Origin of the sequence: Thiofilum sp., assembly GCF_016711335.1 — a bacterium.
Taxonomy (GTDB): domain Bacteria; phylum Pseudomonadota; class Gammaproteobacteria; order Thiotrichales; family Thiotrichaceae; genus Thiofilum.
In genome coordinates, this window is sequence record NZ_JADJTF010000001.1 from 1724478 (window position 1) to 1780974 (window position 56497).

The following is a 56497-nucleotide window of genomic DNA, read 5'->3' on the forward strand; positions in this document are numbered from 1 at the left end:
CCAGCCTTAAAAGCGATTTATGCTCGTGAAAACCAACAGGGTGCAAGCTTTTACGACTCCGAATACGGTATGGAAGAGCCTGCTAAAGCTAAAGAAAGTGCTACTGAGCGCCTAGAAGTGGTAGAGGGGCATAAAACTGAGGATAGTAATGATCCTACACCACCTCGTACTCGCCCTAATTTACGGGTAGTGAAGTAACGTATGCTGCTTTCGCTCATTGTCGCGATGACCCCTGAGCGCGTAATAGGTCTACAAGGCAAAATGCCTTGGCACGTATCCGCCGATTTACGATGGTTTAAGGAAAATACCCTCCACAAACCGGTTATTATGGGTAGAACTACGTGGGATGCGATTGGTCGCCCTTTACCTCAACGGCATAATATCGTGATCACTCGTCAAGCCAAGCTAGAGTTAGCAGGCGCTACAGTCGTTCATTCATTAGAGCAGGCTTTAGCACAGGTGGTAGATGAGCCGGAGGTGATGATTATTGGTGGAGGGCAGCTCTATAGCCAAGCATTGCCGTTAGCTCAGCGTTTATATCTTACTACCATTCATACCCACACTCAGGGTGATACCTATTTTCCAGTAATTAATCCTCAAGAATGGGTTTCCCAATTCAGTCTTTATTGTCCAGCCCTAAATGAGCAATCATTAGCATGCTCATTCGCTATTTTAGAGCGTCTACCCTAATCCTACCCCAACGCATAGAGTGCATGATATGGCCTCGATACTCATCCTGAACGCCAATATTGTCAATGAAGGTCTCATTATTCAAGGCGATGTTTATATTAATAATCAACGTATTGAGAAAATCGGCGCTAATTTAGCACACTATGGGGCGGATCAGACGATTGATGCAGCAGGGCGCTTTTTAATGCCCGGTATGATTGATAGCCATGTGCATTTTCGGGAGCCGGGTTTAACCTACAAAGGTAATTTAGCCAGTGAAAGTCGCGCTGCTATAGCAGGGGGTATTACTAGCGTACTCGATATGCCTAATACAGTACCTTATGTCCTAAGTGCTGAGGATATTATGGGTAAAAAGGCTTTAGCACAGGGGCAGTGTTGGACTAATTATGGCTTCTACCTAGGGGCGTCTAATGACAATTTAGAGGCTATTAAAGCGATTGACCCTAGTCTTGCTTGTGGTATTAAGATTTTAACGGGTACACCTCATCAAAATCAGTTTTGGGTGGATGATCCAGATCGTTTAGCGCTAATTTTTCAACACGCTCCACTCTTAGTGGCAATGCACTGCGAAGATATGCCGACCATTTTAGAAAATGAAGAAAGCTATCGCAGTATTTATGGTGATGCTATCCCTATGGACTTGCATCCCTTGATTAGGAGCGAGGATGCTTGTTATAAGTCATCTTCCGTAGTGGTAGATTTAGCCCGCTCTTTAAAAACCCGTCTCCATGTTTTACAAATCTCAAGCGCTAAAGAATTAGAACTGTTTGACACGGGATCTAGTGCTGACAAGCTCATTACCGCCGATACCTGCGCCCATTATTTGCAGTTTAGTAATGAGGATTACGCATTGAGGGGGAGCTTAATCAAATGCGATCCTGCTATTAAAACAGCAGCCGATCGTGCAGGTTTAATTCAAGGATTATTAGAACAACGCCTAGACTGCATCAGCTCAGGGCATGCCCCGCATGCTTGGGATGAAAAAAACCAAGGTAGTTATTTTAATATTCCTTCAGGCTTTCCAACGGTACAGCATGCCTTGCCCTCTTTATTAGAGGGCTTTCATGAGGGGCTATTTAGTTTAGAAGGGATTGTAGATAACACCAGTCACACAGTCGCGCATTTATTTCAGCTTAAAGAGCGCGGTTTTATTCGAGAAGGTTATTGGGCGGATTTAATTCTAGTGGATATTAGTAAGCCTTGGGTAGCTGAGCATGAGAACAGTTATTATAAATGCGCTTGGACTGCTCATTTTGGCATGGAGTTTAGAAGTACCATTGATGCAACGATTGTCAATGGCACTTTAGTTTGGTACGAGGGGCAATTCATGCCCACTAATGCGCTGGGGCTAGCATTGGAGTTTAGCCGTGCTTAATTATGGTCAGCTCAGTTATATCAACTCACTCTAAATCACGCACTAAGCGAAAGCCTAAATTAGTATCTAACTCATCAAAGTAACGCTTTTTGCGTGCGGCACTGCGGGCATGTGCTGCTCCATCAAACCACGAGCCTCCTTTAGTCACATACCAGTGTGGATCAGCGGTTTTCGAGGGAGAGCCATCACGGTTAGCATTTAAATGTGATCGAGTCCAGTGCGAGCTGGTAAATTCCCAGACATTGCCATGCATATCATACACATTCCACGTATTAGGCTCGCGGATGCCTACTTCACTGGGTTTTACACTGACCATGCAGCGTGGCAAATACCAGCGTTGCTTATTTTTGCTTTCTTCATAAGGGAAGTTGGGATTAAAGTGTACTTCTTTACAACTCACGCTCTCCCCAAAGAAAAACGGGGTTTGCGTTCCGGCACGCGCCACATATTCCCATTCGGGTTCAGTGGGTAAGCGATATTTAATGCCAGTGCGAAATTGTAGCCACTCTAAATACAAGCGAATATCCTCAAGGCGAATATTAACCACAGGATAGTTACCGCTATACCATAATAATTCAGGGCGCAAAAACCACCCCGTTTCCTGTTTAAACTGCTCGAACTCTGCGCCTGTTACAGGAAACTGACCTATGGCAAAAGGCTGAGCTAAGTTAACCGTATGCACCGGAGCTTCGTGAGGTTGATGACCATGCTCGTCATCACTAGAACCCATTTCAAATAAGCCAGCCGGAATAACCACCATCAAAGGAGCATAGCCTGAGCCGTCACGAAAGGGATCTCTAAATACCGGATCTAAGCCATAAGCTTGAGCGGTCTCATATTGTAAGGCTCTGAAATGATCGGTAGAGATAGAGGGATAAGTATGAGTATTAGAGAAGGCTAGATGAGTCATCTTATGCACTAAACCTTAAATCTTAGCTATTGAGTATCATATGAAGCGAGGTGCAATTGTACCACTAACTGACGATGTTGAATCTATCACTTTTTTTCGGGTAACTATTCACAAGTAATTTGCCCGTGCATCATCTATATTTGATGGAAATATAGTCTACTGGGGAAGACAAGATGATGCAAAGTGCACAACAGCCTACTACTTATGTTCATGAGAGTAGCTATAAGATGACTCAACGTTTGATTGAGGGTTTGATGCTTTATCGCAATGAGTTAGGTGAATTAGGTCAACGCCTTGAGTTATTAATTCGTTGTGAGCGTGTGCTACGTTCTGATCAGGCTTTTTTAGAGCGTGTGCATTAGGTTAGTTTTGTGCACCGCACTTTTATAACAATAACTAATGATAAATGGTGAGGATTTTGAGCTTTGCTCCGTTTATAAGTGGAAATTAGCCTTTTAACGCTAATGTGATAGGCTGGTCTAGTAATTAATGATTAATATAACTTATATGCAGCCGCTAGATCTTTAAGAGCTAGCTATTGGTCTTATCACTCTAATAATAACGACATCCTATGTATGCTAATCATGGTCAACAGCAAGGTTTTAGCCTGCTTGAAGTGCTCATTGCCGTATTGATTTTATCGATTGGTTTAATGGGATTAGCCAGTATGCAGGTGGCTAACCTCAAGGTCATTCATAATTCTAGTCAAAAACAACAAGCTACTTTGTTGCTCAATGATTTAGCTGCACGGGTACGCAATAACTTTATTGGTGCTAAAGCCGGTCAGTATGTCACCAACCTTGTTAGTTGCGATACCGCACCCTCTAATACTTGCCGTAGTGCCAGTTGTACCCCTAGTGAAATAGCAGCGCTAGATCTGTACCAAGTCATGTGTGGAGCAGGATCGGGTAGTGTTGGTATTAAAAGCTCACTCACTAAGGGTAAATTAGTGATTACTTGTGTTGGGGGTTGTAGCGAAGCTTTGAATCTGAGTATTCAATGGCAGGAGCGTATTAATAAGAAAAATGATGTCAATACCTCTAACAATGAAGATGATGACGCAGAGCATGATTCTCAGCAGGGCAGCGAGTTTAAGCCCTTTGAGCTATCCATGCAGATTGTGGTAAGGAGTTTGTGAGATGTTGACAGCGCAATCGAGACAAGCAGGCTTATCCTTTATTGAGTTATTAATTAGTATGGTAATTGGCATTGTGCTATTAGGGGGTATGCTAACCGTTTATATGGCAGGTAAACGTAGTTATAGCGACGGCGAACAATTAACAATGATGGATGAAAGTGCCCGTAATGCCATCGATATTTTAAAGCGTCATTTAGAGCATGCGGGTTATGCCTCTGTCACAGGAGTTCCGGTTACAGATTATGTGCTAACTCCTAACACGCTCATTGTTGGCAAAAGTGTGAATAGTTCTAATAATGTACAAAAAAGTGCTGATGGTTCAGGCAGTGGTGGCGATATAGTAGGAATACGTTTTAAAGCAGATAGTCGTATCCATACTGATTGCGCCGAAAATAACTTAGAAAACAATTTGATCTGTACCGGTTTAGTTGAGAATGAAGTATGTGCTCCGATATTATCAGAAACTGATAGTTTAATTTATAATAGTTTCTTAGTTAAAGTTAATGATGAAAAAAACACAGTGGGTGACAAAATTCCCCTTTTATATTGCCAAGGCTCCTTAGGTCCATCAGTATCAGTAGTACAAAATATCGAGAATATGCAGGTTAATTATGGCGTCGATACTAATAATGATAAAGTGGCAGACCGCTATTTAACTGCTACTCAGCTTAATACCGAAGGACTATGGAATAAGATCATCAGTATTCAAGTCGCGCTTTTAGTACGCTCTCGTGACCCCTTTTATAGCAGCGCTAAGCAAGAAAGCTTTACTTTACTAGATAAAACGCTTTCTAGTTTTAATGATCGTTATCGGCGTGCTGTTTACACCACTACTATTCGCTTAAGAAATCTTGAGGGTTAGTTTATGTCTCTAGGCTCAAGTTCCTATATCAAACAACAAGGCTCCGTTTTAATGTGGGGTTTAGTCATTTTACTGGTAATGACTGTATTAGGTATTGCCGGAGCTAAAATGGCTACTACCGATGTAAAAATTGCAGGTAATGAAATATTTCGTGTTTTGTCTTATCAAGCAGCAGAATCTACCATAGAGCGCTCCACGGATCTATTTTTCCAAAATAAGGCAGCAGAGTCTGCGACTAAATCCGATATTATTGGTCCTTTTACAGATGAGGCTTTAGGTGGTGTTGTAGAATCTAAAGCTAAAGTATTAATGAGTAAAAAAGTCACTTGTGGGCAATTAAATGATTTAGCCATGAGTGTGGCCATGAGCGCCGATGATTATGATTGTCGCCTCTTTGATATTGAAGTTGAAGCTAGAGTGGCAGGAACCAGTGCTAAAAGTACTCATGCTTTAGGTGTTATGCGTTTTATTCCCGCTTCGGCTAATCAATAATATTAACTCTAGAATAATAATGAATAGGTGTTGAATGAAAAATTTACGCTCCCAACAAGGTTTTACTTTGATAGAGTTAATGGTGGTATTGTTAATTGTAGCTATCATTGCTGCTTTTGCCTACCCTAGCTATATTAGTAGCGTACAGAAATCTCGGCGTACCGATGCGATTACCAGCTTAAATGAAATTATGCATTTACAAGAAGAGTATTTTATTCGTAATCGAAGTTATGCTAAAGACTTAACACAACTAGGCTATAGTGCTAATACTATCGATAGTGCTAATAAAGATTATGCGATTACTATGACAGTTGAGCCAAGCGCTTGCTCTGGGAATAATACGCAAACGTGTGAGGCATTTGAGATTAGCGCTCAACCTAAAAGTACTTCCACTCAAGCTAAAGATGACACCTGTCAGGTGATGAGTATTAATAGTCGTGGTTTGAAAAAGTCCCAAAATAAAGAAGATGAAACCTCAACGGCTAGTTGTTGGCGTTAAGTTTAAAACTCAATAGCTAAAATAATAATTTTAAAAGGTAATAGTATGAAAAAGCGGTTTGCTGTTAAATTATTAGCAGGCAGTTTAGGAATACTTTGGGGGTTATTAGTTAATACTACACTAGCAGACCCTACTGAAATATTTTTGAGTAATGCTGCCCAAAATGATGCCGCCAATGTATTATTTGTCTTAGATAACTCTGGCAGTATGTTATTAGATGCAGGCGGTAAAACTCGCATGCAGGTAATGCAAGAGTCTTTACAATTAGCCCTTAAAAAAGCATCAGCGGATGTTAATGTCGGGCTTATGCGCTTTGGTGGCAATGGCGTTTATAATAAAGCCAATGGTGTTTCTTTTCCTATTAGCCCTATAGATGCCGAAGCTTACGCTATTGTTAAGGATTATCAAGCGCTTGATAACTTGCCTGATGCCACGGCGGGTGTACCAGTGCGTGACTATTTAGCTACTATTGCTAATTCATGGGTAGAGTTTAATGGTACTCCTTTAGTCGATGCTTTATATGAGGCAGTATTATATTTTAGGGGTATGACACCTAATGCAGGTTTTTTACCCCCTGCTGCATTAAGAGCTGCTCATCCCACCACGTATACAGGCGCTATTAATGCTTGCACTACCACTGAAAGCGTTTGGTGTTTAAATGAACGTGGTGGCTGCCCGGATACTAAAGATAATTGTAGTTTATATACCTATCAGGGTTTACCGCTAAGTATGTGTTTAACCTCTGAGTGTACCGCTGGAAGTGGTTTTGCTACTTATAAATCGCCTATTACTGAGGTCTGTCAAAAGAATTTTATTGTGCTAATGACGGATGGTGAACCCTCAGAAAATGCAGTTAAAGATAAAATCAAAACGGATATATTTAATAATACTCAAACCTGCCAGACTTCTACTGACTTTTTTGGTATGGGGGAGTGTGGTCCTGAATTGACTCAATATTTAGCGGCTAATGATCAATCTGCTAGTATTGCTGGTACACAGGGTATTGAGACCTTCACTATTGGATTTGGTTTAGAGAATAATGCAGCTGCACAAAGTTATTTGCAGTCCTTAGCCTCGCCGGGTGGCGCATTTTATCAGGCGAGTAATGCTGAGCAATTAACTGAAGCTTTCCAAAGCATTATTCGGGAAGCTGAAAAACAATCTTTATCTGTCAGTGCACCAGCCTATACCTTAAGCTCTTCTAATCATTTGGCTAATGGTGATGAAGTGTTTATTCCAGTATTTGATAGTACTACTAAACCCTTATGGAGTGGTAATTTACGTAAGTTTAAATTACTCGAAGTAGAGGAAAATGGTATCCGAGAAACTAAAGTAGTAGGAAAAAATAATGTTATTGCTTTAGATGATGCAGGTGATGGTCGGTTTGAAGATAATGCTCAAGACTTATGGAGTACTGAGCCTAGTGGTAATAATGTAACTATAGGTGGAGCGGCTAGTTTATTAGATCCAGCAGAGCGTAAATTATGGACTGATTTAGGTGATACAGGTTTATCGGCTTTAGATAATACTAATGGTTTAATCACAACTAGCTTGTTGTCGCGTAATTATAATACTCAGACCAGTTTAGGTAATTTAGGGGGTCTCAGTGTTCTAAATTTGATTTCTCTAATGAATTCTAATACGTGGTGGTATGACTGTAGCGGTCAATATCGGGTTGGTTTACCGCTAGGGGGGCTAAGTGAGCTCATTACTTTAACTACTTGTACTAAAACGATTGATGAGGCGACTCGCACTAAATACTTAAAGTTTATAAGAGGCTACGCTAAAACTGTTGCAGGTGAAATCTCGGATTTACCCCGTAAACATATTGGCGATATTCTACACTCTAAACCAGTAGTATATAACTATGCTAGTGGAGAGCGTACCGTTTTTGTAGGCTCTAATGAAGGTTTTCTACATGCTTTTAATGCTGATACTGGTGTAGAGCGTTGGGCTTTTATGCCGAATAGTTTGTTAAAAAATATTGGAGTATTTTTTGATAATAATGAAAAGCTCAAACACGTTTATGGTGTGGATGGTCAAATTCGTATTTGGGTGAATGATGTCAATAAAGACGGTACTATTGGGCAGGGAGAGGGAATCTATATTATTTTTGGTTTAGGGCGTGGGGGGAGTCACTATTATATGTTAGATGTGACTAATCCTAATACTCCCGCGTTAAAATGGCATATTGATAATACCCAAGCTGATTTTGCTAATTTAGGCGAGACTTGGAGTAAGCCTGCCTTAGCAACGATGAAAGTAAAAGCACGCAATACAAATACAGGTACTAATACTAATACGCTCAGTTATACACCGGTCTTAGTATTTGGTGCGGGTTATGACGCGAATAAGGATGAGCAGGATATTACGCAACGTGCCCCGGATACTAAAGGTTTGGATGTATATATTATCGATGCACTAGAAGGGAAACTATTGTGGTCTTTAAAAAATAATGGTGGAACTATTTTACAGCATAGTGTAGCGGGCGATATTCGTGTCTTAGATATGGATCGAGACGGTTCTTTAGATAGGCTTTATTTTGCGGATACTGGAGGGTATGTGTGGCGTGCTGATATTGCTACCACAGATTCTGGTTCTTATACCTCACAAGTGTCTAAATTAGCTGATTTAGGTGGTAATACCCAAGGGGTGAGTCGACGCATGTTTTTTGCTGAGCCAGATGTCGCTTTGCAAATTAGTAATGGCGCACCCGTGCTGACTATAGCTTTGGGTAGTGGTTATAAAATGCATCCTTTAAGTACGGCAATAGCAGATCGTTTTTACGTGTTAAAAGATGATTATGTCTACACTGCGCGTCCAAGCAGTGCGCCTATTCTCAAAGAAGATGTTAATGTTATGCCGCAAACTAGCCTACAAAGTGAGTCATTTTTAGAAAGTGACTATAAAGGGTGGTATATACCTTTAGCTTTTAATGGTGAAAAAAGTGTATCGAAGGCATTGACCTTTATGGGAAAAATTATTTTCTCTACCTTTGCCTTAACCGATCAAGACGGTGTACCTAGTGTAAGTGACGGCTGTTCTAAAATTACGACCACTTCACGCGTTTATGTGTTGGATTTAATGACAGGGGATGCGGTATCTGATTTAAACCGTGATGGAGCGGGTGCAGATAAGTTTTTAGTGATTACGAATGGCGATATATTAGAGTCACCCCAACTGGTCTTTAAAACCCCTACCGCAGCCGATGGTAGTGCTTGTAAGCAAGGAGATTGTCAGCAATTAGTCGAAGTGCGGGTCGGTAAATTAAATCTGCCTCTTTTAGATAAAAATAACACCTCTAATACATCACTGTTAGATAGTGTGGATTTATCCAAAATTGCCCCGCGCATGTATTGGCTAAATAAAGACGTTTCGCCTCAGTAAGCGACGCTTCTTACTTAATCAAGGACATGACCGAGGGTAACTCGATCATGTCCGGCTAAATCCTGCTTTGTGGCAATAGCTGTAAATCCAGCTTGAGCAAATAATTGGCGTACCGCTAAACCTTGATCATAGCCGTGTTCAACTAATAACCAGCCTTGCTTCGTTAAATAATCAGGTGCTTGTTGAACAATAACCCTTAAATCATTCAAACCATCATGACCTGCGGTGAGAGCTGTTAAGGGTTCAAAGCGTACATCCCCTTGTTTTAGATGTTGATCGCCTTCTGCTATATAGGGCGGATTAGACACGATCACATCAAATACAGGGTGAGCAGTGTTGGCTAAGTTAGTAAACCAGTTTGATTGTATGAATTGAATATTAGTCAATTGATAGCGCTCAGCGTTGAGCTTAGCTATTTGTAACGCTGACAAGCTTTGATCAATAGCCATAATTTGCGCCTGAGGGCGTTCACTAGCCAATGCTAGAGCAATCGCCCCCGTTCCAGTACCCAAATCTAAGATATTACAAGTTTGATTAGGCGGGATGCGTTCTAAAGCTAACTCAACTAATAATTCAGTTTCTGGGCGTGGAATTAAAGTATCAGGTGTGACACTGAGTTCTAAGGTCCAAAATTCGCGTTTACCGATTAGATGCGCAATCGGTCTGCCTTGGAGACGTTGCGCTACCAAGGTCTGAAAAGCATTATTTTGTGCATCGTCTAAGGTCTTTTCAGGCCACGTAAATAAATAGCTACGTGGCTTTTGTAACACATGAGCGAGCAGTAATTCTGCCTCTAAACAGGCACTGTCTTCTTGAGTAGTCAGTACTCCGATAGCCCATTGCAAGGCTTGCTTGAGGCTTAAATGGCTCATGCTTCATCAGCAAGTAGCGCTAATTGATCAGCTTGATACTCATTGACTAAGGGTTCAATCACATCATCCAGATAGCCCGCCATCACATCATCGAGCTTATATAGGGTGAGGTTGATACGGTGATCGGTTACACGCCCTTGCGGGAAGTTATAGGTACGGATACGTTCAGAGCGGTCTCCAGATCCTACTAGATTGCGGCGTGTTTCAGCTTGCTCAGCGGCTTGCTTTTGACGATCACGCTCTAGTAGCCGCGCTTGCAATAGCGACATAGCACGCGCGCGGTTTTTGTGTTGTGAGCGCTCATCTTGACATTCCACCACTAATCCCGAAGGTAAGTGCGTAATCCGAATCGCTGAATCGGTTTTATTAACGTGTTGTCCCCCCGCGCCTGAAGCTCGATAGGTATCCACTTTTAAATCGGCGGGATTAATATCTTGCGCTTCGACCTCATCAATCTCTGGCAGAATGGCCACCGTAGCCGCTGAAGTATGCACCCGCCCTTGAGATTCGGTTTCGGGCACACGTTGAACGCGATGTGCACCCGACTCGAATTTCAAACGTGAATAAGCCCCCGTGCCAATTAAACGCGCAATGACTTCACGATAGCCCCCGTGTTCACCTTCATTACTACTGACAACCTCAACTTGCCAGCGTCTTTGTTCAGCATAGCGCGAGTACATCCTAAATAGATCACCCGCAAAGATCGCCGCTTCATCGCCACCCGTGCCCGCACGAATTTCCAGGAATACGTTACTATGGTCATGAGGATCGGTCGGTAGTAATAAGCGCTGTAATTCTAATTCTTGTGGGGCAATACGCTCTTTAGCCGCATTGAGTTCCTCATATGCCATTTCGCGCATTTCAGGATCATCGATCATCTCTTTAGCCGTTTCGATGTCTTCTAAGGTTTGTTGATAGCTACGAAACGCTAGCGCTACTGGCTCTAATTGCGCATATTCAATGGAGAGTTTGCGAAATTGTTGTTGATCATTAATAACATCAGCCTCACCTAATAACAAGGCAATCTCAAGGTAACGCTCGTTAAGGCTTTCGAGCTTGTGCAAAATAGAATCTTTCACGATTTAATCACGATCAGTTAAATTGAATAGCTTGCGTGCGTATTCGAGTTGAGCATAATCCCCAAAGCGTGCCGCTTGGTTGAGGGCTTGAGTAGGGGCGTGCGTTAATTTATTAGTGAGAGTATGGGCTAAATAGTCCAGTACTTCATCAGCAGGGTGCTGATTATCCAACATATGCTTAGCTTTCGATAATACTTCTTGACGAATCAAGTCATTTTGTTGGCGATAATGGCGAATCAGTTGCATGTGCTGCTGAGCACGTAACCATTCAGCAAAAGTATTTACCTCGGTAATCACCATTTCTTCGGCTTGAGACGCTGCTTCACGGCGTGATTGTAGGTTTTCTTCAATCACTGATTGCAGATCGTCAACGGTATAAAGATAAATATCGTCTAACTCACTCACTTCTGGCTCTATGTCGCGGGGTACGGCTATATCCACCATAAAAATGGGGCGGTGCTTACGTTGTTTGAGGGCGCGTTCTACCATGCCCTTACCGATAATAGGTAGCGGTGCAGCGGTAGAGGAAATGACTATATCGGCTTTAGGTAAGTAATCCGCAATAGCCGTTAAAGGAATAGCAGTACCCTGAAATTGCTCAGCTAGGGCTTGTGCTTTATTAACGCTACGATTAGCGATAATGACGTTACCGATATTATTAGCCACTAGATGTTTGCCCACTAATTCAATCGTTTCACCTGCACCCACCAATAGAGCGGTTTGGCGTTCAAAATGGCTAAAAATTTGCTTGGCTAAACTCACCGCTGCAAAGGCGACCGAGACTGGATTAGCGCCAATATTGGTTTGAGTACGGACTTTTTTGGCGGTGGTAAAAGCGTGTTGTAATAAGCGATTGAGTTGATTGCCTGTGGTTTGCGCTTGATGTGCTGTTTTGAGTGCGTCTTTTAATTGCCCTAAAATCTGTGGTTCGCCTAAAATTAAAGAGTCTAAGCCACATGCCACTCGTAAGGTATGTTGTACCGCTTGTTCAGTTTCGTAGGTATAAAGATAGGGTTTGAGTTCATGTATAGCAATCCCATGAAAGTGAGCAAACCATTGCGTAACTGCCTTGATTTGATCGGGATACAGTACCACGATATACAGTTCAGTCCGATTACAAGTGGAGAGGATTAAACTTTCCGCCGTGAGGAGTCGGGTTTCCTGTAGTGCTTGTTGTAAACGCTCAGGGGTAAAAGCGACACGTTCACGTAATTGCACGGGAGCTGTTTTATGGTTGACGCCGATCACAAAAATAGTCATGGAAGCAGAGGCACTTTGGTACATTTAATTTTCCGAAGCGCCGATTTTCTGCTACGTTATACACGATTACAAGGCAATTCGTTGTGCTATACCCTTAAAGTATTAATATATCTAAACATTTGGGTGTCACAAGACACCGGGGAATGATATGTCACCAACACCAATCTCTCATCGGTTACGTCATACTATGCTGGCATTAATGCTCATGGGGGGGGCTTGTATAACGCCTACCGTATTAGCAGCAGACCCCGTGCTTGAGACTCCAGAGACAGAAGAGCCGATTCAGCTCGTTTTTAGTTCAGAACTGAGTAAGAACATGTTTCACCTCATGTTAGGTGAGTTATACCGCCAACAGGATCAGGTGGAGCAAGCGCTAGAGCACTACGCCATTGTCGCTGAAAATACTAAAGATATAGCCATCTCTAAAGAGGCGGCACAGATTGCTATAGAGGCGGGTAATAATAAATTAGCCGAGCGTTTTGTGACGCAATGGGCTGAAGCTAAACCCACTTCCTTAGAGGTGTATCAGTCGCGGGCGATTGTACGTGCTCGCGCAGGTGAGTATGACAAAGCCTTAGAGGATTTAATTTGGCTACGGGATGCCACTAATAAAAAAGAAGGTCATGGTTTTGAGTATATTTTATCAACCTTGACCTTAGAAGCAGGGCCTGAAGCTGCTTATGAGGTATTTAAGCGTTATAGTCAAAAAGTTGATCAATCAGCCGCAGTGAAGGTAGCCGTAGCGCACCTAGCTAATACCTTAGAGCGTGATGCAGAGGTGTTAGAGTTAGCGGATCAGATTGCTAAAACTGGCTCCGAGGCTGAAAAAGAGCAGGCAGCTTATATCCGTTCTAAAGTGTATCTACGTCAAGGTAAACCCGAAGAGGCTTTAAACGTACTAGAGCCTTTTATTAAAACGACTAAAGAAGATGAGCTAAAACTCGATTATGCCCGCACCCTGATTATGTTAGAGCGTCGTGAAGAGGCTATGCCCATCTTTAAGCAACTGTATGAAGCGCAGCCCGATGACGATAATATTTTTTATACCTTGGGCTTGCTCTATCTAGAGCAAAAGGAATATACCTTTGCTGAGCCATTGATTAAAAAATTGCTTGATATTCCTAGTCGCAGACATGATGCCAATTATTTCTTAGGGCAGGTCTATGAAGGGCTAAATCGTCCTGATGAGGCTTTTAAAGCCTATGAGCAAGCATTACCTAATAGTCGTTTTGCTAACGAGGCTATGGTCAGAGCGACTGCATTGTTAAATACTAAGTCCGGTTTAGATGCTGCTTTAAAATGGCTCACCGATCAGGCTAGCAAATTAAATCTCAATGATGCGCAACAAGCCGATGTATTAAGAATACAATCACAACTATTACAAGACGCCGAGCGTTATCCAGAGGCAGTACAGATCCTAACCAAAGCCGATACTTTACGTCCCAATCATCCTGATACGCTGTATCAACGTTCATTAGTGTATGAGAAATTAGGGAAAATCGAGTTAGCAGAGCAAGATTTAAAGGCTATTTTAAGTACTAGCCCGGATAATGCACCTGCTTTAAATGCTTTAGGTTACTTATTAACGGTCAATACGCAGCGCTATAAAGAAGCTCAGGAAATGATCCAAAGGGCAGCTAAATTAAACCCCGACGATCCCGCGATTATGGATAGCTTGGGGTGGGTAGCCTTTAAGCTCAATGAGCTAGAAACAGCCGAAACCGAATTACGTAAGGCATTTAAATTATTACCCGATGCTGAGGTCGGAAGTCATTTAGTGCAGGTGTTACATGCTCGTGGTAAAACGGAAGAGGCGAAAAAGTTGCTAGCTGAGCTAATGACCAAGTACCCTAATAATAAGTTGTTGGTCGAGGCTAGTAAGCGTGTAGTGGGCTTAAAGTAGTCTATAGTTATTAACTAATTAATTATTCAGGATGAATCCATGAGATCTAGCCTTTTAGTGCTCTGCACGTCTTTATTAGCCGCTGGTTGCGCTCAGCAATCGACCTCTTTGTCGGCTGTTGATCCGGTGACGGCTCCGGTGAGTGTTCCGGCTGTAGCAGTAGCTACCACCATTAAAGCGGGCACACCTAAAGAAATGTGGGCGCAGCGTAATGAGATTTTTAATCGCATGTCAGCATGGCGTATGCAGGGTAAAGTAGGGTTGCAGGTTAAACAACAAAGTTGGACTTTTAGTCTCTCTTGGCTCCAACAAGGCAACGACCAGTACGAAATGAATATTAAGAACCCTCTGACAGGTTCGATCATGGCCTACCTTAAAAGCTCAGGCAGTGTCGTGAACTTAAAAGCTGCCGATGGTAAAGAGTATCAAGACTCCGATGCGGAGCGTTTACTGCAACAGCGCACAGGCTTTAGCTTACCGGTTAGTGGTTTACGTTATTGGGCGCGGGGTATTGCTGCTCCTCAGTCTGAGATTCAAGCCCTGCAATTAGATAATCTAGGGCGTCCCACCTCGCTCCAGCAAGAAGGCTGGCTAGTCACCTATACGGGTTATCAAAATAACTCACCGAGTGCGTTACCTACCAAAATGTCTTTAGAGCGGGCGGCTGAACAAGTGCGTGCTAAAGTCGTGGCTAGAGATTGGCAAACCCGCTATTAATGGCAAGCTGAATGACTACCTTAATTTTACCTGCTCCGGCCAAATTAAATCTGTTTTTGCACATTACGGGGCGTCGTAGCGATGGTTATCACTTACTGCAAACCATCTTTCAGCTCTTAGATTATGGCGATAGTATTCAGCTTACACTGCGTCATGATGGCGTGGTGCGTCGTGTAGCAGGTAATGAGTCGGTGTCAGAACACACTGACTTAATGGTTCGAGCCGCCCAATTATTAAAGCCCTTTACTCCTGCATCCTCCGGAGTAGAGATGGCTATTAATAAGGTGTTACCTATGGGCGGTGGTTTAGGCGGTGGCAGTTCTAATGCTGCCACGGTGCTAGTAGGTTTAAATCAATTATGGCAGTGTGGTTTAAGCACTAAGCAGCTCGCAGAATTAGGACTAAAACTAGGTGCGGATGTCCCTGTATTCGTTGAGGGGCATACGGCTTGGGCGGAGGGCGTGGGGGAAGTATTAAGCCCTATTGATTTGCCAGAGCGTTGGTATCTAGTAGTAGCTCCTGAAGCTCAGGTTGCAACGCGTGAAATATTTTTGCATCCAGACTTGACAAGAAACTGTGAACCCATCAAAATGGCGACCTTCTTGAACGGGGCAACACAAAATGTGTTTGAATCCCTAGTTAGGAAGCAGCATTCAAACATTAATCAGGTCTTTGAAGTATTAAATAACTGTGCAAAGCCTAGATTAACAGGTTCAGGTGCATGCGTGTTTGCTGAGTTTGATACTAAAAACGCAGCAACCCAAATACAACAAAAGCTACCTAAATCTTGGAAAACTTTTGTAGCTAAAGGTGTAAATCAATCGCCTTTAGTAACTCAACTAAAACTCAATTGATGGGCTGTCGCCAAGCGGTAAGGCACTGGATTTTGATTCCAGCATACCTAGGTTCGAATCCTAGCAGCCCAGCCATCTCCCAAATGCGAGTTCCTCATGTCTGACGATAGAATGATGGTTTTTACGGGTAACTCAAACCCCGAACTGTCCAGCAAAATCGTTGACCATCTTGGTATTTCCCTAGGCAAAATCAAAGCAGAGCGCTTCAGTGACGGTGAAGTGCATGTCGAGTTGCTGGAAAATGTCCGTGGTCGTGACGTTTTTGTCGTACAGTCTACTTGTACCCCCACCAATGATAATTTAATGGAATTACTGATTATTGTAGATGCACTGTATCGTGCGTCGGCAGGTCGTATTACTGCAGTGATTCCTTATTATGGTTATGCCCGTCAAGATCGCCGTGTGCGTTCGCGGCGCGTGCCTATCTCGGCTAAATTAGTCGCGGATATGATAGTGACCGCGCATGTGGATCGGGTGTTAACCATTGATCTGCATGCAGAGCAGGTGCAAGGCTTTTTTGATCTACCTGTAGATAATATTTACGCCTCAATGGTGTTAGAAGAGGATTTGCGCAGCAAAGAGCTTACTACTGATAGTCGCTTATTAGTAGTGTCCCCTGATATTGGTGGGGTAGTTCGGGCGCGTGCTTTAGCCAAAAGCTTGGGTGATCATACCGATTTAGCCATTATTGATAAGCGCCGCCCCGAGCCAAATAAGGCTGAGGTGATGAATATTATCGGTCAAGTCGAGGGGCGTCATTGCGTCTTAATTGACGACTTGATTGATACGGGCGGTACTTTGTGCAATGCCGCCGCCGCTTTGAAAGAGCGGGGTGCTTTAAGTGTTTGTGCTTATGCAACTCATGCAGTATTTTCAGGTAATGCCTTGAAAAATATCGAAAACTCAGTCATTGATGAAGTGGTCGTTACCGACACTATTCCTTTGAGTGAGGCTGCACGCAAGTGTTCTAAAATTCGTCAATTATCAGTGGCGGGTTTATTGGCTAAAACTATTTTACGAATTAACCGTGATGATTCGGTTAGTTCCTTATTTGAAGAAGCTTAATTAATTGGATTAAGCACTAATGCTTCTGGTCGCGGAAGCGTTAGCTATTTTAATTTTGGAGTCTATCATGTCTAAAACTTATTCTTTAAAAGCTACCAAACGTGCCGATCAGGGCAAGGGTGCGAGCCGCCGCCTGCGTCACACTGGTGGTGTACCTGCGATTGTATACGGTGCAGGTGTTGAGCCATTGAGCGTTACTTTAAATCACAATGAATTAGTGCGTAATCTACAAGACGAAGCCTTCTATTCACAATTGATTGCTTTAGATATCGATGGCACGATTGAAACCGTCGTATTACGTGATCTGCAACGTCACCCTGCTAAAGTATTGATCATGCATGCCGATCTATTACGGATTCAAGCCGATCATGCTATTCGTGTTACTGTGCCTTTACACTTCACTAATGTTGAAACTTCAACAGGTGTTAAAATACAAGGTGGGGCACTCAACCAGTTAATGAATAACGTTGACGTATCTTGCCTACCCAAAGACATTCCTTCTTACATTGAAGTAGATATGCAAAATGTAGAAAAAGGTCAAATCCTACATTTATCAGATCTGAAATTACCTGAAGGCGTATCCTTGCCTCAATTAGCCTTAGGTCATGACCATGACCAAGCGATTGCAGCTATTCACTAATAGAGTCTAGGACATGACTATCCAGCTTATTGCTGGCTTAGGCAATCCGGGCGCTAAATACGACAAAACCCGGCATAATGCCGGGTTTTGGTTTGTTGATGAGCTTGCTCGGCGCTATAACGCCAGTTTTAACCTTGAAAAACGCTTTTCGGGCGAAGTCTGCCGTATTGTGGTGAAAAATCAGCCCATATGGTTGATTAAACCTACCACTTTTATGAATTTAAGTGGGTTGGCAGTGCGCCAACTAGCCGATTTTTATCGTATTCCTGTTGAGCAAGTACTCATTGCGCATGACGAGTTAGATTTAAATCCGGGTGTAGTGCGTTTAAAGCATAGTGGTGGACATGGCGGGCATAATGGTTTGCGTGATTTACATGCGCATATGACGAAAGATTATTGGCGGCTGCGTTTAGGCATTGGCCATCCGGGGGATAAAAATAAAGTACTGGATTATGTACTGTCCGCACCCTCCTTAAACGATAGTATTGCTATTACTAATGCCATTGATGCGGCAGCCGATTGTATTGAATTAATTACAACAGGTGATATGCAAAACGCTATGCAACAATTGCATAGTCGTACTTAGACATCTGTTTGCAAGAGGATTAAGAACATGGGTTTCAAATGTGGCATTGTCGGATTGCCGAATGTAGGTAAGTCAACGCTGTTTAATGCTTTAACTAAGGCGGGCATTCAGGCTGAAAACTATCCGTTTTGTACGATTGAACCCAACGTGGGCATGGTTCCCGTGCCGGATCTACGCCTTAATGCGCTTGCGGAAATCGTAAAACCAGAGCGAGTATTGCCCACAACGATGGAGTTTGTGGACATTGCGGGTTTAGTAGCCGGGGCATCCAAAGGTGAGGGCTTAGGTAATCAGTTTTTAGCTCATATTCGTGAGACGGACGCGATTGCTCAAGTAGTTCGTTGCTTTGAGAATGACGATATTATTCACGTAGCAGGCAAAATTGATCCTCTAGCCGATATTCGCGTCATCAATAACGAGTTGATTTTAGCCGACATGGAAACGATTGATAAAGCGATGAATCGTGTCAGTCGTGCTGCTAAATCGGGCGCTAAAGAATTAGTTTTACAACTACAAACCATGCAAAAGTTGGCGACTCATTTAGAAAATGGTAATGCAGCCCGCTCCTTAGGCTTAAGTCCTGAAGAATTAGCCTCTATTCGTGAACTGCATTTAATTACGGTAAAGCCATTACTCTTTATTGCTAATGTGGCAGAAGATGGCTTTGAAAATAATCCCTTCTTAGACAAAGTTTTAGCACATGCTCAAACGGAGAAGGCTCAAGTAGTTCCGGTATGTGCTGCTTTAGAGTCCGATATTTCTCAATTAGAGCTTGAAGAGCAAGCTGAGTTTTTAGAAAGTATGGGGATGACTGAACCCGGTCTCAATCGAGTGATTCGTGCAGGTTATGATCTATTAGGCTTACAAACCTTTTTTACTGCGGGTGTCAAAGAAGTACGTGCTTGGACGGTGCATAAAGGAGCTACTGCGCCTAATGGTGCAGGGCGCATTCATACTGATTTTGAACGCGGCTTTATTCGTGCTGAAGTCATTGCCTATGATGATTTCATTACTTATAAAGGTGAGCAAGGTGCAAAAGATGCCGGAAAATGGCGTTTAGAAGGTAAAGATTACCTTTTAAAAGAAGGTGATATCGTGCACTTCCGCTTTAATGTCTAACGTGCCTTGACACTCTAGCTAGCTCCTGTTAAGATTCGCGCCTCTCTTGGCTACGTAGCTCAGTCGGTTAGAGCACAGCACTCATAATGCTGGGGTCGTAGGTTCGAATCCAACCGTAGCCACCAAATTCTTGTCTCACATTGTGTCAGACTGTCCCAAAAGCCCCTACAGGCTGTAATCTGTAGGGGCTTTTGTGTCTCAGATTGTGTCACATTGTGTCAGACTGTCTCACTGAAAACATTGTGTTATCCATTGCTTTTAGCACTCACTCGGAGACGAAGCAATGAAGACGTATAAAAAACTAACAGATTCAATGCTTAAGGGTTTAAAACCCAAAGATAAGGACTACAGCCTAAGCGATGGTGCAAGCCTGTACCTAGTGATAAAACCCACTGGCTATAAATCGTGGCGCTTTAATTACTCTATTAATGGCAAGAGTAGAACCCTCTATATCGGTGAATACCCCACTATAGGGCTAGCTAAAGCTAGGGAGTTGCACCAAGCGGCAAGGGAACTCTTACAGCGCGGTATAGACCCTAGCCAACACAAGCAACAGGTCAAAGCACTTAATCAAGATCACTTAGCTAATACCTTTGAGGTCATAGGGCGGGAATGGTATTTATTTAATTTGCCTAAGTGGTCACAAGGTCATGCTGAAAGAACCTTGAGCTATTTAGAGCGGGATGTATTCCCGTGGCTAGGTCAACGGGCAATAGATGACATAAGCCCTAGAGACATTATTAAAATCATCCAACGGGTAGAAGCTAGGGGAGCTGAAGAAGCAGCAAGAAGGGTAAAACAATACATTCTACATATTTATAAGTACGCCATTACCCTAGAGTTAGCTTCTCATAATCCAGCAGCCGATATAGAAACTTCTATTATTCTCAAACCACGCACCAAGAAACACTTTGCAGCCATTACCGAGCCTATTAAGGTAGGACAATTATTAAGAGATATAGCGTGTTATCAAGGAACTCTAGTAGTGAAAAGTGCTTTAGCACTCAGTGCCTTGGTTATGTTGCGTCCGGGGGAATTAAGAGCGGCGGAATGGTCAGAGATCGACCTGAATACAGGTACTTGGACTATTCCCGTTAAACGGATGAAAGCCCCTACCCATATTAAACAGGCTAACCAGTCTGTGCATACAGTGCCTTTATCCAGACAGGCTATAGAGATACTGCAAGAGCTTAAGCCCTTAACAGGTCGATTCCCGTATGTATTCCCTAGTGCGCGGGGTGCTAGTCGGTGTATGAGTGAAAACGCTATTAGGGTGGCGCTTAGGGCGATGGGGTACGATAACGATACGATGACCCCACATGGATTCCGCTCGATGGCTAGTACGTTACTGAATCAGATGAAAACCAAGGACGGTGTTAGGCGTTGGGATGCAGACGCTATAGAGCGTCAGTTAGCCCATAAAGAGAAGAACCAAATTAGAGCCGCCTATGATCGTGCTGAACACTTAGAGGAACGGCGCGAGATGCTGCAAGTATGGGCGGATTATCTAGACGACCTTAAGGCGGGTGGGAAGGTCATTCCCCTTAAGATTCCAAGATAAAAAACCATAGAGAAAGGGTATTGCTAAGCCGGATAGATTCCGGCTTTTTTGTTGCTACGCTTAGTTAGGTAAAAAAGCTGCTACAGTTGCTACACTTGCTACACTTTGCTACGGATAGAGGTATTTATAGGTAGTAAGGTTAGTTATTTAATATTATTAAAAATATATAAGTTATTAATTTAATTATATTTTATTATTATATATCTTCTTATTCTTACCCTCCTCTAAGCACTAATAGTCTGTGTAGCAATTGCTACTGCTACAGTTGCTACACTTGCTACGCTTATAAATTAACCAGCTATAAAACGGGCTATTAAGTCGTCTTTTTAAGCAATAGAGTGGACGAACCTTGGTTGATGATTGGGTATTAAAAAGGAGTCTTTGACAGATTAACCGGATACTTTGTTAAAGTGGGGTGATCTATAATGATGACACTTAGTCATGATGGGAGAGGACACGATGCTAACTGCTGAAACGCTTTATCAACGAGCTAAACATTGGGCTATTGAGTAACTGCTATGTCAAAACGTGGCAATCATCCTGTTAATATTCCTGATGTATTGATTCCTTATAAGCTAGGTGATCTTAATGACCATCCTGACTATCAGGCGGCAAAAGCAGGGGATTTTGAGGCAGCGTTGCGTATTGCTCAGCAGATGATTACCGATTCAGTAGCTAATGAGGTGGTTCAGCGGTTTGGTACACAAGCCTTGTTATTGCCTGTATTGGCGCAGGAAGCCCAAGGGCGCAATAAAATACCGTTAGCATTGGCCATTCAATTAGAGGCTTTGACAGGTTTAGGCATTGAATTAGGCATAGGACAGCGTACTAAAGTATCCCGTACCACTATGAGCGGATTAGATCGTGTTTTTATTGTTCCAGAGTTTGAAGGGATAGTATTAGCAAAACAGTCCTATATTTTGATAGATGATACCTTGACCCAAGGGGGGACGTTTGCTTCATTAGCCTCTCACTTACAGCAATTTCAAGGTGTAGTGAGTGGTGCATTCGCGTTGACTGGTAAACAGTACAGTGCTAGGTTGAATTTAGATTTTGTTATGTTGCAACTGTTGAGAGATAAGTATGGCGACCTTGAAACCCTCTTCACCACTGTCACAGGCTACGATTACGCAGCCCTTACTCAAAGTGAGGCGCGAACCCTTGTTAGTTTCCGTCCGCCTGAGTCCGTCCGAGTACGCATCATTAATGAGCGAGATGCAACAAGCGGCTTTACAAATGCGGATGATGCTGAATAAGCAGTCTGTACGATCTACTAGCCTTCATTGATCTGTATGACGGGAGAGGACAAGATGCTAACTGCTGAAACGCTTTATCAACGGGCTAAAACGTTAGATGCTGCGACCTTGCAAGAAGTGGGAGATTTTTTAGAGTTTTTAGTGAACAAGAAAAATCTGGAATTTCTACAGGCTCAAAAGCGGCGCTATTTTCCTGCTACTAGCCTAGAGACCGTCGAGCCACCTGCACTAGGTACGCGGGTTTTGTCGCTGGAAGAAATGGATGCGGTGATAGAACTAGAAGCGAGTCAGTCCCATGATAGAGATTGATACCAATATTATCGTGCGCTATTTGGTCAAGGATGATGAGCGCCAAGCCCTAGAAGCTACACAGTTTTTAGATAGTCATAACTGCATGGTGTTGCCTACGGTACTACTAGAAACTGTTTGGGTGCTAAGCTCCAAGAATGGCTATGGTTGGGCTAGAGAGCAAGTAGTGTCACGTTTACGTCACCTATTGGGTTTACCTGCTGTTTATACTCCCTCACCGGATGCTATTTATACCGCGTTAGCGTGGTATGAGGCAGGGATGGACTTTGGAGATGCTTTGCACCTTGCCCACAGTGGTACTCAGTTTGCAACCTTTGATAAGCCCTTACATGACAAAGCTAAACGCCTACAGTCTAATAAGATGGTTATTTTGCTAGGTGAGAAATCTCATTAATGCTTTGCCCTAATACAATACCTTAGCCTTGGTTAAGGAAAATCTTGCAACCCGTGCGAGTGCTAACATGACAGACCAACCCCAAAAGACGCTTAAGATTATTCGTAGAGTTGCGCCTGCAACTATTCCACCTCTAGAATCCACTCAGTCCGTACCAGAACAACCGATTCAACGTAGCGGCAAGCGCGTACTGACTAAGGACAAACTACAGGAAGTCAAACCGGAAAAAGGCACAGACTTTTACCGTGCCAAGAAGTTACCCAAACCTAAGCCAGACTCAACAGCGGATAAACCCAAGCCGCTAGGCACTAAGCCGCTTAATCAAAACACGCTCAAGAAACCCGCCAAACCTAAGCCACCTAAGAAAAAAAACATTAAGCCACCGAGTGACATACGGGCTAAAGAGCTAGACGCTAGCCTAAATGCTTTCCCGATGTGGCGTGAACGTAAACCACTGGCTTTGAACTTTGAGCGTCAAGTGTTTCAGCATGTGGGCAAGCATCATTTGAGTGCATCTAAGCGGGTGGTCATGAAATTATTAGAGTGGCATACCGCTAACCGTTTCTACCTGCAAGCGGTCGCAGAAGGCGGTAAACGTTTTAATCTGGATGGAAGTGAAGCCGACACTATCCAAGAGTATGAGATTGCCCACGCCCTGAATAAGCTGGCTAAGCGTAAGAAGTAAGTGATTGTGAGATTGTAGTTTATAAGTTACAGTATTGGCTATGAATACCTTGTTACAGATGAATACTTATATTGAATGGTTCGATAGTTTGCGCGATAAGCAAGCTAAAGCGCGTATTTTGGCACGCTTGCGGCGCGTGGAATTGGATAACTTTGGAGATTATCACTCAGTGGGTGAAGGCGTTTCTGAGTTGAGGATTCATTACGGGCAAGGCTATCGAATTTATTTTATGCAACATAAAAAACGATTGGTTATTTTGTTGGCAGGGGGTAACAAAAGCACTCAAGATGCTGATATTGCCACTGCGATACAGTTAGCTTCTAACCTAAAGGAATTATTATGACTAACATCACATTAACTAAATGGGATGTGGTTGAACATCTCAAAACAGAAGACGATATGCAAGCCTATTTAGATGCTTGTGTTGAAGAAGGAGATTCTGCACTGATAGCCGCTGCATTAGGTGATATTGCTCGTGCAAGGGGTATGAGTCGTTTAGCACGAGAAGCGGGGTTATCCCGTGAGGCGCTCTATCGTTCCTTATCAGGTGAAGGTAATCCAGAGTTCAGCACTATTTTAAAGGTAGTGAAAGCATTAGGGTTAAAGCTCACGATTAGCTCTGTGGGTAATACCCCAGCCACCGCTTAAATAGTAGTTTTACCTGTTTTTAGCGCAGGTATTACTTAGTGCGTGTGTCTTGATGCAAGAAAACTCTTAGCATTGAACGTCAAAATAAGCTGGCTAAGCGTAAGAAGTGAGCCGGAAATTAAGCGAAAATTAGTCATTAATTAGCTTTTCATTATTAGTTAGCCCGATGTACGCGGACATTCAATGCTATGTGCGCGGACATTGCGCTGAATGTCCGGTCCGTGTACTGGTTCTAATTATTAAGATTCTAGGGAAGAAAAAAGCCTACTTAAACTCAGCAGGCTTGTACCGATAATCACAAAGTTAGGCTGCACTTAAAATTTCATTGACTAGCTCTTGACGGTTAGCAGTGGGCAATGCTTTTAACTCTAACTCAAGCTCTTGGAAAAGAGTTTCCTTTGTTACTAGACTGGTTATAGTATGTTTTTCAAAAAAGATTCTACTATCATATTTAACCAGTTTAGCACATGCTTCTAAAAACCCTTTTTTAGCTTGATCATATTCAGAAACTAAGCTTGTTAGCTTTAATTTTTTATAATTGGCTATTAGCCGGTTTATAATACTATTTATTAATTGCTCTTGCGCGTTAATAATAAAAGTTGCACCCAAGTCTAAAAGTATTAGCTTCTTATTATAAAGCTCGATAGCATTACTGAGGTTCAAGTTTTCTTGATCGATTCGCTCTACCTCTTGATCACTACCAGAAGCTATTAATAGAGCGTAGCCTTCATTATTCCTAGTAATAATAGCCTGAGCATTTTTTATATCTTGCTTAAGATTGGCTTTTTTACCTTCTAGCGATTTTCTTAACTCGTTGGTTTTATCTTTTAAATCCTCTAATGCTTTTAGGTTTTCACTATTAGGCTCTAATTCCTCTAAAATCTTTAGTGAGGTTTTAAAGCTTTGATAAACCTCGCTTATTGGTCTGTAGGATTGAGCTAAATGTGACATGCCCATCGTATTTTCAAATAGATTACCTCTTGCCAAAGATCTACCTTGTTCAGTGGGTTTTCCTAATTCGGGATGTTGGGCTACAACACCTAGCGCACGAGTAATAATCTCGTAGTGTTTATTGATTATAGGGTTATCTGAAAGAGCCGTTTTTTCTTGGTGTAATGTGAACATGGTTTAAACCTTATTTTATGGTATTTAAGGCTTAATTTTACCATTAATTACATATGTATCATATACTTGAATCTACTAATTAAAGTTAAATGTTAAAAGCTATCATAAGCTACTCAAGTGTCCTCACTAAAAATGCACTGAAATGCACAAAAGTGCACAATTTTGTGCATTTTTCTTATGAAAAACCCTTTATTTTTCAATAGTTAGAGGCGATTTTGTGCATAGAATTTTGTGCAGTCTATTTTTACGATTGCCCCCCGCCCCCCACGCGGTTTTGGGCTTGCAATATGCGGTGAAAGCAGGCTGTATAAGCAGTATAATGAGGCTGTTATAAACTATTGTCGGGAGACAACAATCATGGCATTAAAATTCACTCGATCAGATTTACAAACTCTTATAAGCAAGCATACAAACTGCACACCTGTACAGTGTTATGGGCTAATGGAGGCGTTAGAGAAAACAGGCTTGATTAAGCTGGATAAGCCAAATGAACTAAATGAAAACAGTTTTTATTATAAAAAGCAGGCTGAAACCAATGAATCATTCATAGGTTAACTAGCTACTATTCAACGTCGTGAGACGTAGAGGACAACGGAATGAATCCAGTTAGAAGAAGGCTTACAGACCCTTTTAAGGTGGCGATGGTATGGGCTAATTCACAGCGAGCTAGTGTTGAGAGGAGGGCTGGAAAGCGAAGGCGTGGCACATATGAGCGTAATGTTACTTTAGAGTGGTGCAGGCTACTGGATAAACTGTTAATCTGCTAAGCGTTAAGAATAAAAAGGGAAGCCTGCTACCGCTTCCCTTTTTTTAACCCACTAACGATGGGATTTTTGAGCAGATTAATTATGTTAGAAAATATTGACTTTAGCAAGTATCAAAGCTGGGCTAAAAATAATAAGTACGTAAATAGCCTAAGACCTTTGCATAAAAACTATTTGCCTTGGTTATTTATTTGTAGTGAGGAAAGAGCACAAGAACAGATAAAACTACTGAGTCAGTCAATAGATGCTCTAAACCTTCCTCTATCTAAATTAGTATCTGGTAGTAAAGAGCATAAAGATTGGGAAACCAACCAAAGAAGCTACCAACAGCATAAAATGGCGCTGGTATTATTGTCTGATCAGTTAGCCTTAGAAACTCTAGCTAATCTATGCTTTCCTTTTCATTGTCAATTATGGGCTAAGCAAATATTTAAAGACAGTATTTTAAAACTAATTGAGAAAGAAATACTTGCAGTTGCTTTGTACCCTTGGCAGAGCGAGCCTATAACAAGCTTAAATATTAAAGCTAAGCCATATATGAGTAATATTAATTCTATAGTAAGTAACAAAGAACGAATCCATAAGCTTTTAGAATTACCAAGTTTTCTAGCTCCATATACTCAAATTAAGCTAAGCAACTTCTTAGAGGCATCTCATTATGAGAAAAATTTAGAGGCTTGTGCCAGAATTTGGGAGGACTACCTTTACAACTCTACAACATCTGAGATCTATATAGCTCCTGCATTTAATGAGGATTCCCTAGAAACTGTGAACGGATACGCACATTTAAACCATCAATTAATAGATAATACTCCAGATAGCCTACCTATTCCTTGGCTATTTAAACCTAATGAGAGAAAAGCACGGTTTGTAGGAGAAATGCTAGAGGCAGCTTATAGGCTTTATCGTGCTAGACACCATAGAAACCCGCAAGATAAGAACTTTTCAGAGTTATTTGATCTTTTGACCCCTCAAGACTTGCCTGATTTTGTGAGTGAACGTAGTACAGACTCTAAAACCAGTAGTATAGAAATTAAACTTAAAGACAATCAGAACAATAGCTACCAATACAAGAACTTTCTAACCACTATCAAGCAAAAGATTATAAATATATGATTTATAATGAAATTTTTATTCAAACTAATAACTTGAATTAAGTTGAATAGATCGTAATAAGTACTTTGTTGCATAAATAAAAAAGCCACCGTGCAAGGGTGGCTTTACAAAGTTTGTTTTAAACATGAGCGCTTAGTATATGCAAAGTACTACCCACAGACAACGCGAAAAAACCGACGTTTTCCCCTTGACGGTTTTTTCAACTCAACTTAGACTAAAAGGCGCGGTGATTGAGTTCACCGCACTAAACGTAAAGTCCACTAAAGGCGGCAAAGTGAATATGCAACAACCGCCAACCAAGAGCGGTTTTTTTGTATCCGCACTCATGGCAAATAGTACACATTTGTCGAGGGTTGCGAGGAATAAAAAACCGACTCAGCGCGGGAATAATCGCGGCGTTTCCTTTAGGACGCTTTACGACTCTCGGCAGTTAATCTGCCAAAACGTAAAACATACTAAAGAGGTAAACGCACTATGACGCGCACCCTTCCTATCAGCGATCTACTAGCTATCGCTCAAGTACTCCAACAGGCACAAGCCGACAAAGCCCACAAAGGGCGCGGTACTGCCTATAACACCCTACTAAACAGCTTTCACCGTGAAGTGCTCCCTTTCTTTTTGGCAGCCACTCAAGGCAATATCACCGAAGCAGCGGGATTATTAGGAATCCATCGCAGCACCCTAAGCCTATACCTCAAACAAGCGGATTTAACTAGCAGCACCTTCCCTGTGGAGGTAGCAGCATGAAACCTACCTACTTAAAACGCTTAGAGGATGTTAGGAGCGAAATTAACTACTTACAGCACTTAGCCCAATTGTGCGCTGATTCACTTAAATATAGTGGCGTGATCGAACTCGACCATGTAACCCACACTAACCAACTAGCCGCAGATCGTTTATTCGACCTCACCAAAACCCTAGACGAATTAGAGACCGAATTGGCAGCGACTGAGAGTGAGGTGAGCCATGATTGACCGTAAATCACGTCTAGCTCAGCTAGATTTACCTCTACCTGTGCACAACACTCGCTCTACTCCCTTTAAGTACCAGCTTACCGTAGGCGGTAATACCTACTACTGGACAGGACGCGGACGCTTACCTCTCGTCTTTGACCAGTACCTTGACCAACACCGACACCTAGGCAGTCGTGAGCAGCTCCTACAAGGCTTATTGATTCAAGCACCAGTGCAGGAGGTAGCAGCATGAGCCTAGCTATTGCCCTCATTGACGCTGCATTAGGTGCAGACCTCAACAAAAATGAGCTTAAAACCTTCTTGGTACTCTTTCGTCAAACGCTTTGCTACGGTAAGACCTCAGACGCTTTAACCTTCAAGCGTGTCGCTAAGCTCTCTGGTATCCGTAAAGACCGCATTAAACCCGCTCTACAGCGCTTGGTGTCCACCGGACTGTTTGAGGCAACCCCTCACAAACTCTATGAACACGCCTACCGCATTGCAGCTCCTTTACTGGCACAACTAGACGGTGATTTTGTCGCGTTACCTGTCCCAAAAAACGGAGATACCTTCCGAAATTTGGGTGAAAACCTACCCGAAAAACGGGTACATACAATACATACCTCTACAAACAAAACCACGACAACGACTAGCGAGACTAAAACCAAATCTGACCAGTCCTCACTGCAAGCCGTGTGTAGTAGTGATTTTAATTTTGTTGGTGAATTACCTTACCCAAGCGCTTGGGATCATACCCAGCGCTCCAAGGCTGCACAGGTACTCGATGGTCTAAGCCCACAACAAGCCCATGATTGCCTCTTGCTGTTAGCCCATAGCCTCACCAAGGGCAAGGTAAGCAATGCACTAGGCTACCTCCACACCCTAGCCAAAGCCGCTAGAAGCAACACGCTAGACCGTAGCGCGTTAATTGCCTTAAAAGCCAATAGCGCACCTAGAGCGATTTTAAGCGCCTCTAGCACTAACCCGATACCTAATACCCTACAGCGTTTAAACGCCATTAAAGCAGAAATAAACGGCTTAGATGCGTTATTTAACCGTGCAGGAATCCCGATGGACAGTGCCACCGCTGCTAAACGTGCTAGCTATGTGGATGAATACAACGCACTCCAGCAGGGCTTAGGAGGTTAAGCATGGATAATTTATTGGTATTAGCCTTTTTAGGCATGATAGGCGCTCTAGTCTGGTTGCATATCAACAAAGGCAACCCTCACAAACTCAATACAGTACGCACCAAAACCAAAGGGCTAGGCGGCTTGTATATGGTAGAGAAGGTACTCCTACTCGCAGCGGGTTTAATGGGTAGCCTATTTGCTTATGGCATTTTTGCCCCTATTTGGGAGCCGCTAGGGTATCTAGTCGGGGCGATGGTCATAGCCTTTAACTTCTCTGAAGGGTTTTTAATCCGTTTAAGCATTGCAGCATGGCGTTATGGTTTTCAGTTAGTCGCTAGCCTTGCGGCTTTAGGCGTACTCATGATTATGGGGTATTCCCTGACAGCGGGTGCTAGTGTGATCGAAACCTTTTTAGGTAAAAACCAAGATTTACAATTAGCCGCACAGTATAAAATGGCAGCGAGCCAACAGCATATTGAAGCCGCAAAAGCCGATATATTGACCGCACAATTAAAAGCACGGGCTTTAGATCAATACGGTTATTTAAATAACCCCGATGTAGCCCAAGCACAAGCTCATGCCGCTACCATAGCCGCGCAAGAAAATCAGCGTATTGCACAGGTATTAGAAACCAAAACACCGGAGTTTAAAGCCGCTTTTGGTATGTCACGCGATGCAATTGCTTTTCTTGTGGCATTAGCCCTAGAGTTTTCTATTCTAGGTGTAGTGATATTCACCGAGTTATTTGGTAAACCTACCCCTCTTCCGGCTTTAGTACGCTTTGCCAATAAATCACTGGATTGGAATGTAAACCCACACCATTTACATAATCTTGCTATTGAGAAAAGCCCAGCACCTGAAACCATAGCCCTACCTTATACAGCGCCTCAAGTCGGTTTTGCAGGTGCATTACCCTATGCTAACCCTGTGCAACTAGACCCTGTGCAAGCCCCTTCTAACCCTGTGCACAGGGTCACACAGGGTTCAACCCGTGCTACACCTACACAGGGTATTAATGCCCTGCATGATGCCAATTTAGCCCCTAATGACAAACAAGATGAATTATTCGATTTATGGGTAATGAAACTAAGAGCAGGGGAATTAAAACCGAGTACCGAGCAAACACGGTTATTTATTAGTGAGCATAAACTAGCGAATGGTATTAAGTTAATTGCTGCATTAGCCGATTCATGGTTAAACCGTGCTTATAATATTGGCGTCTTAGCCTTAAACCCCATTCAAAAAAATGGTGTATCAAAATATATCTTAGCCGATACTCAACAGGGTAGGGTTGAATTAACTAAAAGGGAGGGTAGTGAAAATGCACTTTAATAACGCCGTACAAACTATTCGACTGGATATAAGCGATTCACAAGCCCTACAAATTCGAGAAAGGGAATTGCAGCGTAGTGGGGTATTTAAGGTAAATATTGCACGGATTCATTCAGGACTGATTGAAATTGAAATATTCAGCCATGCCGTAATAGAGGTAAACCCTAAACGCCTTACTTAGCATATTCAAGCTATCGACTCAGGGTAGGGCAGCTTTAGCCCTACCAGAGTCTGATAATACCCTGATAAGGAATGACGGCGGTTTTTTCGTCGTATTCAAAAAAGCCGAATTGATATTATGAAAAAGCATAAGGTTGCCAGCTTAACCCGTCTGATACCCGCACAGTTAAACCCTGTGACCTTACAAGACGAAAGTATTTATTTAACGATAACGGAGGTAATGGAAAAAACGCGCTTAAGTCGTTCTAGCATTTATCGCCGCATGAAGGAGGGTAATTTTCCAAACCCTACTAGGTTTGGTTCCAAATCGATTCGTTGGAGTCAAAAAGACTTAATTACATGGCTCAATAGCCATAAACAGGAAGTACCAACATGAACGCCACACAAGAAAAAGCCCTGATTACGGCAAATAATCAAGGCGACAAATTAAATATTTCAAGCCAAAAGTATAAAACATCAAATAGTGAAAAACCACTAGCTACGCATGAACTGTTAGCGCAATTTCAGCAAGCAATCTTGGAAGGTTTAGGCTATGCCCCACCGACTATAGAGCCTAGTGGCGTATTAAAGCGTTTTTCCTCCACTGGAAAACGTGCTGATCTAACCGGATGGTATGTCCTGCATCTCCACGGTACTTATGCAGCGGGTGCATTTGGGTGCTGGCGTAGTGGCATTAAACAAACATGGCATAGCGCCCACGGGTCAAGCCGCTTGAGTCGTGAAGATTGGAGCGTCATTAAACAAGCCATTCAGCAGGCTAAAACAGCCCAACGCCATGAACACCAACGCGCACAGGAAGAGGCTCTTACCTTATGGCTCAGTGCTGAACCTGCCAGTGCTGCACACCCTTATCTATTCAGCAAGCGTGTAGGTGCTTATGGGATTAAGCAGCTTGATCAAGTACTGCTGATACCCCTATGTGACCTAGAGGGCAACCTGCATGGGGTACAAAAGATTTACCCTAGCCCCCAAAACCTAGGCGGTTCGCTCACCAATAAAGTATTCCCCAAAGGGACTAACAAAAAGGGGCATTTTCACCTGATTGGCAATAGCCTGACTCACCCTAAAGGTGTGTTTTTATGTGAAGGATACGCCACGGGTGCAAGTTTGTATGAAGCCTATCAATTACCCGTGCTGGTGGCGTTTGATGCAGGAAACCTATTCCCTGTCGCCAAAGCCTATAAAACCCGCTTTCCAAATAGCCGTTTAACCGTATGTGCAGACAATGACCGCAAGCATTCCACTAATACCGGATTAACCAAAGCCAGAGAGGTAGTAGAGGCTTTACCCCATACAGGGCTAATCGTTCCTGATTTTCCAGAGGGTGCGGATATAAACCTAAGCGATTTTAACGACTTGGTAAATTTTATTGCGCATCAACAGCAGGTCTTAAGCAAGGAAGTTTTAGCATGAATATAGCCTCTTCAAAACCTGCTTTAAGTGTAGTGAGTAGCTTTGTTAAGACTGAAAAGCCCACTACTAGCCCGTGGTTAGCACCGGAAAGCCTCACCTCGACCAGCCAAGGGAGAGAATGCCCTATAGAGCACTTACCCAATGTGCTTAAGAAGGCTGTTTTAGAGGTGGTGTCTATTGTGAAATGTCCTATTCCTCTAGCGCTTAACTCTGCTCTAGGTGTCTTAGCAGTAGCAGGACAAGGGGTAGCTAACATTAGACCGCATCGCAATATTAAGCCTTCACCCTTAAGTCTGTACTTAATAGCTATTGCAGAATCAGGCGAGCGCAAAACCACAGCCGATTATTTCTTTAGCGCTAAGTTATTCGATTGGGTCTATGCCCAACAAAAGGAGCTTGAAAGCGACTTTAAGAAAAGTAAGGCACACCTAAGCGCCTGGGAACGTGAACTAGACGGTGTAAAACAAGCCATTACTCATAAAAGCCGTAAAAATGAGCCTTTTAACGAGGAATTGAGCCGCTTAGAGTTGTTAGAGCAGACTAAGCCTAGCTTGCTGAAAATGCCTCAAATGATCTTTGCGGATACTACACCTGAAGCGATTGCTTACGATCTTACCCATAAGTGGCCCTGTGCAGGTATCTTATCGGGTGAGGCGGGTGTGGTTTTAGGTGGGCATGGTATGAAAGCTGAAAATATCACCCGTAATCTAGCTACCTTGAACACGTTATGGGAAGGTGGCGCTATTCAAGTTAATCGACGCGGTGAAGGGGGCAGTTTTGATGTGCGAAATGTGCGCTTGTCGATGGGGTTAGCCGTACAGCCTAGCGTCATTCGAGAGTTTTATGAGCAAAACGGTATAACCGCTAGAGGCTCAGGGTTTTCAGCCCGCTTTTTAATGGCTAACCCAACATCTAAACAAGGCACAAGAGCCTTAACCCTAGAAGAGGTCGAAAACGAGCATAGCACCCCTTACCTCAATAGTTTCAAAGCGCAATTAGTCCAGCTATTAGAGGCTCAATTTCAACAAGCCAAAGCAGGGGCATTAGTCGATTTACCTGAACTAATACTCTCTAAGGACGCCTTAGAACTGTGGATTGATTACCATAACCGTATAGAAAGCGATTTAGCGCCTAATCGTGTCTATGAGCACTATAAGGACATAGCCTCAAAATCAGCCGATAATGTGGCACGCTTAGCAGGTTTGTTTCATCTCCTACAAGGCTATGACACGCAAACTGAAGTAAACCAAGAAACTATGAATGCAGCCGTTAGGTTAGGACTGTGGTACTTAGACGAATCACGGCGCTTCTTTGAAGAGGTGGCGTTACCTGTTGATTTATCCAACGCGCTTAAATTGGATAGCTGGTTGATTAAGTACTGTAAAGACAATCACACCGACTACATAGACAAGCGCAAAGCCCGACAGTTAGCCCCTAATCGCCTTAGAAATATGCAGGAACTAGAGAAAGCACTGACTGAGTTAGAGACCCATAATCGGGTTAAAATCAGTCAAGAGGAACGCAAGACCATTATCGAGGTGAATCCCATTCTCTTAGTTTAATCAATTCAATTTAAAAATTAGTTTATGAAAGCCTAGCATCGTCTAGGCTTTTTTATGCCTATTGAGTCAAGCGTAGCAAAGTGTAGCAACTGTAGCAGTAGCAACCGCCTCTAAGTGTGATTCACGCTCTATATACGATAACGATACTAATCAATGACTTAGCTAAGATCGGTTTCAAGGTGTAGCAAGTGTAGCAACTGTAGCAGTAGCAACCGCCTCTAAGTGTGATTCACGCTCTATATACGATAACGATACTAATCAATGACTTAGCTAAGATCGGTTTCAAAGTGTAGCAAGTGTAGCAACTGTAGCAGTAGCAACCGCCTCTAAGTGATCTAATAGGGTAAGAGGTCGAAAACCAGTACTATAGCCTTGACGGAAAAAGCACCTCACTAGGTGGGGTACTTGATGCTAAGCATTGCTTTTTAGATTGCTTTATGAAAATAGGCTAGGGTGAGTTATGTTATTATTCAAATACTTATGCGGGTTATTCGGTTGCAACCGTAGCCACCAAAAATATCTCAAAAAACCCTTACAGAGTTTAACTTTGTAGGGGTTTTTTGTTTTTGATACTCATATATGACTTGTGCGTTGCCGCAATTTCCCTTTCTGGGTGATGAATTTCCCCTTGATTCGTATTATGATTCGAGTCTTTTCTTAATAGTGCAGGTAGTTTAGGCAATCACCTTTACGGTGCTAAGTAGCTGACTATTTACTATTATGCTTTGTTTGATCAATCCTAATCAGGAGAGAAGAGTGGAACTGACCGGTGCCGAGATATTCGTAGAGTGTCTAAAGGCAGAAGGTGTTGATACCGTTTTCGGTTACCCAGGTGGAGCCGTATTGTACATTTACGATGCCTTATATAAAGCGCAAAACGAAATCAATCATATTCTAGCCCGACACGAGCAAGGGGCTGTACACGCAGCCGAGGGTTATGCTAAATCGACCAATAAGCCGGGCGTGGTGCTAGTTACCTCTGGTCCGGGGGCGACTAATGCAGTCACTGGTATTGCGGATGCTTATATGGATTCCGTGCCACTGGTGGTCTTTACAGGACAGGTTCCTCGCGCTCTGATTGGGAATGATGCCTTCCAAGAAGTCGACATCGTGGGTATTACCCGCCCTTGTGTGAAGCATAATTTCCTAGTAACCCGAATTGAAGATTTAGCGCCTACGATTAAAAAGGCGTTTTATATCGCCAGCACGGGACGTCCGGGACCCGTATTAGTAGATATTCCTAAAGATATTACCCAGATGAAGGGTGAGTTTAATTATCCTAGTGATATTAGCATTCGCTCTTATAATCCGACCGTTAAAGGTAATAAACGCCAAGTTCGTCGTGCTATCGATTTGATTCTCGAATCCAAACGCCCGATGCTTTATACCGGAGGCGGCGTTATTTTAGCGGGGGCTGCTAATGAGCTGACCGAGTTTACTCGTCTAACGGGTTTCCCGATTACTAATACTCTGATGGGCTTAGGTGGCTATCCTGCGACTGATCCGCAGTTTGTCGGTATGTTGGGTATGCATGGTACGTTTGAAGCTAACCATGCTATGCATGATTCGGATTTAATCGTTGCTATCGGGGCGCGTTTTGATGACCGCGTGACTGGTAATATCGAAAAATTCTGTCCTTACGCCAAAATTATTCACGTCGATATTGATCCTGCGACCATTTCTAAGAATGTTAAAGTGGATATTCCCATTGTGGGCGATGTCAAAAACGTTCTAGTGGATTTAATTGATGAATTGCGCAGTCGTGAGCAAGGTGTGAAGCCTGATCAAATTGCGGATTGGTGGAAGCAAATCAACGAATGGCGTAAAACTAATTGCCTCAGTTATAACCAAAAAATGGATAGTCCTATCCTTGCGCAGTATGTAGTAGAAAAACTGTGGGAGGTGACGGGTGGTGATGCATTTGTGACCTCGGACGTAGGGCAGCATCAAATGTGGGCGGCGCAATTCTATAAGTTTGATAAACCGAATCGCTGGATTAACTCTGGCGGCTTAGGCACGATGGGCTTTGGTTTGCCAGCAGCGATGGGCGTACAGATTGCTCACCCTGATGCTACAGTCGCCTGTATTAGTGGTGATGGTAGTATTCAGATGTGCATTCAAGAATTAGCCACCTGTCTACAATATCGCTTACCCATTAAAATCATTACCTTAAATAATGGCTATTTAGGTATGGTGCGTCAGTGGCAAGAGTTCTTCTATCAAAAACGCTATTCCATGTCCTATATGGAGGCCCTACCTGATTTCGTGAAATTAGCTGAGGCTTATGGTCACGTAGGGATGCGTATCGAAAAACCTAGCGATGTTGAGGGTGCTCTGCGTGAGGCAATGGCGATGAAAGATCGATTGGTCTTTATGGATTTCATTACCTCTGCTGAGAACAATGTTTATCCTATGGTTCCAGCCGGTGCTGGTCATAATGAAATGATATTGGTGTAGCCATGCGACATGTAATCTCAATTCTGATGGAAAACGAGGCGGGTGCACTGTCGCGGGTTGCAGGTCTATTCTCAGCGCGTGGTTATAATATTGAGTCTTTGACCGTTGCACCGACCGATGATGCGACCCTATCACGCTTGACTTTAGTGACTGTAGGCAGTGACGAAATTGTAGAGCAGATCATTAAGCAACTGCATAAACTCGTTGATGTGGTGAAAGTCATGGATCTCAATGACTACCCCCATATTGAGCGCGAAATGATGTTGGTTAAAATCGATGTGCAAAAACATGGCGCATGCGATGTAGTAAAGCGTATCTCTGATATTTTCCGTGCGCGTATTATCGATGTAGGTGAAAAGTCCTATACGGTAGAGGTGACAGGCAGTCGTGGAAAATTAGATGGCTTTTTACAAGCCCTACATGAAGTGCGTGTTGTTGAAGTAGTACGTTCTGGCAGTATGGGCATTGCTCGTGGTGCAGTCGCTTTAAACGTCTAATGACTTAATTACTTACTTCGTTTAGGAGTACTTCAAACTTGAAGTACTCTTGCTCTTTAATCTGTTAAATCCAGTACTTACCTGCTGCTCCAATCACAGTAGTAATTAGCCCTAAACTTAAATTAATCCCAATCATCATTCTAATTTGATTGAGTTGTGTACCGGCTGTGCTCCAATCTTGACTAGCGACTGCTTGCTTGAGACGTTTATAAGGGGCAAAAAATAGATGTCCAAAAATCGCCATCATGATTAAGCCTAAGAGCTGCATAATATGTACAAATACTGGCGTATTTTTCATTCCTCCATATGGACCAAAGATCATCCAATAGCCACTGATAAGAATTAATACAATACTAGCTATCACCCACGGAAAAAACTTACTAAAGACTCCGCTCCAAAGACTTAAACGCACGGGTGCATCTAATTGACTAGCAGCAATAGGGCGCAAAGCCATGTAAGCAAAAAACATCCCGCCCACCCAAATAACCACGGCTAGCACGTGTAAAGCTAAGGCAATAGCCATAAATCAGATCCCTCTTAAGTAAATTAGCGAATGCTAAACTAATACTATATCCAAGTCGTACTGCAAAGAGATAGTAAGACCACTAATCGTCAGTTGATGATAAGTAGTCATTCAAAAGTTATCGGGTATCCCTTCCGCAGGAGCTGTGCATTCATCCTTGTACGCTTCAAGGCGGCATCCCTGCCGCCAAGACTGCTCCAGAAATACCCGATAAGTACTTAGTAATAAAAAAGGCGAGTAATTATACCCGCCTTTTGAGAGGCTAGAACAATAAGCTTAAGGCTTAATTAAGCCGTAGCTTTTTCATTTTTATAGTAATAATAGTCGTAGTCATAGCCTAAGCGCCCTGAGGTGTCGACCTTATTTAATACAATGCCCACCAAATTAGAGTTAGCTTGTCTTAAACGCTTAATCGCATTGTGTACGGCCGCCACTTTAGTATCACGACTATTGACGGTTAACAGCGTACTGTCGGCGAGTGAAGATAAGAGTAAAGAGTCAGCCAAACCCAATACTGGAGGGCCGTCTAAAATAATCACTTCAAAGTTACGACGGGCTTGATCTAAAAACTGTTTGAGGCGTCTAGAAGAGAGCAGCTCAACTGGATCTTTAGGAGGATCACCAGCGGTCATAATATACAAATTATCGGCTTGAGCCTTGTGTAGTAGATGATCAGATTCCACCTTACCTTGTAGATAATCTGCTAGACCAATTTTAGCATTCGCTGATAACGCTTCGCCAAACGATGGGTTGCGTAGGTCAGCATCCACTAATAGGGTTTTAACTCCGGCATTAGCATAGGCCAGCGCTAGATTAGATGCAGTAGTTGTTTTACCTTCATTGGCACAAGCACTGGTCACATAAATGACATGTGAGCTTTGTTGGCTTTCCACCGTACTAAAACGCAGTGTGGTTCGTAAGGAGCGGAAGGCTTCTGCAATAGAGGATTTAGGATCTGAAACTACTAAGCGGGCAATCTTGTGCGCACTAGCATTATGTTTAGCCGCTGGAATCGCTGCTAAAATAGGTAAACCTGTTGCTTGTTCTAAATCAGCCACGTTTTTAATGCCATCGTACATGAATTCTTTCAAAAAGGCCGCAGCGACACCGAGCAATAAGCCCAGTAAAGTAGCAAAGGCTAAATTGGTACTGAGTTTGGGTTTATAGCGGGTAGTTGGGACATCCGCTTTATTCACAGCCCACACATTATTGGCGGTCATACTGCCGGCTAAATCAATGTCTTCAATGCGTTTGAGCAGTGATTGGAATACTTCCTGATTATTACGTACTTCACGTTGCAGCGTTTTGTACTCAATCATCTTGCTTTGTTGTTCAAGCAATTCTCCTTGACGCACGCTTAGCTCTTCCCGTAGGAGGTTAACACGTTTACGTGCAGCTTCTATTTCACCACGGCTTGACTTATCTGCGGTTTCAACTTTAATGCGATCATTCTCAGCCTGAACAATTTGTTCTGATAATTTAGTCACAATTAGGCTCAGTGTGGTGCTTTGAGTCTCGACACCATCATCAGCCCCTAAAATACCGTTTTTACGGCTATATTCATTGAGTTGGCGTTCAGAATCTTGCAGTTTGGTTTTAGCATCGGCAATTTTCTTTTCCAATGCTTCGGTTGTTTCAGTGGTTAACAGTGAACGCTTAGATTGATTATTGGCGACAAAATTATCCACCAGCGCATTAGCGATTTTGGCTGATAATTCAGCATTGGGGGTTTCCACATGCACATCTACTAAGCGCGAGTTGCGAATCGGCTCTACCGTAATATTATCCAGTAGACTATCAATTAAGTTCGTTTCAGCATCCGTATTATTGCGGAATAAAGCTTTCACTTGACCCAATAAAGATGGGCTAATAGCCGTCTCATCCAATTTTAGGTCTTTAATCACTTGAGCAATTAAGGAACGGCTGCTAATTAACTCTAATTGGGTATCAAAATAACCACGCGGATCACGAATATCACCAGGGCCTAGTACATCTGTTTCGGCTAGTTTAGCACCCGCCTCACGCTCAATCTGGACAGTAGCCGTAGCGCGATAGACTGGCGTACTTAAAAAAGTAAACAAGAGAGTTAATAGGATAGTAGTTAGTAATATTCCCAATACTAGACCCTTACGCCGCATCAGCGTTTTCCAAAATTCTCTAAGGTCGAGGTTATCCTGTGTCTTTAATAGCTCACTGCGCTGCGAGGTTGATCCGTTGGCTTGCATGGGCTGGCTACTTCCTATGTTTTGCATAAAATATCAAGTTATTAAGGTGTCATTAAGACAATTCGTCATGGGCGCTGATTATAGCGAGTTCAATCAAAAATAATTAGCATCCTGTAATATTTTGTCTCGTCGTGAGCAGTAATTCTGCATTTGGAACCTGTGGCTTAACCAGTTTTACCGGATGAAGCGTAGCGTTGATTAATCCAATGACGTACTGGAGTCTCAAAATAGCGGTAAGACAAAATAGCCAGTAGTGTTAAAACAACGACAAAAACATAAAAATGTAAATGACTGCCTTCTGGTAACCAGCTAGCAGTGATTTGTTTATACACCCCATACGCAGGGCGTTGCAGAATATAAAGTGAATAACTAGCCTCACCTAATAGCACCAGTATGGGGAGACTAAATAAACGACTAACCCGGCTTTTATCGAGCGCTAAAAAAACGATAAAGGCAATAAATAAGGGTGCAATTAGGCCATTATTATACGCCAGTTTAAGTCCCAACGAGTGTTCTAGGGTAGACTGAACTAAGATCAATAATGCAGCGAGTGCAGCGCTCAGTAGCATGAGCGTGGTATTGGTAGTACCTGAAAACCCCTGAAAATAACCGCGGCGGAAGTAAACACCTACGACAAAGCCCATAACGAAAGTACTTAAGTGCATCACCGGATTGTAATAAATAAAGTCGTGGAGTGCAGGAGTTTGATCATGACTTTGCATAAAAGCTCGCGCTTCATAGGCGGGCAAACCCAATACAGGGTTGAGAATATTATTCAGTAAGCCAAATTGCAGCAATTGAGTAATAATCCAAAACGCTAGGGTGAACACTACTAGGCTAGTGAAATGGCGTTTTTGTGCCCAAATTAACCACAAAGGGAAGGTCAAGTAAAAAAACGCTTCCACCGATAATGACCAGCCGGGCGAGTTATAACTTAATGGATACCCCCCCGGAACCCAAGCCTGTAGCATAGTAAGGTTTAATAAAGCGGCAAGCCCATCTAGTTGCCCTTTGCGTACACTATCAGCAATCATAAACAGTAAGGCTAATAGATAAACGGGATAAATGCGTGCAAGGCGAGCTATCCAGTAGCGTCCTTTATCAAGCGGTGGTTTAGTGCGCGGTGAGTAATAGGCAATCGCCATAATGAAACCCGACAGCACAAAGAAGTAACATACCGCAATCGGGCCAGCGGTCATTAAGGGATTGATCCACTCCACATTAGCAGGCCATGCCTCTCGACCGAAGTGGAAGAACACGACGGTCAGGGCGGCAATATAGCGCGTGAAGGTTAACTGCTCGAGTTTCAAAATGGCTGCTCAACTTAAGGATGGGTACTAAAGCTTAGTACGCATTCTTATCGTTTAAAGTTTTAAAGGCAGTAGCAAAAATGATTTTTAAATCCAACCATAAGCTCCAACGTTGGATATATTCCAAATCATATTCAACCCGTTTTTGCATTTTATATAGTGTGTCGGTTTCACCGCGCCAGCCATTGACTTGTGCCCAGCCAGTAATGCCGGGTTTCATCGCATGACGACTCATATAGCCGGGTATTAATTGCTTATATTGCTCATTATGAGCTACTGCATGAGGGCGAGGGCCTACAATCGACATATGTCCTTGGAGCACATTAAAAAACTGAGGTAGTTCATCTAGAGAAGTGCGTCTTAAAAAAGCACCTACTTTAGTAATACGTACATCATTACGTGTGGCTTGTTTAATACTGGCTCCATTTTCACAGACTGTCATACTGCGGAACTTCCACACTTGGAATTTTTCACCGCGCAATCCATGACGGCTTTGTTTAAATAGAATAGGGCCGGGGGATGAAACTTTGACTGCTATGGCAATCATAACTAATAAAGGAGCTATTAGAGCCAAGATTATTAAGCTTACTACGATGTCTTCTACACGCTTAATCAAGGCACTAAAGCCTGTTAGCGGTTCATCATAAAGGCGTACTAATGGAGTATTCATCATCTCCATCGGACGACTGCTCAGAATAGTCTTAGTAAATTCATCAGGTATTAAGCGGATAGGTGTCATGGTATCGGCTAGGCGGTTAATAATGTCATTGTCCAACGGTGACCAACCGGCGGGTAACGATAAATAAATTTGATCCCAAGTGCCGTTGCGTGCAGCCTCTAGCATAGTCTCTAAATCACCAATATGGGCGTATTGGCTAGGGATATGGCTAGATTCTTGGTCGGTGACCGTATAAAAGCCCGCAATTTGTAAACCCATTTCAGGGTGACTATCAACAGTTTGCGCGAAACGTAAGGATTGGCGTGTAACGCCTGCAATCGCAATAGAGCGGTTATTGAGGCCTAGCGTTTTGAGTGCAGATTGTAAGCCACGTAATAAATAGCGTGAACTAATTAGTGCAATTGGGGTGATAAGCAACCAGCTAATCAAGATCAGGCGTGAAAACTCATTAGATTTCTTAGTAGCGAAAATGATAAAGATTAACAGTAAGAAAGTGGCTAACCACGTCACTACTAAACGCATACCTTCATCACGCATAAACGGGCGTCCGCCCCATGAAGCATAAATTTCGGTAAATCGTCCTACAAAGCCAAACAATAACGCAGCGCCTAAACCTGCCACTAAATAAGGATTAAGGTCATAGGTTTTGGGGTAAAAATAAGCTAAAAGCACAATGCTTAAAACACTGAGGGTATCTGCGCTGCGATAGACGAGTTCAGAGCTGATTTTTTTATCTACCATCGCTTTACTAATCCAGTCTCTTTTGAACCTTAACTATGATAAATAGTAGGGTTTTTATTGTAAAAACAAAGAGGTTACCACCGAGCTGGTGTATAAAAACAACACCTACCATTGCTGCTGAAAACTCAGCGCTACGATTTGCACTACTCAATAACAGTTTGTTTTGGATAAAAAACTGCAATCGGAGCCAGTGATGTAACACTCTCTAATAACGTAATCAATAAGGCTAATATAGCTTATTTTTCCAACTTGTGTCTCAAAAAAACACTTAATGGTGTTGTTTTCCTGCTAATTATCATATTCGGTTAAGAATGGCTACTCACTTGACGTGAGGATTCATCTTTTTCCCACCGATAGCTAGACAGTTTTTTAAACTGTTGTTTAGCACGAGTACGAATCACTAAGCTAATGCCGATATAAGCCACAGTGGCCACAAAATCTTTGCTGAATAGACGTTGACGCAAGATTTGAGAGTAGGGCTTATTCTCGGTTTGAGTACACAAACCTTTGGCGGCTAATTCCATATTGCCTAATCGTGCTCTTGATTTAATTTTAATCAGAGAGTTTAGATTATGGGGAGCAGCAATATAAATCTTAGCGCCTTGTACATTACCGCGCTCATGACGTGCAAACTGACAACGGACAAATCCATCATCATTGATGACCGATGGAAAAGCACTAAAGCGTTCATGTCCCTGTTGTGAGATCACATAACTACAAGTAGCGACCAAACCATCACGAATATAAGGCAGGCTCAACCACGTTTTATAGTATTGGCGTACCAGCCAAGAGGATTTTGAAGTATCGATAATCGGCTCTGGAGCAGCTAATAATAACTGACCCTTAGCCATTTCCTGAGTAATACGTAGGATTGCCCCTTCACTCAAGCGCGTATCGGCGTCAATATAAAAGGCAGGCCAAGTCAGAATATGTTTTTCTGCCTCATTTAACGCATTCACCTTGGAAGGTATAGCAATATCTAAACACAGTACTTGAGGATAGCGCCTGCGTACAATATCGGCTGTATTATCGGTACAACCATTACAGGCGACGATAATGCGCTCTACCCCTGCTTGGTTAACTAGCGTATCTAGGCAGCGCTCTATGACGGTTGCCTCGTTATGTGCAGGTACAATAAGAGTAGCCATTAGCGATACCCTCGCATCCAATCACTACGCTGGTTATAGACCGTTTGCCACTCGCGTGCTGCCTCACTGTTTGGTTTGAATAATTTGTGTATAAAATACTTATTCCAAACATATAAAAAGAGTAAGCCTTTATGTATAGGCTGACGCCAGCCTTGTACATGACGATAGGTAAGCTCGATTTTACCCTTCATCAATTTAATCATTTTGCCAGAGAAGCGTGCATGACTCGCTCCACCATGATGAATGATGCGTGCATCAGGATTAACAATAGGACGATAACCTAATTTAGCGGCTTTTAAACAAAAATCGGCTTCCTCGGCATACATAAAGAACTGCGGATCAAGACCACCAATCTCATCCCACAGTTCGCGTGTGGTGAGAAAAAAGCATCCCGAAACAATATCCACTTCTTTGATCGAGTCGCGCTTCCAACAACCATAATTAGCATTATTAAATAAACAGGTATGACTAAAAGCCTTACTCAGACCTGTAGCGCTAAACAATAAATTACTAATATTAGGCTTAGACCAAGCATGTTGGGAGTTTAAGCTCAGATCATTATTCAGTGTAACGCCACTCCAAATACCATTTCTAGGATGTTGTTTGGCGAAAGCCATGAGTTTATCAATCGCATGGTCTACTATTTTGGTATCGGGATTCAGCAGTAGGATGTACTTACCTTGTGAGTTTTTGACGCCGATTTGCACGCCACCTGCAAAACCTAAGTTAGCACCAGAGTCAATTAATTTGACTTGTGGGAAAGCTTGAGCAATAACCTTAAGTGAGTCGTCTTGCGAAGCATTATCCACTACAATAATTTCAAAATGAGTTTTTTGGGTTTGATCATAAACAGACTGTAACGCCGTTATGATTAGTTTGGCAGTATTATAAGAGACTAGAATAATACTTAATTCAGGAATATTACTCATGGTACTACCCGTCCGTAAGCAATCGTATTAATACCGGAGCGTACTACTTTGGCGGGATTACCTGCCACGATACTATTCGAGGGCACATCTTTAGTGACCACGCTGCCAGCCCCTACAATTACATGATCACCTACACTCACACCAGGCATAATGATTGAGGCACAGCCAATAAAACAGTTTTTACCAATTTTGGTTTTTTGGGCAAAAGCGCCGCCATGGCGTTGAGTGGAGTAATCATGTGCTAAAATAATTGAATCAAACGCTATATAGGTTTTTTCGCCTATTTCGACGCATTTGGGATTGGTTTTATCAATCCTAGCCTTAAATGAAATCCGCACATCAGGCGCAATTTGCATACCGTAAAAGGTTCTAAACATCCATGTTCTCAGCCATAATAGACTATCACGAATATGGACTAGCCACATAAATGCACGTTGATTCAGGAACCGCAATCTCATCGCTTAATCCTGTAAGTTATTAGAGGTTTTAAGATTATTATTAGCACGAATCTCTGGAGTTGCCAGATTTTCCGTTGGATGGTCGCTATTCCATGATCGATAGAAACGCGCCCAGCTAATAGCGCCTAGCATAAAGAACATAATAGGTTGTAAAGTACCAAAGTAATCTACGGTAAAACCTATTAAAATCAAAGACATAAATGAAAGTACCCAAGCAGTTACCATCCAGCGTGTAGAGTCATCATGCAGATGGACTTGATTTAAGATATTAAATACTGCATAGAAACCAGCAATCAGTAACACTAATGCAGCAAAAATACCATGCTGTAACGCTAATAATAACCAGAAACTGTCAATACTATTACCCATCCACTCCATCCAATAAGGACGAGTCCAATCATGATGCGCAATACCGAGAATAAGGTTGTCAGGAATATCATCATCTAGTGTATATTGCCATTGCAACATACGGAAATAACCAGTATTAGGATTAAAGGTTAAATAAGAAATTAATATGCCAAAAAAGCCCCGATTAGAAAAGGCATTAATTAGCATAGAAAAGGCTATAAATCCTAAGAATAAGGCTACCCAAAACTGCCGAGCACCATGCCAAAACTTAACTAAAATGGCTGTAGCACCATGAAAAATAACCGACAAGAGCGGGGCTGAGGACATAGTGAGTATCATGGACACAATTAGCGATATTAAATTAATAATATAAGCGGGTCTAATAGTCCTAATAGCTAGTAAAAACGCAAAAGGGAAAAGTAAAGCGGCTAATGTACCAAACAATAATGGATGAATGAATACACTAGCTGCCCGCATAATAGGACCACGTAAATAATCTTCGGTATAAAGTCTAAAGTCTAGTGCACTTTTACCCGTAATTTGCTCAGCCCATTGGTGCAGAATACGATGATGACTAAAAGCCTCATAAATAGTAAAGCCGATTAATAAGGTAATGCCTATAATTAAAATTTGATTGACTTGGAAAAAGCGTGCGGGTGTTATCACATACATCCGTGCTAAATAGAAAGCACCTAAGGTTTCTAAAGCATATAATCCGGTTGATTCCAAGGCTTTTTGTAAGCCGTGATTATACCAGAAACTTGCAAAAGCTAAGGCGACTAAGGCAATTAGCAATACATCTACAATATCAGCACGCGGGATAATCACCTTAAAATTAAATAAGGCATAGAGTAAAGCAATCCCTAAAATAATCCGATAAGCCTCAAGGCGTATGGTTCCCACCATAGTATAAAATTCGGCGGGAATAAACAGCGAGACTAGAAATAAAATGGCGAGTACTCTTAACATGATTTAGGCATAGCTTTTGAGTAGTTGTTTATAAAAGAACAGGATGACTACGCCCCCAGTCAGTACCAAGTTTGCAATCAGTGTCGCCATCGCTGCCCCATTAATTCCGTATAAGGGGATTAAGACCGTGTGGCAGATAATATTCACAATTAACGCCGTGACCAAGAGCATGTTTAAGAATCGTACTTGCTCTTGCATAATAAACATAAAGGAAAATGTCAAACTAAACGCACGAATCATCTGACCTAATAATAGTAGAGCTAATACGGTTCCTGCTGCGACATACTCGGCTCCAAAGGCTAATAACATATAGTCGCGTGCTAGCCATAAAGCTAGTGTGACGGTACTTAACAGCCCCATCACTAAGAAAGTACTTTTCCAAAAAAAAGCTTTCAACTGTTGAGGATGGTTACGTTGAATTTTAAGTAAGCGCGGGTAAATGGTTGCATCCAGCGCCCCTAAGAAAAATAAGCTAATAAATGACAAACGTGCTGCGGTGGAAAACAATGCTACTTGATCATTGGTAAGCAGTAGTCCGGTCATAAAAGTATCTGCCCACAACATCATAAAAGCAGACATGGAGACAGGCGCTAGGGGCAAAGATTGCTTCAGTAATTGCTCCATAGGTACAGTATGACTAGAACGCCGTACCAGCGTTTTTAGCCAAGGTTTGAGCCAGAAAAAAGAGACTAACCCCGCTAATAATAAAGAAGCAGTGTAAATCAGAACATAAGATTGTTGCTGAGCAAAGGTGCTCCACAGTATGACAATCAAAACCAACAAAGCGACAGCGGGTAGGGTATTTTGCACTAATAAAGAGCTAGAAGTATGACGTATGGCTTTCAAAAAGGCTGAATTGGTCATCACTAAATTGAAAGTCAGAATTCCAGTACCTGCAATCATTAAGTACAGTACATTCATTTGTCCATCAAATAGCCATTGATTAAAAAAGGGGGTGAGTACTATCCAAGCGAGTAAAAATAAAATAGAGCTAATGAGTGTTAGACGATAAGCCGAGTGCAGATAGTGAGCAGGCGTATGAGCACTTTGCTCCGGTAAACGCGCAATATCACGCACTATCCATTGCTCTAAACCTAAACGACTAAATAGTGATACACCTGTGACCAGTGTCATGAGCATAAACACCATGCCTGCTTCGTGCTTGGGTAGTAGTCGAGCAATCAAAATAGCGACCGCGAAATTTAGTCCAACGCCTACAAAACGGGCAATAGTCGATAACAAACTTTGAACTAATAGCGAATCACGGCTAAGATTTAATTTCATGCCCGAATCGCTTGATCAATAAAATCAGTTAGCGCTTGGCGTCGCGCCCCTGCTTTACCTTGAGCAGGTTTTAATTCAGGCATGCGATTCAATAGGGCCAATAATTGTTCTTGAGTACTGGCGGTATATACCCCCGGTAACTGTCCCATCCACTCCAAACCATCGGCTTGATGATTATTGCGATGCTCACCTAATTCATATTGGCGATTCATCACAATAATCGGTTTATGGGCTTCCACCGCAGTAATAATATTACCCATGCCCGCATGTGAGATAATCAAATCAGCCTGATTAAGATGTTGATTAAATATATCGGTAGTCATGAATTTTTCGTACTTAATGTATTTAGGTAAGTACTCGCCCTCGGCAATTTGAGCAATGCCTTGATGAAAATTAGCACCACACCATTCATCTACGTAACGAATCAAGCGATCAAAGGCAAATTGTGTTCCTACGGCAACAAAAATCATAAAACCGCTCCTTTAAACAGAATAGTTTTACCATTGCTCAAATGTTCCCATTGAGTTAAGAACACATCTGCTTTGCCCAATACCATAGTACCGGCACGGGAAAGCTTTTTAACATTAGCAATACTATCTACCCAAATAGTCCGGATTCTCAGCGCTTTACCGAGCATAATCGCTACCGCACCCGGAGCAGCGCCCGTTGAAATAATGGCTTGAGGACGTTCTTTGAGAATGATTTTAAGGAGCTGAAAAGCACAAGGAAGCAGCTTCCACTTATCATCAGCGCTTACATCAATAATGGTGTAAATTTTTTGTTGTTTAGAAGGCTTAAACAAAGCATCTGGCATAGCATAAACCACCTCGTACTTTTGCTCTAAGCCAGCACAAATACGCGTGAGCTGAATCCAGTGCCCCCCCGGAGAGGAAATCGCTAATAATTTTGGTTTTTTAGGCGCGGTCATGATGGCTTACGTAAATAAAAGGCAGCTTGGTCGCCTTGATTAAGAGAATTTAATTCTTGGGCACGTTTTTCAAATTCTTTGATTTGAGCCGCACTGAAGATGGATTGTTCGGGATGTTCTGCCCATGAGTTGTTATCACGCAGCATAATACCCTTTTCATATTGTTCACTGCCCCAGAATTGGAAAGCGTTAGAATCGTAAACAATGTTATCTAGCTTAAAGCCACATTGTTTTGCGAGTACTTTAATGCTTTCAACAGAATGCAGGAATAAATGGCGTGGTGCATCGAGCTGTACCCAATTGACGCCGTAGTGTTGCCACGCATAAGAGGTAACGGTAGGCACACGTAATAGAGCCGTACCATTGGGTGCTAATAGCTCAAATACTTTTTTTAGTGTGGCTTGTTGCTCAGGCATATGCTCAAACGAGTGATGGAACATAATCACGTCCCATTGCCCTGTTTCGCTGAAAATATCACGCTTTTCAATGCGCAAGCCGTTAGGGTACTGGATTAGATCCTGATTAAATGGATCAAGCCCTAACAGATTTTTAAAGCCCACTTCACGTAGTGAGTGCAGTAACAAACCTGCACCACAACCCACATCTAAAATACGTGAGTCTTTAGTTAACTTAAGCGGGCGCAAAGTAGTGAGTTTGGCATTGGGGCTAAGGAGTTGTAAGGCTTTACCAACTACGTTTTTACCTGTTGCGGCATATTGATCGCGGAACCGGATCAGCGATTGTTTGGCTCCTCCCTGACTATTCGGCGCTACATAGGAGTAGTAGTTGCTAGGATAGTGATCGCCCAAATTGCTAGGGATAGTCGTGATTTGTAAACACTGACATTGATTACATTGAAAGTACTCATGCTCTTCCAATTGTCCCATCATCATTTCTTTGACCGTGTAGGTACGGTGCACGCCTTCACTACCGCAAATCCGGCATTGCATTATTATTGCTCCTTATGAGTTCCGAATAAGGCGACATTACCCGTCCAAAAACCTTGTTGTTCCAAATACCAGTTTAGTGTTTTACGTAAACCGGTTTGGAAGGTTTCGACTGGACTATAGCCTAATTCAGTACAAATTTTATTATTATTAATCGCATAGCGCCGATCATGTCCGGGGCGATCAGTCACATAAGTAATTAATTGATTGTGTGGCACATTAGGCGAATCAGGAAAACGCTCATCCATCAAAGCACATAAAGTATGCACTAAGGACAGATTGGCCTGCTCATTATTACCGCCAATATTATAGGTCTCACCGACACGACCTTGATGCACAATCAGATCAATACCACGATTATGATCTTCCACATACAACCAATCGCGAATTTGCTGACCATCACCGTAAATGGGGACTGCTTCACCTTTTAATAGGCGTGAAATAGCCAGTGGAATCAGCTTTTCAGGATATTGATACGGGCCGTAATTATTCGAGCAATTACTGGTCGTGGTATTCAAGCCATAAGTATGTTGATACGCCCGCACCACATGGTCAGAGGCTGCTTTACTAGCCGCATAAGGTGAGTTAGGGGCGTATTGAGTCGTTTCAGTAAAGGCGGGATCAGTGGGAGCAAGTGTGCCGTATACTTCATCAGTCGATACATGATGAAAACGGTGTTCAGCACGCTTTTGTTCATCTAACCACACTTTTTTAGCTGCTTTCAGCAGACTATGTGTGCCATCAATATTAGTCTTTAAAAACGCATCAGGGCCATAAATCGAGCGATCCACATGCGATTCAGCGGCAAAATGCACAATCGTATCAATATCATGTGCTTTCAGTAGTTGCTCAACTAGGGCTTGATCAAGAATATCGCCATGCACAAAACGGAAACGAGGATGATCTTGTAAGGCTTCAATATTTTCTTTACGCCCTGCATAAGTTAAAGCATCCAGCACTGTAACGGTTTGTTCGGGATATTTATCCAGCCAGTAGTAAACAAAGTTAGTACCAATAAAACCAGCACCGCCAGTCACTAATAAATTGGTAGGTTGATAGGTTTGAGTCGTCATCATCAAGCATTCATTCCAAGTGTTGTGCGGTATTGGATTAACATATTTTTTAAGCTAGTACGCCAGTGGGGTAGCGCAATCCCTAAAGTACTTTCCGTTAAAGCCTTATCCATTAAACTAAAAGGCGGACGTTTCGCAGGGGTCGGATAGCTTTCAGTGCGAATAGGGCGAATGGGAATAGCCTTGTCTAATAAACCTAAATTCAATGCTTCATCCTGAATTGCTACCGCAAAATCATACCAACTGGCTACCCCTTGATCCGAACAGTGCAAAGTACCTGTAGCACTTTTAGCAATACAGTGCCATATCGTATGAGCCAAGGTATTTGCCCATGTTGGCGTGCCAATTTGATCATAGATCACATTCAAATTGTCTTTGGTCGCCATTAGCTTAAGCATGGTTTTAACAAAGTTATGACCATGGACTGAATACAACCAAGAGGTGCGAATAATCAGATGGTCGGCAAGTGTTTGTCTAAGAATTTCCTCGCCTTGCCATTTGGTAGCACCGTACACACTTAATGGATTAGCTTTAGCCTCCACTGAGTAGGGGAGTGATTGACTACCATCAAAAATGAAGTCAGTAGAAATTTGAATCAGTTTAATCGAGCGCTCTTGAGCAGCTTGAGCCAAGTATTTAACGGCTAGATGATTAATGTTATCGGCTAGTTCAGGCTCGCTTTCAGCTTTATCCACAGCGGTATAGGCAGCGCCATTAATAATAATTTGCGGCTGATAGCGATCCAGTACGGTGTTAATGCTGTGCGGATTGGTAATATCTAAGCTATCGACATCTGTCAAAATCAATTCATATTCAGCAGGGCAACTGTGTTGTAATTCATAACCTAATTGCCCATTAGCGCCCGTAATTAAGATTTTCATGCAAATAGCCCCGCATCCTTAAACCAAACCCCATTGGCATCTTTAGCTGATAGCTTGGGGCTTTCACCTGATGGAATAGGCCATTGGATATTTAAAGTAGGGTCATCCCAACGGATTGAGTGCTCGGCATGGGGGGCATAAAAATCAGTGCACTTATAAATGAAGTCAGCACTTTCACTCATTACATAAAAGCCGTGTGCAAATCCGGGCGGAACCCAAAACATACGGTGATTTTCCTCGGATAATTCCACGCCAAACCATTCACCAAAACTAGGCGAGGATTGACGTAAATCCACTGCTACATCAAATACTTTGCCAGCAGTAACACGTACTAATTTACCCTGAGTGTGTTCGGTTTGATAATGGAGGCCGCGCAGAATACCTTGAGCGGAGCGGCTATGATTATCTTGCACAAAATTAAGAGTTAGACCCGCATTAGCAAAAGCTTGCTGATTCCATGTTTCCATAAAGAAACCACGCGCATCACCAAAGACTCTTGGCTCAATAATGACGGCATCTTGAAGTGGTGTTGGAATAATATTCATGCCAATAGCCTTACTAAATAATGACCATAACCACTTTTCTTTAAAGGGTCAGCTAAGCGTAATAATTGTTCATCATTAATATATTTCATACGCCACGCCACTTCTTCTGGGCAGGCTATTTTTAGACCCTGACGGTCTTCAATGACGCGAATATAGTTACTGGCATCTAATAAGGAGGCATGAGTCCCGGTATCCAGCCATGCAGTACCGCGCTTGAGCATTTCTACAAATAAATTATTTTGTTGTAGATAGAGATTGTTTACATCGGTAATTTCTAGCTCACCACGCGGAGACGGTTTAATAGTTTTAGCGATTTCGACTACATTATTATCGTAAAAATATAAACCTGTAACGGCATAACGAGAGCGCGGCTTTGCAGGTTTTTCCTCAATTGAAATAGCTTTACCTTGTGCATCAAACTCAACTACTCCATAACGTTCAGGATCTTGAACGTAATAGGCAAACACGGTTGCTCCTTGGGTTTGAGTCGCACAAGTTTGAAGGCGTTTGGATAAACCTTCACCGTAATAAATATTGTCGCCTAAGATCAGCGTTACTGGATCATTACCAACAAATGCCTCCCCAATAATAAAGGCTTGAGCTAGGCCTTCTGGTTTGGGTTGGATAGCGTAATGGATATTAATACCCCATTGATTGCCATTACCTAAGAGGCGTTCAAACTGGTTAGAATCTTCAGGTGTGGTAATAATCAATATGTCTCGAATACCTGATAGCATTAGTATAGTAAGCGGGTAGTAAATCATAGGCTTATCGTAAACAGGCATTAACTGCTTACTCACCGCTTGAGTGAGTGGATATAAACGCGTTCCACTGCCACCAGCTAAAATAATGCCCTTACGCTTTAAGTTTGGGGTTTGCATATTGTTGTTCCACTTGGATCTTAACAGGCTTTTGCGGCTGAATTGTAGACGAATCATAGGTAATTTGTCACAACTCAGCGCTATTCGGTGCTGATATTTTAACGATTTAAAAATAAACTGGGGTCGACACTGGTTTGATTCAGGTAAATAGACCAATGTAAGTGTGGTCCTGTAGCACGCCCTGTTTTACCTACAGTACCCAATATCTCGCCTTGTTCTAACCAGTCACCGAGTTGAGTATTAATTTGATTTAAATGGGCATATAAGCTCAGTACACCCTGTCCATGATCGAGAATCACGGTATTTCCGGTGTAAAATAGAGATCCGGTATAAAGGACGCGACCACGATGGGGAGTCTTAATCGGAGTGCCAATAGGGGCTGCTATATCCATACCACTATGGGGCTGGCGTGGAATACCATTCATAATGCGGCGCATACCAAAGCGTCCGGTATCTCGTCCTTTAACGGGGCGCATAAAATTGAGATCCGGTACAAAATGAGAAAGAGTAGTCTTTAGACGCTTAGTCAGCTCTAGTTCGCGCACTATACGTGCTGAGGATTCATCGTCAGGGGTGACTTTGTTTTTATCTTTAATCCTTAAGCGTTGGGTGCGATAGTTTTTAGCTTGAACTGGAATAGGATAGTTGATCCATTGGTTAGCTGCTTGCACTTGAAGTACTTGCATAGAAGGCTCTAGTTCAAGAGGTAAACCAACAATCGCTGTCCATTGCTGTTGATAGAGTAATACAGTCACCCAGTTGTTTTGAAAATAGGCTTGAGGTTTAGGCTGTTGTACACTGCCTAAAGGAATTAAAGCAATTCCGCCCGGAACGGGATGAGCTTTAGGGAAAGCTAGTAGGGTAGAGGAACTAACCAGCATAATGAGGCTAAGCAGCCCTTGAGCTAAATATTTCACAGCACAATACCTTTTTCTCTTAATTTTAATCATTAAATAGTGAGCGTATGTTGAATCAGGCGAATATTGCAGCACGTATGGCGGCTATCCAACCTTTTCATGTCATGGCCATTTTAGCGCGAGCGCGGCAATTACAGGAGCAAGGGCGGGATATTTTTCATTTGGAAGTAGGTGAGCCTGATTTTCCCACTCCACAGCCTATTATCGAGGCAGGCTTGCAAGCCTTACAAAACGGGCAAACTCGTTATACCCCTGCCTGTGGTATTCCAGCCTTACGTGCAAGCATAGCTCAGTATTATCAAGAGCGGTTTGGAATAAAAGTAGATCCTAAGCGTATTATTGTCACACCAGGGGCTTCGGGTGCTTTGCAATTAGTACTCAGTGTTTTATTAAATCCACAAGATGAAGTCTTAATTCCAGACCCTGCCTATCCATGCAATCGTCATTTTGTGCGTTTATTTGAAGCTAATCCTATTAGTATACCCGCCTATGCAGCCACGAACTATCAATTAACGGTAGCCGATATTGAGCAGTATTGGACGGATAAAACCAAAATGGTGATGCTGGCCACCCCCTCTAATCCTACGGGTACTACGTTGAATCCTACTGAGTTGAAGGCACTTCATAATGTGGTCAAAGCGCGTAATGGGGTTTTATTAGTGGATGAAATTTATCAGGGACTGGTGTATGAGGGTGAGGAACATAGCGCTTTAGCCTTGGGTGAGGATGTTTGGGTTATCAATAGTTTTTCTAAATACTTTGGTATGACGGGCTGGCGTTTAGGGTGGATTGTCGCACCTGAGTGGGCGGTGGAAGCATTGGAGCGCTTAGCTCAAAATGTGTTTTTGTGCCCTTCGACACCAGCACAATATGCTGCCTTAGCCGCGTTTACACCGGACGCCAGAGCGATTATGGAGGCTAATAAGCAGATATTGAAAGCACGGCGTGATTATTTGCTACCTGCTTTGCGCGAATTAGGTTTTGTCATTAATAGCCAACCTGCGGGTGCTTTTTATATTTACGCAGATGCTTCACACTTTACGCAGGATGCACAAGAGCTTTGCCTGCAATTATTAGAGCAAACGGGTGTTGCGCTTACCCCCGGCATTGATTTCGGTGAGTTTGAAGCGAATACCAAAATCCGTTTTGCTTATACGACGGGTATTGAGCGTTTAGAAAAAGCAGTTACTTTATTGAAGAACTATTTGCCACGTAGTTGATTATCTTAGGAGTAGCTAGCTTAGAGTGCTCCCTCGTTCAGCTAGTTATTTTAAAGCTTGAAAGGTGTCACAGGTTTTGAGATTGCCTGATTGAAAGCCCGTTTTAAACCATTGCACGCGTTGTGCGGACGTACCGTGAGTAAAAGCATCAGGATTAATACGTCGACCTGACATACGTTGTAAGCGATCATCGCCAATGGAGGCGGCCGCTTGTAAGCCCTCCTCAAGGTCGCCCGGTTCTAGAAGATTGCGTTGACGTTGTGCATGATGTGCCCATACGCCTGCATAGCAGTCGGCTTGTAGTTCAAGGAGCACCGATAGACGATTGGCGTTTGCTTCGTCCATACGCTGTTGCAGGCTGCTGACTTGTTGGGATATACCCAACTCGTTTTGTACATGATGACCTATTTCATGCCCCAAAACATAAGCACGGGCGAAATCACCTTCAGCACCTAATGCTTTGAGTTCATTAAAAAAGCCTAGGTCAATATAAACTTTGTTATCGCCCGGACAGTAAAAAGGCCCCGTTGCTGCGGTAGAGTAACCACAGGCTGAGTTAATTTGATCAGTGAATAACACGAGTTTTGGAGGTGTATAGCGTCCGCCCATTTGCCTAAACATCGGCGTCCACACATCTTCAGTATCAGCGAGAATAGTGGAGACAAATTTAGCTTCCTCATCATTGCCTGCAACGCGCCTAGAGCTTACAGTTTGAGTACCGCCACCTAGAAATTCTTTACCGACCATGCCGAGCATTTGCATAGGATCAGCACCCATGAGTAGACCAATCAGAGCCATAATAATGACTCCAATGCCACCGACCTTAGCGCCGGTTCCTAGTTGGCGTCTATCTTCAATATTAGAACTTTGGCGTCCGCTTCTCCAACGCATGCTTATTCTCCGGCACGGTGTTCGTGATAATTAGGTAGGCATTATTTCACAGAATTGCTAAAGGGTGCAGCGTATTGTCAACAGTAGTGGGATTTAAAACGTTATACGGTGTGATTCCCGGTCGTAATGGTACTTAAGGGATCAAGAAGCTATGAAATCTGCTGAGTCACAGGTCGGTTTGCTATGCGGTGTAGCACAAGGAGAGTGTGCTGATACGGCATTAAAAATGGCAAAAATAAATCAATTTTTGCAGGGTGTAGAAAAAAGAGCTTTCATTGTTGCTCGCTTAGCTACTAAAGATAGTGAAGAGGCTTTAGATATTGTGCAAGAAGCTATGCTGAAGCTAGCGCAACGTTATTTAAATAGTAGTGAAGCCGAATGGGGACCACTGTTTCATACTATTTTACAAAGTAAGATTAATGATTGGCATCGACGCCAGCAAGTTCGGAATCGTTGGCGGGTGTTTTTTCATAGCGATCATGAAGATGCGCATACTGTGGAGCCTGAGGATCAAGTAGCACAAGAGGTATTTCTAGAGCCAGAGCGTCAAGTAGCAGTAGAGGAGTTAAATGAGCGTTTGTTGCATGTGATTGGTCAGTTGCCCCTACGCCAGCAGCAAGCTTTAGTGTTACGGGCATGGGAGGGCTATGATATTGCCCAAACTGCTAACATTATGCAGTGTTCTGAAGGAAGTGTAAAAACGCATTATTCGCGTGCTATCCACCATTTGCGAGCCAAGCTTGAGGATTATTCATGACATCTTCTGC

Annotated in this window: 62 protein-coding genes and 2 tRNA genes (2 of these 64 only partly in view); 41 read left to right on the plus strand and 23 right to left on the minus strand. The window is 42.7% G+C overall.

The window, feature by feature from the left end:
- The 3 genes in view from IPL34_RS08180 to IPL34_RS08190 are tightly spaced (at most 28 nt apart) and all read left to right on the plus strand, a layout consistent with a single transcriptional unit that may run on beyond the window.
- Positions 1-198, plus strand: the end of a protein-coding gene (locus IPL34_RS08180) for a ClpXP protease specificity-enhancing factor (RefSeq protein ID WP_296840432.1). The gene continues 279 nt to the left of window position 1, outside the view; only the last 198 of its 477 coding nucleotides appear in the window; the start codon falls outside the window, past its left edge; its stop codon occupies positions 196-198.
- 3 nt (positions 199-201) lie between these two features.
- Positions 202-690, plus strand: coding sequence for a type 3 dihydrofolate reductase (gene folA / locus IPL34_RS08185; protein WP_366931028.1), 489 nt, complete (start codon positions 202-204; stop codon positions 688-690).
- Positions 691-718: 28 nt separating this feature from the next.
- Complete coding sequence (locus IPL34_RS08190; RefSeq protein WP_296840435.1) at positions 719-2065, plus strand: dihydroorotase; 1347 nt, start codon at positions 719-721, stop codon at positions 2063-2065.
- 25 nt (positions 2066-2090) lie between these two features.
- Here the strand turns inward: IPL34_RS08190 and IPL34_RS08195 are convergent, their stop codons facing one another.
- Positions 2091-2975: a formylglycine-generating enzyme family protein gene (locus IPL34_RS08195; RefSeq protein WP_296840438.1), complete on the minus strand. Its 885-nt coding sequence runs from the start codon at positions 2973-2975 to the stop codon at positions 2091-2093.
- 173 nt (positions 2976-3148) lie between these two features.
- Here IPL34_RS08195 and IPL34_RS08200 point away from each other — a divergent pair, with 173 nt between their 5' ends.
- The 6 genes from IPL34_RS08200 (at position 3149) to IPL34_RS08225 (ending at position 9353) form a co-directional block, all read left to right on the plus strand.
- Positions 3149-3337 carry a hypothetical protein gene (locus IPL34_RS08200; protein ID WP_296840441.1) on the plus strand — a complete coding sequence of 63 codons (189 nt, stop codon included), beginning with the start codon at positions 3149-3151 and terminating at the stop codon, positions 3335-3337.
- A gap of 209 nt (positions 3338-3546) precedes the next feature.
- Positions 3547-4113, plus strand: a complete 567-nt coding sequence (gene pilV, locus IPL34_RS08205) for a type IV pilus modification protein PilV (protein WP_296840444.1) — start codon at positions 3547-3549, stop codon at positions 4111-4113.
- Between the two features lies 1 nt (position 4114).
- Positions 4115-4975, plus strand: a complete 861-nt coding sequence (locus IPL34_RS08210) for a PilW family protein (RefSeq protein WP_296840447.1) — start codon at positions 4115-4117, stop codon at positions 4973-4975.
- Between the two features lie 3 nt (positions 4976-4978).
- Entirely contained in the window at positions 4979-5467 is a 489-nt protein-coding gene (locus tag IPL34_RS08215; RefSeq protein ID WP_296840450.1) for a PilX N-terminal domain-containing pilus assembly protein, read from the plus strand.
- A 34-nt stretch (positions 5468-5501) separates the two neighbouring features.
- Positions 5502-5966, plus strand: a complete 465-nt coding sequence (locus IPL34_RS08220) for a type IV pilin protein (RefSeq protein WP_296840453.1) — start codon at positions 5502-5504, stop codon at positions 5964-5966.
- Between the two features lie 45 nt (positions 5967-6011).
- On the plus strand, positions 6012-9353 hold the full coding sequence (locus IPL34_RS08225; RefSeq protein WP_296840456.1) for a PilC/PilY family type IV pilus protein: 3342 nt from the start codon (positions 6012-6014) through the stop codon (positions 9351-9353).
- A 14-nt stretch (positions 9354-9367) separates the two neighbouring features.
- Here IPL34_RS08225 and prmC read toward each other — a convergent pair whose 3' ends face one another.
- The 3 genes from prmC to hemA are packed head-to-tail and all read right to left on the minus strand — an operon-like array spanning position 9368 to position 12588.
- Complete coding sequence (gene prmC, locus IPL34_RS08230) at positions 9368-10225, minus strand: peptide chain release factor N(5)-glutamine methyltransferase (RefSeq protein WP_296840458.1); 858 nt, start codon at positions 10223-10225, stop codon at positions 9368-9370.
- Entirely contained in the window at positions 10222-11304 is a 1083-nt protein-coding gene (prfA, locus tag IPL34_RS08235) for a peptide chain release factor 1 (RefSeq protein WP_296840461.1), read from the minus strand. The genes prmC and prfA overlap by 4 nt, the downstream gene beginning before the upstream one ends.
- A 3-nt stretch (positions 11305-11307) precedes the next feature.
- The gene (gene hemA / locus IPL34_RS08240; protein WP_296840464.1) at positions 11308-12588 is read right to left on the minus strand and encodes a glutamyl-tRNA reductase; all 1281 of its coding nucleotides are present in this window, start codon (positions 12586-12588) and stop codon (positions 11308-11310) included.
- A gap of 124 nt (positions 12589-12712) precedes the next feature.
- On the opposite strand from hemA, the gene IPL34_RS08245 reads away from it, so the two are divergent.
- The 16 genes from IPL34_RS08245 (at position 12713) to IPL34_RS08320 (ending at position 24301) form a co-directional block, all read left to right on the plus strand.
- Positions 12713-14467, plus strand: a complete 1755-nt coding sequence (locus IPL34_RS08245) for a tetratricopeptide repeat protein (protein WP_296840467.1) — start codon at positions 12713-12715, stop codon at positions 14465-14467.
- Between the two features lie 39 nt (positions 14468-14506).
- A complete protein-coding gene (gene lolB / locus IPL34_RS08250) occupies positions 14507-15184 on the plus strand; it encodes a lipoprotein insertase outer membrane protein LolB (RefSeq protein ID WP_296840469.1) in 678 nt (225 codons plus the stop codon).
- A gap of 11 nt (positions 15185-15195) precedes the next feature.
- The gene (ispE, locus tag IPL34_RS08255; protein WP_296840472.1) at positions 15196-16038 is read left to right on the plus strand and encodes a 4-(cytidine 5'-diphospho)-2-C-methyl-D-erythritol kinase; all 843 of its coding nucleotides are present in this window, start codon (positions 15196-15198) and stop codon (positions 16036-16038) included.
- Positions 16039-16113, plus strand: a tRNA-Gln gene (locus IPL34_RS08260).
- Positions 16114-16149: 36 nt separating this feature from the next.
- Positions 16150-17103, plus strand: coding sequence for a ribose-phosphate pyrophosphokinase (locus tag IPL34_RS08265; protein ID WP_296843052.1), 954 nt, complete (start codon positions 16150-16152; stop codon positions 17101-17103).
- A gap of 67 nt (positions 17104-17170) precedes the next feature.
- Positions 17171-17743, plus strand: a complete 573-nt coding sequence (locus IPL34_RS08270; protein ID WP_296840475.1) for a 50S ribosomal protein L25/general stress protein Ctc — start codon at positions 17171-17173, stop codon at positions 17741-17743.
- Positions 17744-17756: 13 nt separating this feature from the next.
- A complete protein-coding gene (gene pth, locus IPL34_RS08275) occupies positions 17757-18329 on the plus strand; it encodes an aminoacyl-tRNA hydrolase (protein WP_296840477.1) in 573 nt (190 codons plus the stop codon).
- A gap of 27 nt (positions 18330-18356) precedes the next feature.
- Entirely contained in the window at positions 18357-19448 is a 1092-nt protein-coding gene (ychF, locus tag IPL34_RS08280) for a redox-regulated ATPase YchF (protein ID WP_296840480.1), read from the plus strand.
- A gap of 48 nt (positions 19449-19496) precedes the next feature.
- Positions 19497-19573: transfer RNA gene (locus tag IPL34_RS08285), tRNA-Met, on the plus strand.
- 158 nt (positions 19574-19731) lie between these two features.
- Complete coding sequence (locus tag IPL34_RS08290) at positions 19732-21009, plus strand: integrase arm-type DNA-binding domain-containing protein (protein WP_296840483.1); 1278 nt, start codon at positions 19732-19734, stop codon at positions 21007-21009.
- A 518-nt stretch (positions 21010-21527) separates the two neighbouring features.
- Positions 21528-22265, plus strand: coding sequence for a phosphoribosyltransferase (locus IPL34_RS08295; RefSeq protein WP_296840486.1), 738 nt, complete (start codon positions 21528-21530; stop codon positions 22263-22265).
- 54 nt (positions 22266-22319) lie between these two features.
- Complete coding sequence (locus IPL34_RS08300; RefSeq protein WP_296840489.1) at positions 22320-22574, plus strand: hypothetical protein; 255 nt, start codon at positions 22320-22322, stop codon at positions 22572-22574.
- A complete protein-coding gene (locus tag IPL34_RS08305; RefSeq protein WP_296840492.1) occupies positions 22561-22968 on the plus strand; it encodes a type II toxin-antitoxin system VapC family toxin in 408 nt (135 codons plus the stop codon). The genes IPL34_RS08300 and IPL34_RS08305 overlap by 14 nt, the downstream gene beginning before the upstream one ends.
- Before the next feature lie 67 nt (positions 22969-23035).
- Positions 23036-23653, plus strand: coding sequence for a ProQ/FINO family protein (locus tag IPL34_RS08310; protein ID WP_296840495.1), 618 nt, complete (start codon positions 23036-23038; stop codon positions 23651-23653).
- 40 nt (positions 23654-23693) lie between these two features.
- Complete coding sequence (locus IPL34_RS08315) at positions 23694-23996, plus strand: type II toxin-antitoxin system RelE/ParE family toxin (RefSeq protein WP_296840498.1); 303 nt, start codon at positions 23694-23696, stop codon at positions 23994-23996.
- Complete coding sequence (locus IPL34_RS08320) at positions 23993-24301, plus strand: addiction module antidote protein (RefSeq protein ID WP_296840501.1); 309 nt, start codon at positions 23993-23995, stop codon at positions 24299-24301. Before IPL34_RS08315 ends, IPL34_RS08320 begins: the two co-directional genes overlap by 4 nt.
- Positions 24302-24604: 303 nt before the next feature.
- Here the strand turns inward: IPL34_RS08320 and IPL34_RS08325 are convergent, their stop codons facing one another.
- Entirely contained in the window at positions 24605-25426 is an 822-nt protein-coding gene (locus IPL34_RS08325) for a hypothetical protein (protein WP_296840504.1), read from the minus strand.
- A gap of 357 nt (positions 25427-25783) precedes the next feature.
- On the opposite strand from IPL34_RS08325, the gene IPL34_RS08330 reads away from it, so the two are divergent.
- The 13 genes from IPL34_RS08330 to ilvN all read left to right on the plus strand — a co-directional run bounded on the left by IPL34_RS08330 (position 25784) and on the right by ilvN (position 36833).
- On the plus strand, positions 25784-25981 hold the full coding sequence (locus tag IPL34_RS08330) for a hypothetical protein (protein WP_296840507.1): 198 nt from the start codon (positions 25784-25786) through the stop codon (positions 25979-25981).
- A 293-nt stretch (positions 25982-26274) separates the two neighbouring features.
- Positions 26275-27306 carry a hypothetical protein gene (locus IPL34_RS08335; RefSeq protein ID WP_296840509.1) on the plus strand — a complete coding sequence of 344 codons (1032 nt, stop codon included), beginning with the start codon at positions 26275-26277 and terminating at the stop codon, positions 27304-27306.
- 474 nt (positions 27307-27780) lie between these two features.
- A complete protein-coding gene (locus IPL34_RS08340; RefSeq protein WP_296840512.1) occupies positions 27781-28053 on the plus strand; it encodes a helix-turn-helix domain-containing protein in 273 nt (90 codons plus the stop codon).
- Positions 28050-28280, plus strand: a complete 231-nt coding sequence (locus tag IPL34_RS08345) for a hypothetical protein (RefSeq protein WP_296840515.1) — start codon at positions 28050-28052, stop codon at positions 28278-28280. Before IPL34_RS08340 ends, IPL34_RS08345 begins: the two co-directional genes overlap by 4 nt.
- Positions 28273-28512, plus strand: coding sequence for a hypothetical protein (locus tag IPL34_RS08350; protein WP_296840517.1), 240 nt, complete (start codon positions 28273-28275; stop codon positions 28510-28512). The genes IPL34_RS08345 and IPL34_RS08350 overlap by 8 nt, the downstream gene beginning before the upstream one ends.
- Positions 28509-29408: a replication protein gene (locus IPL34_RS08355; protein ID WP_296840519.1), complete on the plus strand. Its 900-nt coding sequence runs from the start codon at positions 28509-28511 to the stop codon at positions 29406-29408. Before IPL34_RS08350 ends, IPL34_RS08355 begins: the two co-directional genes overlap by 4 nt.
- A 2-nt stretch (positions 29409-29410) precedes the next feature.
- A complete protein-coding gene (locus IPL34_RS08360; protein ID WP_296840522.1) occupies positions 29411-30724 on the plus strand; it encodes a hypothetical protein in 1314 nt (437 codons plus the stop codon).
- A complete protein-coding gene (locus IPL34_RS08365) occupies positions 30714-30905 on the plus strand; it encodes a hypothetical protein (RefSeq protein WP_296840526.1) in 192 nt (63 codons plus the stop codon). Before IPL34_RS08360 ends, IPL34_RS08365 begins: the two co-directional genes overlap by 11 nt.
- A gap of 117 nt (positions 30906-31022) precedes the next feature.
- A complete protein-coding gene (locus IPL34_RS08370) occupies positions 31023-31280 on the plus strand; it encodes an AlpA family transcriptional regulator (RefSeq protein ID WP_296840529.1) in 258 nt (85 codons plus the stop codon).
- Positions 31277-32317, plus strand: coding sequence for a toprim domain-containing protein (locus IPL34_RS08375; protein WP_296840532.1), 1041 nt, complete (start codon positions 31277-31279; stop codon positions 32315-32317). Before IPL34_RS08370 ends, IPL34_RS08375 begins: the two co-directional genes overlap by 4 nt.
- Positions 32314-33879: a YfjI family protein gene (locus IPL34_RS08380; RefSeq protein ID WP_296840535.1), complete on the plus strand. Its 1566-nt coding sequence runs from the start codon at positions 32314-32316 to the stop codon at positions 33877-33879. Before IPL34_RS08375 ends, IPL34_RS08380 begins: the two co-directional genes overlap by 4 nt.
- A 756-nt stretch (positions 33880-34635) precedes the next feature.
- On the plus strand, positions 34636-36336 hold the full coding sequence (ilvB, locus tag IPL34_RS08385; RefSeq protein ID WP_296840539.1) for a biosynthetic-type acetolactate synthase large subunit: 1701 nt from the start codon (positions 34636-34638) through the stop codon (positions 36334-36336).
- 2 nt (positions 36337-36338) lie between these two features.
- On the plus strand, positions 36339-36833 hold the full coding sequence (gene ilvN, locus IPL34_RS08390; RefSeq protein ID WP_296840543.1) for an acetolactate synthase small subunit: 495 nt from the start codon (positions 36339-36341) through the stop codon (positions 36831-36833).
- Positions 36834-36897: 64 nt separating this feature from the next.
- Here ilvN and IPL34_RS08395 read toward each other — a convergent pair whose 3' ends face one another.
- The 17 genes from IPL34_RS08395 to IPL34_RS08475 form a co-directional block, all read right to left on the minus strand.
- Positions 36898-37356: a CopD family protein gene (locus tag IPL34_RS08395; RefSeq protein WP_296840546.1), complete on the minus strand. Its 459-nt coding sequence runs from the start codon at positions 37354-37356 to the stop codon at positions 36898-36900.
- A gap of 287 nt (positions 37357-37643) precedes the next feature.
- Entirely contained in the window at positions 37644-39581 is a 1938-nt protein-coding gene (locus tag IPL34_RS08400; protein WP_296840550.1) for a polysaccharide biosynthesis tyrosine autokinase, read from the minus strand.
- A 164-nt stretch (positions 39582-39745) separates the two neighbouring features.
- Entirely contained in the window at positions 39746-40891 is a 1146-nt protein-coding gene (locus IPL34_RS08405; protein ID WP_296840553.1) for an acyltransferase, read from the minus strand.
- Between the two features lie 34 nt (positions 40892-40925).
- The gene (locus IPL34_RS08410) at positions 40926-42311 is read right to left on the minus strand and encodes an undecaprenyl-phosphate glucose phosphotransferase (protein ID WP_296840556.1); all 1386 of its coding nucleotides are present in this window, start codon (positions 42309-42311) and stop codon (positions 40926-40928) included.
- 305 nt (positions 42312-42616) lie between these two features.
- The gene (locus IPL34_RS08415) at positions 42617-43459 is read right to left on the minus strand and encodes a glycosyltransferase (protein ID WP_296840559.1); all 843 of its coding nucleotides are present in this window, start codon (positions 43457-43459) and stop codon (positions 42617-42619) included.
- Positions 43459-44388 (minus strand): glycosyltransferase family 2 protein, encoded by a 930-nt coding sequence (locus IPL34_RS08420; protein WP_296840562.1) that lies wholly within the window; start codon positions 44386-44388, stop codon positions 43459-43461. The genes IPL34_RS08415 and IPL34_RS08420 overlap by 1 nt, the downstream gene beginning before the upstream one ends.
- Positions 44385-44846: an acyltransferase gene (locus IPL34_RS08425; RefSeq protein WP_296840565.1), complete on the minus strand. Its 462-nt coding sequence runs from the start codon at positions 44844-44846 to the stop codon at positions 44385-44387. Before IPL34_RS08425 ends, IPL34_RS08420 begins: the two co-directional genes overlap by 4 nt.
- A 3-nt stretch (positions 44847-44849) precedes the next feature.
- The gene (locus IPL34_RS08430; RefSeq protein ID WP_296840568.1) at positions 44850-46163 is read right to left on the minus strand and encodes a hypothetical protein; all 1314 of its coding nucleotides are present in this window, start codon (positions 46161-46163) and stop codon (positions 44850-44852) included.
- Between the two features lie 3 nt (positions 46164-46166).
- Positions 46167-47447 carry an oligosaccharide flippase family protein gene (locus tag IPL34_RS08435; RefSeq protein ID WP_296840570.1) on the minus strand — a complete coding sequence of 427 codons (1281 nt, stop codon included), beginning with the start codon at positions 47445-47447 and terminating at the stop codon, positions 46167-46169.
- Positions 47444-47917, minus strand: coding sequence for a glycosyltransferase (locus IPL34_RS08440; RefSeq protein ID WP_296840572.1), 474 nt, complete (start codon positions 47915-47917; stop codon positions 47444-47446). Before IPL34_RS08440 ends, IPL34_RS08435 begins: the two co-directional genes overlap by 4 nt.
- Positions 47914-48375 (minus strand): oligosaccharide biosynthesis protein Alg14, encoded by a 462-nt coding sequence (locus IPL34_RS08445; RefSeq protein WP_296840574.1) that lies wholly within the window; start codon positions 48373-48375, stop codon positions 47914-47916. The genes IPL34_RS08440 and IPL34_RS08445 overlap by 4 nt, the downstream gene beginning before the upstream one ends.
- The gene (locus tag IPL34_RS08450; RefSeq protein WP_296840576.1) at positions 48372-49325 is read right to left on the minus strand and encodes a class I SAM-dependent methyltransferase; all 954 of its coding nucleotides are present in this window, start codon (positions 49323-49325) and stop codon (positions 48372-48374) included. The genes IPL34_RS08445 and IPL34_RS08450 overlap by 4 nt, the downstream gene beginning before the upstream one ends.
- 2 nt (positions 49326-49327) lie before the next feature.
- Positions 49328-50395 carry a dTDP-glucose 4,6-dehydratase gene (gene rfbB, locus IPL34_RS08455; protein WP_296843053.1) on the minus strand — a complete coding sequence of 356 codons (1068 nt, stop codon included), beginning with the start codon at positions 50393-50395 and terminating at the stop codon, positions 49328-49330.
- A 2-nt stretch (positions 50396-50397) separates the two neighbouring features.
- Complete coding sequence (rfbD, locus tag IPL34_RS08460) at positions 50398-51276, minus strand: dTDP-4-dehydrorhamnose reductase (RefSeq protein WP_296840580.1); 879 nt, start codon at positions 51274-51276, stop codon at positions 50398-50400.
- Positions 51273-51821 carry a dTDP-4-dehydrorhamnose 3,5-epimerase gene (gene rfbC / locus IPL34_RS08465; RefSeq protein ID WP_296840583.1) on the minus strand — a complete coding sequence of 183 codons (549 nt, stop codon included), beginning with the start codon at positions 51819-51821 and terminating at the stop codon, positions 51273-51275. Before rfbC ends, rfbD begins: the two co-directional genes overlap by 4 nt.
- Positions 51818-52702 carry a glucose-1-phosphate thymidylyltransferase RfbA gene (gene rfbA, locus IPL34_RS08470; protein ID WP_296840588.1) on the minus strand — a complete coding sequence of 295 codons (885 nt, stop codon included), beginning with the start codon at positions 52700-52702 and terminating at the stop codon, positions 51818-51820. The genes rfbC and rfbA overlap by 4 nt, the downstream gene beginning before the upstream one ends.
- A gap of 98 nt (positions 52703-52800) precedes the next feature.
- Entirely contained in the window at positions 52801-53619 is an 819-nt protein-coding gene (locus tag IPL34_RS08475; protein ID WP_296840591.1) for a peptidoglycan DD-metalloendopeptidase family protein, read from the minus strand.
- Positions 53620-53666: 47 nt separating this feature from the next.
- Here IPL34_RS08475 and IPL34_RS08480 point away from each other — a divergent pair, with 47 nt between their 5' ends.
- Positions 53667-54839: a pyridoxal phosphate-dependent aminotransferase gene (locus tag IPL34_RS08480; protein WP_296840594.1), complete on the plus strand. Its 1173-nt coding sequence runs from the start codon at positions 53667-53669 to the stop codon at positions 54837-54839.
- Positions 54840-54884: 45 nt separating this feature from the next.
- Here IPL34_RS08480 and IPL34_RS08485 read toward each other — a convergent pair whose 3' ends face one another.
- Positions 54885-55730, minus strand: coding sequence for a neutral zinc metallopeptidase (locus IPL34_RS08485; RefSeq protein ID WP_296840597.1), 846 nt, complete (start codon positions 55728-55730; stop codon positions 54885-54887).
- A gap of 151 nt (positions 55731-55881) precedes the next feature.
- Here IPL34_RS08485 and IPL34_RS08490 point away from each other — a divergent pair, with 151 nt between their 5' ends.
- Complete coding sequence (locus tag IPL34_RS08490) at positions 55882-56487, plus strand: RNA polymerase sigma factor (protein WP_296840601.1); 606 nt, start codon at positions 55882-55884, stop codon at positions 56485-56487.
- Positions 56484-56497, plus strand: partial view of a hypothetical protein gene (locus IPL34_RS08495; RefSeq protein ID WP_296840604.1) — the 5' end (the start) only. 391 nt of this gene lie beyond the right edge of the window; only the first 14 of its 405 coding nucleotides appear in the window; it begins with the start codon at positions 56484-56486; its stop codon lies beyond the right edge, outside the window. The genes IPL34_RS08490 and IPL34_RS08495 overlap by 4 nt, the downstream gene beginning before the upstream one ends.

Excerpts from the sequence above, each read along its gene's own strand:
- folA (WP_366931028.1), top strand. The coding sequence starts at position 202 with ATGCTGCTTTCGCTCATTGTCGCGATGACCCCTGAGCGCGTAATAGGT.
- IPL34_RS08190 (WP_296840435.1), top strand. The coding sequence starts at position 719 with ATGGCCTCGATACTCATCCTGAACGCCAATATTGTCAATGAAGGTCTC.
- IPL34_RS08195 (WP_296840438.1), bottom strand. The coding sequence starts at position 2,975 with ATGACTCATCTAGCCTTCTCTAATACTCATACTTATCCCTCTATCTCT.
- IPL34_RS08200 (WP_296840441.1), top strand. The coding sequence starts at position 3,149 with ATGATGCAAAGTGCACAACAGCCTACTACTTATGTTCATGAGAGTAGC.
- pilV (WP_296840444.1), top strand. The coding sequence starts at position 3,547 with ATGTATGCTAATCATGGTCAACAGCAAGGTTTTAGCCTGCTTGAAGTG.
- IPL34_RS08210 (WP_296840447.1), top strand. The coding sequence starts at position 4,115 with ATGTTGACAGCGCAATCGAGACAAGCAGGCTTATCCTTTATTGAGTTA.
- IPL34_RS08215 (WP_296840450.1), top strand. The coding sequence starts at position 4,979 with ATGTCTCTAGGCTCAAGTTCCTATATCAAACAACAAGGCTCCGTTTTA.
- IPL34_RS08220 (WP_296840453.1), top strand. The coding sequence starts at position 5,502 with ATGAAAAATTTACGCTCCCAACAAGGTTTTACTTTGATAGAGTTAATG.
- IPL34_RS08225 (WP_296840456.1), top strand. The coding sequence starts at position 6,012 with ATGAAAAAGCGGTTTGCTGTTAAATTATTAGCAGGCAGTTTAGGAATA.
- prmC (WP_296840458.1), bottom strand. The coding sequence starts at position 10,225 with ATGAGCCATTTAAGCCTCAAGCAAGCCTTGCAATGGGCTATCGGAGTA.
- hemA (WP_296840464.1), bottom strand. The coding sequence starts at position 12,588 with ATGTACCAAAGTGCCTCTGCTTCCATGACTATTTTTGTGATCGGCGTC.
- IPL34_RS08245 (WP_296840467.1), top strand. The coding sequence starts at position 12,713 with ATGTCACCAACACCAATCTCTCATCGGTTACGTCATACTATGCTGGCA.
- lolB (WP_296840469.1), top strand. The coding sequence starts at position 14,507 with ATGAGATCTAGCCTTTTAGTGCTCTGCACGTCTTTATTAGCCGCTGGT.
- ispE (WP_296840472.1), top strand. The coding sequence starts at position 15,196 with ATGACTACCTTAATTTTACCTGCTCCGGCCAAATTAAATCTGTTTTTG.
- IPL34_RS08265 (WP_296843052.1), top strand. The coding sequence starts at position 16,150 with ATGATGGTTTTTACGGGTAACTCAAACCCCGAACTGTCCAGCAAAATC.
- IPL34_RS08270 (WP_296840475.1), top strand. The coding sequence starts at position 17,171 with ATGTCTAAAACTTATTCTTTAAAAGCTACCAAACGTGCCGATCAGGGC.
- pth (WP_296840477.1), top strand. The coding sequence starts at position 17,757 with ATGACTATCCAGCTTATTGCTGGCTTAGGCAATCCGGGCGCTAAATAC.
- ychF (WP_296840480.1), top strand. The coding sequence starts at position 18,357 with ATGGGTTTCAAATGTGGCATTGTCGGATTGCCGAATGTAGGTAAGTCA.
- IPL34_RS08290 (WP_296840483.1), top strand. The coding sequence starts at position 19,732 with ATGAAGACGTATAAAAAACTAACAGATTCAATGCTTAAGGGTTTAAAA.
- IPL34_RS08295 (WP_296840486.1), top strand. The coding sequence starts at position 21,528 with ATGTCAAAACGTGGCAATCATCCTGTTAATATTCCTGATGTATTGATT.
- IPL34_RS08300 (WP_296840489.1), top strand. The coding sequence starts at position 22,320 with ATGCTAACTGCTGAAACGCTTTATCAACGGGCTAAAACGTTAGATGCT.
- IPL34_RS08305 (WP_296840492.1), top strand. The coding sequence starts at position 22,561 with ATGATAGAGATTGATACCAATATTATCGTGCGCTATTTGGTCAAGGAT.
- IPL34_RS08310 (WP_296840495.1), top strand. The coding sequence starts at position 23,036 with ATGACAGACCAACCCCAAAAGACGCTTAAGATTATTCGTAGAGTTGCG.
- IPL34_RS08315 (WP_296840498.1), top strand. The coding sequence starts at position 23,694 with ATGAATACCTTGTTACAGATGAATACTTATATTGAATGGTTCGATAGT.
- IPL34_RS08320 (WP_296840501.1), top strand. The coding sequence starts at position 23,993 with ATGACTAACATCACATTAACTAAATGGGATGTGGTTGAACATCTCAAA.
- IPL34_RS08325 (WP_296840504.1), bottom strand. The coding sequence starts at position 25,426 with ATGTTCACATTACACCAAGAAAAAACGGCTCTTTCAGATAACCCTATA.
- IPL34_RS08330 (WP_296840507.1), top strand. The coding sequence starts at position 25,784 with ATGGCATTAAAATTCACTCGATCAGATTTACAAACTCTTATAAGCAAG.
- IPL34_RS08335 (WP_296840509.1), top strand. The coding sequence starts at position 26,275 with ATGTTAGAAAATATTGACTTTAGCAAGTATCAAAGCTGGGCTAAAAAT.
- IPL34_RS08340 (WP_296840512.1), top strand. The coding sequence starts at position 27,781 with ATGACGCGCACCCTTCCTATCAGCGATCTACTAGCTATCGCTCAAGTA.
- IPL34_RS08345 (WP_296840515.1), top strand. The coding sequence starts at position 28,050 with ATGAAACCTACCTACTTAAAACGCTTAGAGGATGTTAGGAGCGAAATT.
- IPL34_RS08350 (WP_296840517.1), top strand. The coding sequence starts at position 28,273 with ATGATTGACCGTAAATCACGTCTAGCTCAGCTAGATTTACCTCTACCT.
- IPL34_RS08355 (WP_296840519.1), top strand. The coding sequence starts at position 28,509 with ATGAGCCTAGCTATTGCCCTCATTGACGCTGCATTAGGTGCAGACCTC.
- IPL34_RS08360 (WP_296840522.1), top strand. The coding sequence starts at position 29,411 with ATGGATAATTTATTGGTATTAGCCTTTTTAGGCATGATAGGCGCTCTA.
- IPL34_RS08365 (WP_296840526.1), top strand. The coding sequence starts at position 30,714 with ATGCACTTTAATAACGCCGTACAAACTATTCGACTGGATATAAGCGAT.
- IPL34_RS08370 (WP_296840529.1), top strand. The coding sequence starts at position 31,023 with ATGAAAAAGCATAAGGTTGCCAGCTTAACCCGTCTGATACCCGCACAG.
- IPL34_RS08375 (WP_296840532.1), top strand. The coding sequence starts at position 31,277 with ATGAACGCCACACAAGAAAAAGCCCTGATTACGGCAAATAATCAAGGC.
- IPL34_RS08380 (WP_296840535.1), top strand. The coding sequence starts at position 32,314 with ATGAATATAGCCTCTTCAAAACCTGCTTTAAGTGTAGTGAGTAGCTTT.
- ilvN (WP_296840543.1), top strand. The coding sequence starts at position 36,339 with ATGCGACATGTAATCTCAATTCTGATGGAAAACGAGGCGGGTGCACTG.
- IPL34_RS08395 (WP_296840546.1), bottom strand. The coding sequence starts at position 37,356 with ATGGCTATTGCCTTAGCTTTACACGTGCTAGCCGTGGTTATTTGGGTG.
- IPL34_RS08400 (WP_296840550.1), bottom strand. The coding sequence starts at position 39,581 with ATGCAAGCCAACGGATCAACCTCGCAGCGCAGTGAGCTATTAAAGACA.
- IPL34_RS08410 (WP_296840556.1), bottom strand. The coding sequence starts at position 42,311 with ATGGTAGATAAAAAAATCAGCTCTGAACTCGTCTATCGCAGCGCAGAT.
- IPL34_RS08415 (WP_296840559.1), bottom strand. The coding sequence starts at position 43,459 with ATGGCTACTCTTATTGTACCTGCACATAACGAGGCAACCGTCATAGAG.
- IPL34_RS08420 (WP_296840562.1), bottom strand. The coding sequence starts at position 44,388 with ATGAGTAATATTCCTGAATTAAGTATTATTCTAGTCTCTTATAATACT.
- IPL34_RS08425 (WP_296840565.1), bottom strand. The coding sequence starts at position 44,846 with ATGAGATTGCGGTTCCTGAATCAACGTGCATTTATGTGGCTAGTCCAT.
- IPL34_RS08430 (WP_296840568.1), bottom strand. The coding sequence starts at position 46,163 with ATGTTAAGAGTACTCGCCATTTTATTTCTAGTCTCGCTGTTTATTCCC.
- IPL34_RS08435 (WP_296840570.1), bottom strand. The coding sequence starts at position 47,447 with ATGAAATTAAATCTTAGCCGTGATTCGCTATTAGTTCAAAGTTTGTTA.
- IPL34_RS08440 (WP_296840572.1), bottom strand. The coding sequence starts at position 47,917 with ATGATTTTTGTTGCCGTAGGAACACAATTTGCCTTTGATCGCTTGATT.
- IPL34_RS08445 (WP_296840574.1), bottom strand. The coding sequence starts at position 48,375 with ATGACCGCGCCTAAAAAACCAAAATTATTAGCGATTTCCTCTCCGGGG.
- IPL34_RS08450 (WP_296840576.1), bottom strand. The coding sequence starts at position 49,325 with ATGCAATGCCGGATTTGCGGTAGTGAAGGCGTGCACCGTACCTACACG.
- rfbB (WP_296843053.1), bottom strand. The coding sequence starts at position 50,395 with ATGACGACTCAAACCTATCAACCTACCAATTTATTAGTGACTGGCGGT.
- rfbD (WP_296840580.1), bottom strand. The coding sequence starts at position 51,276 with ATGAAAATCTTAATTACGGGCGCTAATGGGCAATTAGGTTATGAATTA.
- rfbC (WP_296840583.1), bottom strand. The coding sequence starts at position 51,821 with ATGAATATTATTCCAACACCACTTCAAGATGCCGTCATTATTGAGCCA.
- rfbA (WP_296840588.1), bottom strand. The coding sequence starts at position 52,702 with ATGCAAACCCCAAACTTAAAGCGTAAGGGCATTATTTTAGCTGGTGGC.
- IPL34_RS08480 (WP_296840594.1), top strand. The coding sequence starts at position 53,667 with ATGTTGAATCAGGCGAATATTGCAGCACGTATGGCGGCTATCCAACCT.
- IPL34_RS08485 (WP_296840597.1), bottom strand. The coding sequence starts at position 55,730 with ATGCGTTGGAGAAGCGGACGCCAAAGTTCTAATATTGAAGATAGACGC.
- IPL34_RS08490 (WP_296840601.1), top strand. The coding sequence starts at position 55,882 with ATGAAATCTGCTGAGTCACAGGTCGGTTTGCTATGCGGTGTAGCACAA.